The sequence below is a fragment of the Epilithonimonas sp. genome, assembly GCF_036780765.1.
In the GTDB taxonomy this organism is placed as follows: Bacteria; Bacteroidota; Bacteroidia; order Flavobacteriales; family Weeksellaceae; genus Epilithonimonas.
In genome coordinates, this window is the sequence record NZ_DAIQCG010000002.1 from 172,199 (window position 1) to 229,869 (window position 57,671).

The 57,671-nt window shown below is 35.0% G+C and carries 52 protein-coding genes and 1 tRNA gene (2 of these 53 running past the window's edge); 31 read left to right on the forward strand and 22 right to left on the reverse strand.

What is annotated here, in order from left to right:
* The 5 genes from V7P73_RS04255 to V7P73_RS04275 all read right to left on the reverse strand — a co-directional run.
* Positions 1-148 carry the 5' portion of an NADH-quinone oxidoreductase subunit C gene (locus V7P73_RS04255; protein ID WP_312419161.1) on the reverse strand. The gene continues 347 nt to the left of window position 1, outside the view, so 148 of the gene's 495 nt are visible here — the first part of the coding sequence; it begins with the start codon at positions 146-148; the stop codon falls past the left edge of the window.
* 36 nt (positions 149-184) lie between these two features.
* Positions 185-745: an NADH-quinone oxidoreductase subunit B gene (locus tag V7P73_RS04260; protein WP_333851711.1), complete on the reverse strand. Its 561-nt coding sequence runs from the start codon at positions 743-745 to the stop codon at positions 185-187.
* Between the two features lie 88 nt (positions 746-833).
* Positions 834-1,205 (reverse strand): NADH-quinone oxidoreductase subunit A, encoded by a 372-nt coding sequence (locus V7P73_RS04265; RefSeq protein ID WP_333851712.1) that lies wholly within the window; start codon positions 1,203-1,205, stop codon positions 834-836.
* A gap of 123 nt (positions 1,206-1,328) precedes the next feature.
* A complete protein-coding gene (locus tag V7P73_RS04270; RefSeq protein ID WP_333851713.1) occupies positions 1,329-1,511 on the reverse strand; it encodes a hypothetical protein in 183 nt (60 codons plus the stop codon).
* 69 nt (positions 1,512-1,580) lie between these two features.
* Positions 1,581-2,711 carry a GNAT family N-acetyltransferase gene (locus V7P73_RS04275; RefSeq protein ID WP_333851714.1) on the reverse strand — a complete coding sequence of 377 codons (1,131 nt, stop codon included), beginning with the start codon at positions 2,709-2,711 and terminating at the stop codon, positions 1,581-1,583.
* A 111-nt stretch (positions 2,712-2,822) separates the two neighbouring features.
* On the opposite strand from V7P73_RS04275, the gene V7P73_RS04280 reads away from it, so the two are divergent.
* A complete protein-coding gene (locus V7P73_RS04280; protein ID WP_333851715.1) occupies positions 2,823-3,533 on the forward strand; it encodes a zinc metallopeptidase in 711 nt (236 codons plus the stop codon).
* Positions 3,534-3,536: 3 nt separating this feature from the next.
* On the opposite strand, the gene V7P73_RS04285 is transcribed toward V7P73_RS04280, so the two are convergent.
* Entirely contained in the window at positions 3,537-4,133 is a 597-nt protein-coding gene (locus tag V7P73_RS04285) for an IMPACT family protein (RefSeq protein ID WP_333851716.1), read from the reverse strand.
* A 203-nt stretch (positions 4,134-4,336) separates the two neighbouring features.
* On the opposite strand from V7P73_RS04285, the gene V7P73_RS04290 reads away from it, so the two are divergent.
* Complete coding sequence (locus tag V7P73_RS04290) at positions 4,337-5,416, forward strand: 3-oxoacyl-ACP synthase III family protein (RefSeq protein ID WP_333851717.1); 1,080 nt, start codon at positions 4,337-4,339, stop codon at positions 5,414-5,416.
* 97 nt (positions 5,417-5,513) lie between these two features.
* A complete protein-coding gene (locus tag V7P73_RS04295; RefSeq protein WP_333851718.1) occupies positions 5,514-6,719 on the forward strand; it encodes a metallophosphoesterase in 1,206 nt (401 codons plus the stop codon).
* Between the two features lie 196 nt (positions 6,720-6,915).
* Here V7P73_RS04295 and V7P73_RS04300 read toward each other — a convergent pair whose 3' ends face one another.
* Positions 6,916-7,668 carry a polysaccharide deacetylase gene (locus tag V7P73_RS04300; RefSeq protein WP_333851719.1) on the reverse strand — a complete coding sequence of 251 codons (753 nt, stop codon included), beginning with the start codon at positions 7,666-7,668 and terminating at the stop codon, positions 6,916-6,918.
* Positions 7,669-7,754: 86 nt separating this feature from the next.
* Positions 7,755-8,708, reverse strand: a complete 954-nt coding sequence (locus V7P73_RS04305) for an NAD-dependent epimerase/dehydratase family protein (protein WP_333851720.1) — start codon at positions 8,706-8,708, stop codon at positions 7,755-7,757.
* A gap of 95 nt (positions 8,709-8,803) precedes the next feature.
* Here V7P73_RS04305 and V7P73_RS04310 point away from each other — a divergent pair, with 95 nt between their 5' ends.
* The gene (locus V7P73_RS04310) at positions 8,804-9,634 is read left to right on the forward strand and encodes a sulfurtransferase (protein ID WP_333851721.1); all 831 of its coding nucleotides are present in this window, start codon (positions 8,804-8,806) and stop codon (positions 9,632-9,634) included.
* Between the two features lie 48 nt (positions 9,635-9,682).
* Here the strand turns inward: V7P73_RS04310 and V7P73_RS04315 are convergent, their stop codons facing one another.
* Complete coding sequence (locus V7P73_RS04315) at positions 9,683-12,925, reverse strand: hypothetical protein (protein ID WP_442896957.1); 3,243 nt, start codon at positions 12,923-12,925, stop codon at positions 9,683-9,685.
* 152 nt (positions 12,926-13,077) lie between these two features.
* Between V7P73_RS04315 and V7P73_RS04320 the strand changes: the two genes are divergently transcribed.
* Together V7P73_RS04320 and V7P73_RS04325 are read left to right on the forward strand one after the other, a co-directional pair.
* On the forward strand, positions 13,078-13,863 hold the full coding sequence (locus V7P73_RS04320; RefSeq protein ID WP_333851722.1) for a T9SS type A sorting domain-containing protein: 786 nt from the start codon (positions 13,078-13,080) through the stop codon (positions 13,861-13,863).
* A gap of 306 nt (positions 13,864-14,169) precedes the next feature.
* A complete protein-coding gene (locus V7P73_RS04325) occupies positions 14,170-15,021 on the forward strand; it encodes a lamin tail domain-containing protein (RefSeq protein ID WP_333851723.1) in 852 nt (283 codons plus the stop codon).
* Between the two features lie 85 nt (positions 15,022-15,106).
* Here V7P73_RS04325 and V7P73_RS04330 read toward each other — a convergent pair whose 3' ends face one another.
* The 3 genes from V7P73_RS04330 to V7P73_RS04340 all read right to left on the reverse strand — a co-directional run bounded on the left by V7P73_RS04330 (position 15,107) and on the right by V7P73_RS04340 (position 19,963).
* On the reverse strand, positions 15,107-17,905 hold the full coding sequence (locus tag V7P73_RS04330) for an aminopeptidase (RefSeq protein ID WP_333851724.1): 2,799 nt from the start codon (positions 17,903-17,905) through the stop codon (positions 15,107-15,109).
* An 80-nt stretch (positions 17,906-17,985) separates the two neighbouring features.
* On the reverse strand, positions 17,986-19,344 hold the full coding sequence (gene pyrF / locus V7P73_RS04335) for an orotidine-5'-phosphate decarboxylase (protein WP_333851725.1): 1,359 nt from the start codon (positions 19,342-19,344) through the stop codon (positions 17,986-17,988).
* Between the two features lie 64 nt (positions 19,345-19,408).
* A complete protein-coding gene (locus V7P73_RS04340) occupies positions 19,409-19,963 on the reverse strand; it encodes a DNA-3-methyladenine glycosylase I (RefSeq protein ID WP_333851726.1) in 555 nt (184 codons plus the stop codon).
* A gap of 101 nt (positions 19,964-20,064) precedes the next feature.
* On the opposite strand from V7P73_RS04340, the gene V7P73_RS04345 reads away from it, so the two are divergent.
* Positions 20,065-21,600: a serine hydrolase gene (locus tag V7P73_RS04345; protein ID WP_333851727.1), complete on the forward strand. Its 1,536-nt coding sequence runs from the start codon at positions 20,065-20,067 to the stop codon at positions 21,598-21,600.
* Between the two features lie 165 nt (positions 21,601-21,765).
* On the opposite strand, the gene V7P73_RS04350 is transcribed toward V7P73_RS04345, so the two are convergent.
* The 3 genes from V7P73_RS04350 to V7P73_RS04360 all read right to left on the reverse strand — a co-directional run bounded on the left by V7P73_RS04350 (position 21,766) and on the right by V7P73_RS04360 (position 24,685).
* On the reverse strand, positions 21,766-22,290 hold the full coding sequence (locus V7P73_RS04350; protein ID WP_333851728.1) for a GNAT family N-acetyltransferase: 525 nt from the start codon (positions 22,288-22,290) through the stop codon (positions 21,766-21,768).
* A 9-nt stretch (positions 22,291-22,299) separates the two neighbouring features.
* Complete coding sequence (locus V7P73_RS04355; protein ID WP_333851729.1) at positions 22,300-23,571, reverse strand: aminotransferase class I/II-fold pyridoxal phosphate-dependent enzyme; 1,272 nt, start codon at positions 23,569-23,571, stop codon at positions 22,300-22,302.
* 76 nt (positions 23,572-23,647) lie between these two features.
* Positions 23,648-24,685: a PLP-dependent cysteine synthase family protein gene (locus V7P73_RS04360; protein ID WP_333851730.1), complete on the reverse strand. Its 1,038-nt coding sequence runs from the start codon at positions 24,683-24,685 to the stop codon at positions 23,648-23,650.
* Between the two features lie 205 nt (positions 24,686-24,890).
* Between V7P73_RS04360 and V7P73_RS04365 the strand changes: the two genes are divergently transcribed.
* From V7P73_RS04365 to V7P73_RS04380, 4 genes are all read left to right on the forward strand, one after another.
* The gene (locus V7P73_RS04365) at positions 24,891-28,376 is read left to right on the forward strand and encodes a glycosyltransferase family 117 protein (RefSeq protein ID WP_333851731.1); all 3,486 of its coding nucleotides are present in this window, start codon (positions 24,891-24,893) and stop codon (positions 28,374-28,376) included.
* Positions 28,377-28,476: 100 nt separating this feature from the next.
* Entirely contained in the window at positions 28,477-29,007 is a 531-nt protein-coding gene (locus tag V7P73_RS04370) for a DUF1697 domain-containing protein (protein ID WP_333851732.1), read from the forward strand.
* A 119-nt stretch (positions 29,008-29,126) separates the two neighbouring features.
* Entirely contained in the window at positions 29,127-29,936 is an 810-nt protein-coding gene (gene kdsA / locus V7P73_RS04375; RefSeq protein ID WP_312081889.1) for a 3-deoxy-8-phosphooctulonate synthase, read from the forward strand.
* A gap of 444 nt (positions 29,937-30,380) precedes the next feature.
* Positions 30,381-32,600, forward strand: a complete 2,220-nt coding sequence (locus tag V7P73_RS04380; protein WP_333852123.1) for a TonB-dependent receptor plug domain-containing protein — start codon at positions 30,381-30,383, stop codon at positions 32,598-32,600.
* Between the two features lie 135 nt (positions 32,601-32,735).
* Here the strand turns inward: V7P73_RS04380 and V7P73_RS04385 are convergent, their stop codons facing one another.
* The 3 genes from V7P73_RS04385 to V7P73_RS04395 form a co-directional block, all read right to left on the reverse strand.
* Positions 32,736-33,452, reverse strand: a complete 717-nt coding sequence (locus tag V7P73_RS04385) for a C40 family peptidase (RefSeq protein ID WP_333851733.1) — start codon at positions 33,450-33,452, stop codon at positions 32,736-32,738.
* Between the two features lie 30 nt (positions 33,453-33,482).
* Positions 33,483-34,130, reverse strand: coding sequence for an O-methyltransferase (locus V7P73_RS04390; RefSeq protein ID WP_312419101.1), 648 nt, complete (start codon positions 34,128-34,130; stop codon positions 33,483-33,485).
* Between the two features lie 262 nt (positions 34,131-34,392).
* On the reverse strand, positions 34,393-35,229 hold the full coding sequence (locus V7P73_RS04395) for an OmpA/MotB family protein (protein WP_333851734.1): 837 nt from the start codon (positions 35,227-35,229) through the stop codon (positions 34,393-34,395).
* Between the two features lie 158 nt (positions 35,230-35,387).
* On the opposite strand from V7P73_RS04395, the gene tilS reads away from it, so the two are divergent.
* From tilS to V7P73_RS04425, 6 genes are all read left to right on the forward strand, one after another.
* On the forward strand, positions 35,388-36,644 hold the full coding sequence (gene tilS, locus V7P73_RS04400) for a tRNA lysidine(34) synthetase TilS (protein WP_333851735.1): 1,257 nt from the start codon (positions 35,388-35,390) through the stop codon (positions 36,642-36,644).
* Between the two features lie 101 nt (positions 36,645-36,745).
* Entirely contained in the window at positions 36,746-38,818 is a 2,073-nt protein-coding gene (locus tag V7P73_RS04405; RefSeq protein WP_333851736.1) for a protein-disulfide reductase DsbD family protein, read from the forward strand.
* Positions 38,819-38,955: 137 nt separating this feature from the next.
* Positions 38,956-39,474, forward strand: a complete 519-nt coding sequence (locus tag V7P73_RS04410) for an ExbD/TolR family protein (protein ID WP_333851737.1) — start codon at positions 38,956-38,958, stop codon at positions 39,472-39,474.
* 73 nt (positions 39,475-39,547) lie between these two features.
* Positions 39,548-40,045, forward strand: a complete 498-nt coding sequence (locus V7P73_RS04415; protein ID WP_333851738.1) for a hypothetical protein — start codon at positions 39,548-39,550, stop codon at positions 40,043-40,045.
* 3 nt (positions 40,046-40,048) lie between these two features.
* On the forward strand, positions 40,049-40,831 hold the full coding sequence (locus V7P73_RS04420) for an alpha/beta fold hydrolase (protein ID WP_333851739.1): 783 nt from the start codon (positions 40,049-40,051) through the stop codon (positions 40,829-40,831).
* A gap of 2 nt (positions 40,832-40,833) precedes the next feature.
* Complete coding sequence (locus tag V7P73_RS04425; RefSeq protein ID WP_333851740.1) at positions 40,834-41,199, forward strand: DUF1304 domain-containing protein; 366 nt, start codon at positions 40,834-40,836, stop codon at positions 41,197-41,199.
* A gap of 166 nt (positions 41,200-41,365) precedes the next feature.
* Here V7P73_RS04425 and V7P73_RS04430 read toward each other — a convergent pair whose 3' ends face one another.
* A complete protein-coding gene (locus V7P73_RS04430; protein ID WP_333851741.1) occupies positions 41,366-42,370 on the reverse strand; it encodes a DHH family phosphoesterase in 1,005 nt (334 codons plus the stop codon).
* Positions 42,371-42,552: 182 nt separating this feature from the next.
* On the opposite strand from V7P73_RS04430, the gene era reads away from it, so the two are divergent.
* The gene (era, locus tag V7P73_RS04435) at positions 42,553-43,428 is read left to right on the forward strand and encodes a GTPase Era (protein WP_089767717.1); all 876 of its coding nucleotides are present in this window, start codon (positions 42,553-42,555) and stop codon (positions 43,426-43,428) included.
* 59 nt (positions 43,429-43,487) lie between these two features.
* Here era and V7P73_RS04440 read toward each other — a convergent pair whose 3' ends face one another.
* On the reverse strand, positions 43,488-43,676 hold the full coding sequence (locus tag V7P73_RS04440; protein ID WP_312419082.1) for a hypothetical protein: 189 nt from the start codon (positions 43,674-43,676) through the stop codon (positions 43,488-43,490).
* A gap of 255 nt (positions 43,677-43,931) precedes the next feature.
* Between V7P73_RS04440 and amaB the strand changes: the two genes are divergently transcribed.
* The 8 genes from amaB to V7P73_RS04480 all read left to right on the forward strand — a co-directional run bounded on the left by amaB (position 43,932) and on the right by V7P73_RS04480 (position 50,924).
* Positions 43,932-45,473, forward strand: coding sequence for an L-piperidine-6-carboxylate dehydrogenase (gene amaB / locus V7P73_RS04445; protein ID WP_333851742.1), 1,542 nt, complete (start codon positions 43,932-43,934; stop codon positions 45,471-45,473).
* Between the two features lie 84 nt (positions 45,474-45,557).
* Positions 45,558-46,880, forward strand: a complete 1,323-nt coding sequence (gene lat / locus V7P73_RS04450; RefSeq protein ID WP_333851743.1) for an L-lysine 6-transaminase — start codon at positions 45,558-45,560, stop codon at positions 46,878-46,880.
* Positions 46,881-46,946: 66 nt separating this feature from the next.
* On the forward strand, positions 46,947-47,174 hold the full coding sequence (locus V7P73_RS04455) for a DUF2007 domain-containing protein (protein ID WP_074233258.1): 228 nt from the start codon (positions 46,947-46,949) through the stop codon (positions 47,172-47,174).
* 130 nt (positions 47,175-47,304) lie between these two features.
* Positions 47,305-47,378, forward strand: a tRNA-Ala gene (locus tag V7P73_RS04460).
* 288 nt (positions 47,379-47,666) lie between these two features.
* Positions 47,667-48,206: a C40 family peptidase gene (locus V7P73_RS04465; protein ID WP_333851744.1), complete on the forward strand. Its 540-nt coding sequence runs from the start codon at positions 47,667-47,669 to the stop codon at positions 48,204-48,206.
* 51 nt (positions 48,207-48,257) lie between these two features.
* On the forward strand, positions 48,258-49,070 hold the full coding sequence (locus V7P73_RS04470; RefSeq protein WP_333851745.1) for a 2,3,4,5-tetrahydropyridine-2,6-dicarboxylate N-succinyltransferase: 813 nt from the start codon (positions 48,258-48,260) through the stop codon (positions 49,068-49,070).
* A gap of 50 nt (positions 49,071-49,120) precedes the next feature.
* Positions 49,121-49,783 (forward strand): glycosyltransferase family 32 protein, encoded by a 663-nt coding sequence (locus V7P73_RS04475; protein WP_333851746.1) that lies wholly within the window; start codon positions 49,121-49,123, stop codon positions 49,781-49,783.
* 7 nt (positions 49,784-49,790) lie between these two features.
* Positions 49,791-50,924 (forward strand): glycosyltransferase family 4 protein, encoded by a 1,134-nt coding sequence (locus V7P73_RS04480; protein ID WP_333851747.1) that lies wholly within the window; start codon positions 49,791-49,793, stop codon positions 50,922-50,924.
* A gap of 46 nt (positions 50,925-50,970) precedes the next feature.
* Here the strand turns inward: V7P73_RS04480 and V7P73_RS04485 are convergent, their stop codons facing one another.
* Positions 50,971-51,627: a YggS family pyridoxal phosphate-dependent enzyme gene (locus V7P73_RS04485; protein ID WP_333851748.1), complete on the reverse strand. Its 657-nt coding sequence runs from the start codon at positions 51,625-51,627 to the stop codon at positions 50,971-50,973.
* A 191-nt stretch (positions 51,628-51,818) separates the two neighbouring features.
* Between V7P73_RS04485 and lpdA the strand changes: the two genes are divergently transcribed.
* From lpdA to V7P73_RS04510, 5 genes are all read left to right on the forward strand, one after another.
* On the forward strand, positions 51,819-53,222 hold the full coding sequence (gene lpdA, locus V7P73_RS04490; protein WP_333851749.1) for a dihydrolipoyl dehydrogenase: 1,404 nt from the start codon (positions 51,819-51,821) through the stop codon (positions 53,220-53,222).
* A 66-nt stretch (positions 53,223-53,288) separates the two neighbouring features.
* Complete coding sequence (locus V7P73_RS04495) at positions 53,289-53,768, forward strand: hypothetical protein (RefSeq protein ID WP_333851750.1); 480 nt, start codon at positions 53,289-53,291, stop codon at positions 53,766-53,768.
* Between the two features lie 100 nt (positions 53,769-53,868).
* Entirely contained in the window at positions 53,869-54,915 is a 1,047-nt protein-coding gene (aroB, locus tag V7P73_RS04500; protein ID WP_333851751.1) for a 3-dehydroquinate synthase, read from the forward strand.
* 158 nt (positions 54,916-55,073) lie between these two features.
* Positions 55,074-55,760 (forward strand): porin family protein, encoded by a 687-nt coding sequence (locus V7P73_RS04505; RefSeq protein WP_333851752.1) that lies wholly within the window; start codon positions 55,074-55,076, stop codon positions 55,758-55,760.
* Positions 55,761-55,851: 91 nt separating this feature from the next.
* Positions 55,852-56,442, forward strand: a complete 591-nt coding sequence (locus tag V7P73_RS04510; protein WP_333851753.1) for a porin family protein — start codon at positions 55,852-55,854, stop codon at positions 56,440-56,442.
* A gap of 73 nt (positions 56,443-56,515) precedes the next feature.
* Here the strand turns inward: V7P73_RS04510 and V7P73_RS04515 are convergent, their stop codons facing one another.
* On the reverse strand, positions 56,516-57,671 hold the 3' portion of the coding sequence (locus V7P73_RS04515) for a zinc-dependent metalloprotease (protein WP_333851754.1). 1,073 nt of this gene lie beyond the right edge of the window; only the last 1,156 of its 2,229 coding nucleotides appear in the window; its start codon lies beyond the right edge, outside the window; the stop codon is at positions 56,516-56,518.

Here is a 57,671-nt window from a genome sequence, read left to right on the forward strand (position 1 = left end):
CCAAAGAAGAATCTTTAAGGTAATGGATCACTTTCTTGATATCATCTTTTTTTATTTCTACAGTCAGCATTCCATATGGTTCTGAGCTGGAAATCACGGAATCCGCAAATTCTCTAGTAATGGCTTCTAATACAAACTCGTTCGTCATAATTAAATTCAAAATTAAAAATCCTTGAGGCGAATTTTAATTACTAATATTATAAGAGTCTAAAAGTGCCTGGTACTCCGGCGTATCTCTTCTTCTTATACTTTCGCTTTCGGCAAGAGCCTGCACCTGCATCACACCTTCAATAATCTGTTCTGGTCTTGGCGGGCATCCTGGCACGTAAACATCGACAGGTATGATTTTATCAATTCCCTGAAGAACCGAATACGTATCGAAAATCCCACCACTGGAAGCACAAGCTCCGACAGCAACAACCCATTTTGGCTCAGCCATTTGGGTGTAAACTTCTTTCAAAACAGGACCTAATTTCTTAGAAATAGTTCCGCAAACCATCAACATATCTGCTTGTCTTGGTGAGAAAGAGTTTCTTTCCATACCAAATCTTGAAGCGTCATAAGTTGGATTCAATGTCGCCATAAACTCGATACCACAACAAGAAGTTGCAAATGGTAAAGGCCAAAGTGAAAACTTTCTTGCCATCCCAATTACACTGCTCAGCTTAGTAGCAAAAAATCCTTCTCCTTCAAATCCTTCCGGAGCTGGCGCATCTGTTATTATTACTGGTTTTTTATCTGACATTCTTTCTTGATTTTAGATTGTAAATTTTAGATTTTAAATTAATTCAAAACTCTTATCTAAAATTTATAATTCATAATTTAAAATTATTTTACTTATCCCAATCCAATGCGCCACGTTTCCAAACATAAAAAAACGCTACAAAGAAAATAGCTACGAATGTAAGAACTGCTAAAAAGCCTTCCATTCCAAATTCTCTGAAGTTGACAGCATAAGGATAAAAAAATACGATTTCTATATCGAATAGCACAAACAATACAGCTGTTAAGAAATACTTGATGGAAAAAGGTGTTCTTGCGTTTCCTTCTACAGCAACACCACATTCCCAGCTTTGGTTTTTAACAGAATTTCCTTTCTTCTGCTGTGGTCCCAAGAAATGGGCACCCAATAAAGAAACGATAACAAAGCCTAATCCAACTCCTGCTTGAATGAGTATTGGAATATAATTTTCTGGTAAATTCATAAAGTCTAAATTTAACTATGCAAAAATACTAAATAAAGATTTAATATATTAAATTATCGGCCTTCGGAAAAGCAGACAAAGCTCTGTTTTTGTAAATTTAGAACAGTTATAAATAAGGATTTGTTAGTCTTTCTTGTTTATCTTCTTGAGAACGAGATATGCAATATAAGCGATGTAGAGAAACAATACGCTGGCAAACAAGATATTGATGATAGCGTCCAATTTGTCATCTTCCACAGGCTTATAGAAATTGTAAGCGACAAACAAAATGATAAGACCAGCGTATATGTAAAGTTGCTTTTTCAATTGAGTTGGATTTTAAAGGTCAGAAATCGGGGTTGAAATATAATTTAGTTAAACAATTGTTTAACTAAATTAATCATTGATGTTCAAAGAGTAGGTTCTTCTGCTTTTGTGATGTACCGGATGGTAATCTTGCCAAAGTACCTGTACATTTTTGTTTTCTTCTAACTCTGGATTGGTTTCCAAAAATTTAATGCCTTTACTTTTAAGGTTCATTTGTATGGATTTGAAAATCATAGAAGTTACGCCACGTCTTTGATATTCTGGATGAATTCCAATTAAATAAAAATTAGCTCTGTCGTTTTTCTTTCCAGCTTGTAAAAAATGCCACCAAGCAAACGGGAAAAGCTTTCCGTTGGCTTTCTGTAAAGCTTTAGAATAAGAAGGCATTGTAATCGCAAAAGCAACTAAATGGTCATTCTCATCCGCAACGCAAGTGATATAATCTTTATCGATGAAACTGAAATATTTCTCTTTATAAGATTTGATTTGCTCGTCCGAAATTGGTGTGTACGTGGAAAGTGATTTGTAAGTTTCGTCCAATAATTTGAACATCGGCTCAACATAGGGAAGAATCTCTTTTTTGTTATTGAATTTTAAAGTTCTCAGTTTATATTTCTGAGCAATTAAAGAACTGAATTTCTCCACTTTTTCTGGCAAAACATCAGGGAATTGCAATTCAAATTCAACCCATTCTTTTTCCTTAACCAAACCTAATTTCTCAAGATGTTTTGGATAATATTCGAAGTTGTAAATCCCAATCATCGTTGCTAATTTATCAAAACCAAAAATCAACATTCCGGCTTTGTCAAGATTGGTGAATCCCATTGGGCCTTCGATTTTATCGATTTGATTTTCTTTGGCGTATTTAATCGCTTCATCAATCAGAGCTTTGGAAACTTCCTCATCATCAATAAAATCAATCCATCCGAATCTCACTTTTTTGATTCCTAATTCCTGAGCTTCCTTATTATTAATCATCACAGCAATTCTGCCAACGATTTTATCATTTTTATAAGCTAAAAATTGTTTCGCAACAGAATAGAGCAAAGCAGGATTTTCGTCCTTGTTCCAAATATCTTTTTCATCGTTGATGAGTGGCGGAACAAAATTCGGGTTGTTTTTGTATAATTCCATCGGAAATTTTATGAATTTTATCAAATCACTTTCTGTAACCACTTGCTTTATAATGATGTTTTCCATATTCTTGCTTATCAATATGACAAAGATAGTTTTTAAGGTAAAATGTGCAATGCTTTGGCATAATTTTTACTCAAAAATCATAGATTTATTTTAATGTAAATTATATAAAAAATGACTGGTTATTATTTAATTATAGGGATTTCGATGTTGTTGAGTTGGATAGTTTCTTCTAGACTGAAATCGAAATTCGAATATTATTCCAAAGTCCATCTAAGAAATGGAATGTCTGGAAAAGAAGTTGCGGAAAAAATGTTGAGAGACAACGGGATTACCGATGTTCAGGTAGTTTCTGTTCCGGGACATTTGTCTGACCATTATAATCCTGAAAATAAAACAGTAAATCTTTCGGAAGCGGTTTATATGCAAAGGAATGCAGCTGCAGCTGCGGTTGCCGCTCACGAATGCGGTCACGCTGTACAACATGCAGTAGGTTATTCTATGTTACAATTGAGGTCGAAAATGGTTCCAATTGTTAATATCAGTTCCAACTTATTACAATTCGTCTTGTTTGCGGGAATTGCTATAATGGCAGCAACCAGAAGTATTGATAATCCAAACGGAAATACAACAGTTTTAGCAATTGGCGTAATCTTGTTTGCGGTAACAACATTGTTTGCATTTATAACATTGCCAGTAGAGTATGATGCAAGTAATCGTGCTTTGCAATGGTTAAAATCTACAGGTACGGTAACAGCAGAAGAATATGAAGGCGCGGAAGATTCTTTGAAATGGGCAGCGAGAACATACGTTGTTGCAGCGCTCGGCTCTTTGGCACAACTGCTTTATTTTGCTTCTATGTTATTGGGAAATAGAAGGGATTAAAAGTTATGAAAAATTAAATTCCAAAAGCATCTCGGACAATTCGTCTGAGATGTTTTCTTTTTTAGACGTCTTTATATTAGCATTGATAATGCAAATTTCCTGAGCATCGAAGTCAAGAATTTTTGCATCATATTTATTAAGTAAAGTAAAAATCTGATTTTGTTGCGAGAATTTGAATTTCAGTTCAATTTTAGATTCTAATTCTTTAGTGATAATTTTGGCTTGTTCCAGAGTGTATTTCGCTGATTCTTTGTAAGTTTTTACTAATCCGCCGACACCTAATTTCGTTCCTCCATAATATCTTATTACAACTAATAAAATATTTGTGATTTGGTGAGCGAGAAGCTGATTGTAAATCGGTAAGCCAGCACTTCCAGAAGGTTCGCCGTCATCATTAGCACGATAATTTTCTCCATTAATTCCTAATCTGTAAGCATAACAATGATGTGTTGCTTTTGGATGAATCGATTTTAAATGATTTAATGACTCCTTAATATCAGACTCAGAATTTACCGGATAGGCGAATCCAATAAACTTGCTTCCTTTTTCTTTGAGCAAAATATCTTCAATCGGTTGTTGTATGGTTTGGAATTCAAACATCCGTCAAAAATATAAATTCCAAAAAGAATTTCAAATTGTAATATTTAATTATTATATAAAAGTATGTGAATCTATATAGTGTTGATAGGTCTTAAGTGGGAATTGTCAAACGAATTATGGGAATTTCCTAAAGAAATCTTAAAGAAATAAAATTCTATAAATTAATTTTTGCGTAATTTTGCATTCAAATTTTTTTTAAATCAATGCCTAATACAGTAATCATTGGCTCCGGAAGTTATATCCCGGAAAACGTAATAGAAGGTTCTCATTTCAAGGACTCGATTTTCTATGATGATAATAATCAATTGATTGAGAAACCAACTGAGGAAATCATCGAGAAGTTTGTAGATATTACAGAAATCGAAAGAAGACGATATATGAATCCGGAAGATTTTAACTCGGATTTGGCTCACAGAGCTTCTTTGATAGCGATTGAAGACGCTGGGATTGATAAAGAAGAGATAGATTACATCATTTTTGCAACCAATTTTGGAGAAGTAGATACTGATGGTGTTCCGAATTTTATGCCTTCTCTTTCTGCAAGATTGAAAGGTAAATTGGGAATTAAAAGAAGGACTTGTGTCAATTATGATATGATTTTTGGTTGTCCAGGTTGGGTAGAATCTTTGATTCTTGCAGATACGATGATAAAAGCAGGCAAAGCAAAAACTGTTTTGGTTGTTGGTTCAGAAACTTTGAGCAGAGTGACTGACCCTTTTGACAGAAACAAAATGATTTTCTCAGATGGTGCTGGAGCGGTTGTTGTGAGAGCTACAGATGAAGAAAATGTTGGCGTAATTGCAGATAATACGCTTTGCGACAACGGTGAAGAACTTTGTTTCTTGGAAAATGCACCTTCATTAAATCTTGAATCTGACCAAAGCAAATTATACATCAGAATGAGAGGTCGTAAAATCTACGAATATGCTCTGAAAAATGTTCCTGACGCAATAAAAGCAACGATTGAAAAAGCTAATCTTGATATTTCTGATATCAGCAAAGTTTTGATTCATCAAGCTAATGCAAAGATGGATTATGCGATGATTGGTAGACTTTTCAAGTTATACGGACAAAAAGAATATGACCACGCGATTTCTCCAATGACGATTCAGGAATTAGGGAATTCTTCAGTTGCTACGGTTCCGACTTTGTTTGATTTAATCAGAAAAGGAAAAATGGAAGGTCAGCAGTTCACACCAGGTTCTCATATTTTGTTTACATCTGTTGGCGCTGGGATGAACATCAATTGTGTTGTTTACAAGTTTCCTGAAGGGAAAATTTAAGATAAATCATTTTGAATTAAAGTAAAATTCAATTTTAAACGTTTATAATTGCAAAAGGAATGATTTTTTATTCCTTTTGTTTTTTTTATATCATAGTATGCAAAAGAATATTTTATTTCTTCTAGGAGTTTTTTTAGTGCTGGAAACTTATGTTTATCAAGCCTTTAAAACGATTTACACGAGCCAGAATGCAAGATTTATTTATTGGATTCCGACGATTCTGATTTACACATTTCTGATTTATTCTGTCGTGACTTTCAACAGAGCTTCTCACAAATATCTGAATTTTCAAATCGTCTTTTCAGTCATTTTAATCTTTGTTCTGCCGAAGATTTTGGTCGCTATTTTTCTTTTGATTGAAGATATCATCAGGCTTCTGAATTTTGGTTACAATTATGTAGCAACAGATAATCACGTTTATCCGTCAAGGAGGAAGTTTATCAGCTTGGTTGGACTTGGTTCAGGTGCGATTTTAGCAGGAATGGTTTTGGATGGAATTGTCTTCGGGAAATACCGTCACAAAGCACGAATTGTTAGACTTAAATTGAAAAATCTACCAGCAAGCTTCAAAGGTTATAAAATCGTTCAGATTTCTGATGTTCACAGCGGAAGTTTTCAGAATCCTAAGAAGTTGCAACACGCTATTGATTTGATTAATGAACAAAATGCAGATTTAGTGCTCTTTACCGGAGATATGGTTAATAATTATGCGGATGAGTTCATTCCTTTTATCGATTTATTTTCTCAGATTAAGGGCAAAGATGGAAAGTTCGCTGTTCTTGGGAACCACGATTACGGCGAATATGGGGTTTGGAAAAATATCGATGAACAAAAGAATAATATTCCGAAGCTTATAGAAAACGAGCGCAAAGCTGGCTTCGAGATGCTCAGAAATGAAAATAGGGTGATTGAAAAAAATTGTGAGAAGTTGTATATTCTTGGTGTGGAAAACTGGGGAATTCCACCGTTTCCGCAATTTGGAGATTTGGATAAAGCAACGCAAGATGTTCCTGTAGAAGCTTGTAAAATACTAATGTCGCACGACCCGTCACATTTTGATGCTGTAGTGAGAAACCATCCAAAAGACATCCAATTAACACTTTCCGGGCATACGCACGGGATGCAGTTCGGAATTGATTTGAAAAACTTCAAATGGTCACCTGTTAAATTCAAATATCCTAAATGGGCAGATTTGTACCAAACCGGTGATAAATATCTTTATGTTAATCGTGGTTTTGGTGTGATTGGATACCCTGGTAGAGTAGGCGTATTGCCTGAGATTACAGTTTTTGAGTTGAGTTAATTTATTAATTCTCTTTTTAATAATAAAAAAGCCTGTTGATCAATAGAATGATAACAGGCTTTTCTGTATGGTTTCTGTAAGGTCGCTGTACACTTTCTGTACTCTAACTTTGCTTTAATAATATTATCAATTATTCAAAAATATATTTCATTATTTGCTGAATCTGAAAATTGAAATTGAAAGCTTTTTAAGCTCATTAAAACAAATAATCCTTCATTCTCGATACAGCTATTTCATTCTCATCAATGAACTGAAAAAGCTGCTCAAGACGGTCTTCAAATGTGCGACCTGTGTTTATCTTTTTGTAAAATGGTAAGTCAAATGGCGACTCATTTTGATTGAAAAATTGCCATGCATTAACGTAAATCATCACGTACTCATTATTCTTCAAACTCTCCAAAAGCATATTCTCATAATACTTCATTGGTGTGACCTGAAAGACATAATCATTGAACGGAAGTTGAGAGTAGGGCGACTGACTTTCTGGAACTATCGTTAAATCATTTTCGATGTGAATGTGAGTTTTTGAAGTCAGTTTTCGCCATAGAAAATTGAGCTTAGATTCTTCGATATTCGAGACGTAATTGAAGTCCAAATTCTTGATTTCTAAATAAGAAATCTGATGGTGTTTTTGTCTCAAACCGCGAACTGGTTTTTCCAAAAATTGCTCCAAATTCTGCTTGGTTTTTTCTATGTTTTCTGGCGTAGAATTGACGTTGTAAAATGCAATTTCGTGTCTTGAAAATGAAATCTTTTTTAGGAGTTTTTTCAGCTTGTCAACAATAGAAACCTCAACAAAGAATGTGGCCTTGAAATCGTGGGTCTCTAACAAAAGAAGAATGACTTCTGCTTTATCTTCGATAGATGTAATCAATTCAGTTTCCGGAATATTTTTGTTTTTTAATATTATATTTTCAGAAATTGATATGTTAAAAGTCAATAAAACCACTTAAACCAAAATTTATATTTTATTTATAATTAATTCAAAATCAAATGTTAAAATGTATTTAACTTAAATTGATTATTCAGATTTTGCTATTTGCTTAATTTCTTTTTAAGATTATTTATCATATCTATTGACATAGAAGAAATGTCAAATTTGTAATCTAATCCCCAATCTTGTTTTGCAGCAGAATCATCAATACTCGCTGGCCAAGAATCTGCAATGGCCTGACGGAAATCTGGCTCATATTTTATCTCAAAATCCGGCATTGTTTTTTTGATTTCGCTAGCCAATTCTTGAGGTGTAAAACTCATCCCTCCAAGGTTGTAAGAGTAACGTATTTTTACCTGTTCTTTTGGAGCTGTCATTAACTTGATGGTTGCATCAATGGCGTCGTCCATATACAACATTGGCATCGCTGTATTTTCACTAATGAAGCTTGTGTATTTTCCGTTTTCTACAGCCTCATAAAATATCTCAACGGCATAATCTGTAGTACCTCCACCTGCTGGTGCTTTCCAAGAAATCAAACCAGGATAACGGATGCTTCTGATATCAACGCCGTATTTTTCAAAGTAATATTCGCACCATTTTTCGCCGGCCATTTTTGAAATTCCGTAAACGGTTGTTGGATTCAAAACAACGTCTTGTCCCACATTTTCTTTAGGAATTCCTTTCCCAAAAACAGCAATAGAACTTGGCCAGAAAATCTTCTTCAAGGTTCCTTCTTTTGCCAATTCGCAAAGGTGGATCAATGGATCGAGATTCAGTTTCCAGGCAAATAGTGGTTGCTTTTCTGAAGTTCCGGATAAAAGTGATGCTAAATGATAAACTGTTGTGATGTTATGTTCTTTGATAACGTCTGTAACAGCTTGGAAATTAGTCACATCTAATCTCTCGTAATAACCAGCTTCGGTAATGCCTTCTTTCCACTTATCCAGACCAGAAGCAATAACGTTTTCTTTACCATAAATTTCTGATAATCTTACTGTTAGTTCTGTTCCAATTTGTCCCAGCGCACCTGTGATGAGAATTTTTTCTGTCATAGTTTCATTTTTACTTTTCTTGATTGGCAAATCTAATTAAATTTGGGATTGAGAATCAAAAAGAATTCCAATAAATTTTTTAAAAATTTCATAATATGCAAAATCTGTCGCCAATAATAGAAGTTGATGAACTAACACAGATATCTGAAAATCAAAATCTCAGAATTTTTGATGTCAGAACTGGTTCCAGTGCTAAAGAAGACTATCTTAAAAAACATCTTGAAAATTCGGTTTTTGTTGACCTGAATTCTGATTTGGCAGAAATAGATAATCCTAAAAATGGAGGTCGTCATCCGCTTCCGAAGTTTGAAGATTTTGTAAAAACTTTGGGCACACTAGGAATTGATAAAGATTCTCACGTTGTAATTTACGATGATAAAAATGGCGCTAATGCTGCTGCGAGATTTTGGTGGATGTTGCGTGCGGTTGGTCACAACAATGTTCAGGTTCTGAATGGCGGATTGCAAGCTGCAGAAAATCAGAATTACCCATTAAGTTCTGTTGACGAGTATTATCCTGAAACCAAATATATTTCTGATTACCAAGATTGGCAGTTACCACAGTTTTGGATTGATGATGTGAAAAAAGCAACGCAGGATGCAGAATCAGTAATTGTAGATGTTCGAGAATCGCAACGTTATGATGGGATTATGGAGCCAATTGATTTGGTTGCAGGACATATCCCGAATGCTCAGAATTTTCCGTTCATCGATAATCTGGATGAGAAAGGTTTGTTCAAGTCTCCGGAGGTTCTCAGGAATCTGTATTCGGAATTATTTGATAACTATGAGAAAAACAAAATCATTTTCCATTGTGGAAGTGGCGTAACGGCTTGTCATTCTCTTTTGGCTTTGGATTATGCAGGTTTCGATATTCCGAATCTTTATGTTGGGAGCTGGAGCGAGTGGAGTAGAAACGGGATTTAATTGTCAATTGTTAATGATTAATTATCAATGGTAACAATTAATCATTATTTAAAAGCTGGCGCGGATTTGCATACTTCCGATGTGGATGGTTCTATCACCAGAGTTTCGACCTTCATAATTCACATTAAGCTGAATAAAGGAGTTTACCGCCTGCTGGATGTATAATGTCCAGACTTGATTTTTCCCAGCTTTTAATCCTTCTAACATTTGATTTCCAACAATGCTGAAACTATTTCCAGAGAAATCATTATTGATGAAAGAAAAATTGGCTCTTATAGACGTTTTCGCTTTTTCCCATTGCAAAGTTCCTGAGATTTCGTAGGTTTTCAAAAGTTCCTCACCGTCGGTTCTTTTTTTCTGACGGAGCGCGCCGGATAATTCGGTTTGCAAAGTTTCGGTCAATTTGTAAGTTCCTTTTGGCTTGGTTTCCCAGTTTTGAAGAAGATAATTTCGGGAAGCATAAACCTGCGAACTGTTCGTTACATTTTGCAAAGTATTTTCCCAATCTGCGCGGAAAGTCTTAGAGAAAGAATAACCCACATTCAAGAAATGAGATTTCTGCCCGTGCGCTTCGTTACTGTAATTGGCATTAACCAAATTATCATTGTCAGTATATCGATAACTTCCGTTCCACCCGGATTTGTCATTAGAATTGAATAAAGCAGAAGCTAATATATTCTGCGTTCTCAGTAATTGATCTGCTTGTTTTTCGAAAGGATTCCAAACCAAAACTTTGCTTCCTTTCATATAAGAATTTTGGGAAAGTAAAGACAGATTGAAGTTCCATCGCTTCAAAAAAGCATTCTCAGAACTGATAATTACTGATGGGTTGACGAATAAAGCGACTTGTAATTTGTTTTTGTTTGATGCAAGATAATTCACGCTATTGGTATAAACTCTGATGTACTGAGCCAAATCCGCATATTCCGCCACTTCGAACTCGTCCAATTGCTGTACGCCATCGTTATTATAATCCGTCCATTTGTAAACGCCTTGTCCATCGGTTACTTTGATGTATTGAAATTCTCGTTGCGCTTCTTGGCCATTTCCTAATTCGTAGAAAAATTGTAGGCGCATTCCGTTTTTGAACAATTGCTGATTATATAAAATATTTCCAACTACGAAATCCTGATTTTGGTCATTCGCCAAAGTCCGATTTTCATAATAGAATTTTCTGTAGTGAACCAAGGTCGATAGTTGTGTTTTTTCGGTTTTGATGATTTGACTTTCCGCCATCAACCCCAAAATATTGTTCATCTTCTGAAGCATATTATTTTGCACCGAATCATTACTTCTGAGATAAATTTTGGACAATAATTTAGTTCTTGCAGAATCCGCGATTTTTTTCTGAATGAAAACTTCTTTCCAACTGAAACTCGTCACATCCAACAATTGTGTTGCGTTGTATTTTTTCTCGTTGTGTTCCATTGAACCGCCCAACATCCAGCTTCCTTTTTTTCCTGCCAATTCTGTAGAAACAGCACCACGAATGAAAGTTGTGTTAAGATCAGTCGATTTGGTGTCGAGATAAGAAACCGATGCGAGGTTATTGAACTTTCCGATTTTCCAAACAGCATCGATGTCGTTTTTGATGCCTTTGTAAGTATCCGTTTCTTCAAGATAATTCAGTTTATAATTAATCTTTGAAGTTTTGTTAAAGTCATTCAGGAATGAGAAAATAAATCTGTTCTGAGTAATCTGGCTGAACTCATTGGTTAAGTTGAAATCTCTCCAGAAATCAACATTGTTGATTCTGTCCAAAACGTGAAAGTTTTTTTGGATAATTTGATATTCCACCATTGGCGTTCCAGTCCAAGTATTTTTTCGGAACGTTTTGTTGGCGTAGATTCTTGCTGCATAACCAAGATTTTTATCATTGTCTTTGGACGAAAACATATTGATATCATAATTGCTCATTGAGACATCTGTTCCGATGACGCCTTCGTTCAAAGCATATTCGAAGTTAGCAGAATAAACTTGTGATTTCTCCGGTGCCGGCAATTTTCTGACTGCCATATAATCTCCCAATCCAGCTCCGACGTATTGGAAAACGCGACCATTGTTGGTAGATTGTTGTAACTGATAATCCCCTTTTCCGCTACCGAAATAAGTGAATGAAACCTGATATAAAACCTGAGTTTGGTCGGTGGAAAACTCGTAATGAAAAGAATCTGTGTCGAATATCTTTTTGTACAGAATTTTATTGACGTCGTATTCTGTTTCCACACCCGATCGCGAAAACATTGCATCCTGATTGTTCCCTGCATTGACCAAAGTTTGTTGGTCTTCTTCGCTAAGGTTGAGAGAAAGCGGTGCATTTTTGTTATCATTCTCCATAAACCAACTGAAGCCGGCTTTGAACTTCTCACGTTGATGTTTGATGTTTCCTGTGATTAAGAATCTGGTGTAATTTCGATTGGTATAATTATATGATACGTTGATGAAGTTCTGAGAATAAATCGGTCGGAAACTCGTAAAAGTGATTTCTCCTGTATTATAATTAATGATGTAATCCTGATTTTCACCACGTTTCATCAATATTCCATCAATATAAACCTGTTCTGAACCAGAAATAATTGTGATGAATAATTCGCCGTTTTTTCCAGTCAATCTATAAGGTCCTTGATTACCTTCAACACCTTGGAATCGCATCCTGAAAAATTCACTTCGGGCAACACCTCCGGAAACATCTACGGAGGTTTTGTTACCATTCTTTTCCCAATTGGTAAGGAATTGCAATCCCATACTTCGCCTTTGGTAACGCCCGAAATAAGTCGTTTCATCATTTAAATCGAGATGTCCGGCGCGTATGATGCTGTGATTTTTAATATTCAGTTGAAGATAAATCTTATCAAATTCCTGCAAAGTCTGTGTGTATCCATCTGCCTGAACCGGAAGATTATGGTCGGAAATCGATGCTAAAATCGAAACATCAGGACTTAGTTTTCCCGAAATCTGCATATCCATAGAACTCTGCACAGATGAACCTTGGTTATTCCCAAAAGTAATTCCTCTAATAATAGAGCCTTTGGAATTGAGTTCTCCAAGGATTCTTTTCTTGTCATTTTTTACCAGAACTTCTTCATCATAAATCACACGATTCTGTTTTTTGATGAAGTCAAGTGTGTCTTTGGTGAAAAAATCTTGATTGATTTTAGAAATTAGGACACTGTCTTTTTTAAGGGAATCTTGCGGGATATTTGGGTTTTTCCAACTGAAAATCTGTGCATTAACCGAAATTAGTGCAGAAAAAGTATAGATTATTAGAAAAATTTTATTTATCTTCGACACCCTTTTCTTGTGATGTGTAAATGTACTAATAATAGGCTTTACAGCGAATTAACAATTATTTAAAACGTAAAACAGGCCTTTAAAATTATAGTTAACATTAAAATTTTATATTTGCCCCAGAAGAAAACAAAACAATTTTAAACTTTTATATTATGAAAAAATTTTATTCTTTATTAGCAGTTGTCGCTTTGACTGCAACAGTAACTGCACAAAGTGAAAATATGGGTACTGGCGCAACAGGGAATCCTTTAGTGTCTGCTTATGCTGGTTTTCAGAATGCTGGAACTTGGTCTTACTCAGGAACTGCAGATGTTAGAACCTCTAATGCATCTACGGCTAGTGATTATTCTGGAGCTTCTGGAAGTAATAATGTAATGGTAAATGCTACTGGTGAAAATTTCATCATTTCAGGAATCAATACAAGTACTATCACTGCTTCAAATGTAAAGTTATCTTTCGGTCTAAGAAAAGGTTCAAGTGCTGCAAATAACGAGTTAACTGTAGAAGTAAGCTCGGATGGATCAACTTGGACACCTCTTACATATACAAGAGCTACAGGGTCTGGTACTGCTGTATGGGCATTGGTAACTCCATCTGGATCTATACCTTCCACTACAACATTATCAATTAGATTTACAGGAACTAATACTACAGAGTGGAGAATTGATGATGTAAAAGTATATGATGCAACTACAATGGCAGTTGTAGATGCAACAAAAGGAAAAGCTAATTTGGTAAAAAATACAATCGTTTCTAACGAGCTTATTTTCGGAGCTGCTGCAAAAGTATCAGTTTATAACACTGCTGGTCAGGTTGTAAAAACTGCTGAAGTTGCAGAAAACTCTAGATTAGATGTTTCTGCTTTGCCAAAAGGGACTTATGTAGTAACTGGTCTTGTAAACGGACAAGCTGTATCTCAAAAAATTATCAAGAAGTAATTCCCTTACTTTTAAAAAAAAATCAATAAAACCAGTGCTTTTCGCGCTGGTTTTTTTATTATGATTTAAAACAGGATTAACATTTAGTTGTTTTTAGATGTTTACCTTTGTTGCAAGAAAATAATGGAAAGTTAGATGATGTAAAATTGGTAGTTTTTGAACGTTATCATTTTGCATTGCTGACTAAATCTAATGTTGTAGATATAGAAATGTTAAAAAATAAACAAAATTTTGCTGAATACATTTTTTTATTAACTTAGCATCCCTTTAATATTACAAATAAAACAATTTTTAAACTTTAATAAAATGAAAAAAATCTTTACAATTTTAAGTATCGTGTCTGTTGCAACTGTTGCAAATGCACAAATAGTTATTAGCGAAGTATACGGCGGTGGCGGCGGTGGTACTGCTATTTATGCTAATGATTATGTTGAGTTGGTAAATTTAGGGTCTTCTCAAGCTACACTAACTGGTGCGTCTTTACAATATGCATCTGCTACTGGAACATTTAACTCTTATGTAGCTTTACCTTCAATTACATTGAATGCGGGGCAAAAATATTTAATTGAAATGGTTCCTAGTACACCAGCTACTGCTGGCGCTGCCCTTCCTACAGCAGATTTTCAAGTAACATCTAACACAAGTTTCTCAAATGGAAATACTTACCAAGGTGGTTTTGCAATGGCTGCTGCAAATGGTAAAGTAGCATTGGCAAATAACACAAGTCAAGTTACTGGTCCTACTGCATCTAATGTGATTGATTTTGTAGGTTATGGAACAGCTAACTTGTATGAGGGTTCAGGTGCTGCTCCAGCATTAGATGCTACATCATCTGCAACAAGAGGTACTGTTGATACTAATAATAATGCTTCTGACTTTACAAAAACTGCTCCTAACCCACAAAATATGGCAACTTTAGCGGTTTCTGACGTTACTAAAGCTAACTCAACTCTAGTTAAAAATACTGTAGTTTCTGAAACTTTAGCTTTCGCTAAGACTGCCGATATCCAAATCGTAAACGCTGCTGGACAAGTTGTAAAAGCTGCTAAAGTAACAGAAGGTTCTACTTTGAACGTTTCTTCTCTTGCTAAAGGGATGTACATCGTAACTGGTACTGTAAACGGAGAAAAAGTATCTCAAAAAGTTATCAAAAACTAATCATAGTTTTTCTTAAAAATAGAAGGCTTCTAATTTTGGAAGCCTTTTTGTTTTTACTTATTTCGATTCAAAATTTATCTAATTTTTAGAATACCCCCCGTCTCAGGTTATTAATCAACGCACCAAGATTAAGAACCAAAGTATAGCGTATTCTGTAGCCATAATCTTTGAAACCGGGCTCGAAGCCTAAACTAGAGGCAACAGGGAAATAAACTTCTAAGAAATCGGGAATTACTTTCACTTTTATTCCAGAATCCCAAATGAATTGTGTTGCTCTGTCTTTGTTTTTGTAAACACCGGCATCTGCATACACATTAAACCATTTCCAAACGTGAGAATCTACATTAAGACTTGTGATAAACTGATTGACAGATGTATTGAACATCGATTTGAATCCACCTTCTGCCAAGATAAACTGCTGAGAAAGAATCCCAGAAGTTGCACTTTGCCCTAATAAACCATAGGAAAAAGAGTAGTTGGAAACTCGTGAAATTCCGTAATTAAACAAAGCGTTCTTTGTAGCGTTCTTTATAAAATAACCAGCAAACCAACGGAAACTGATTTTTTTATCTTTTGAAAATTCCCAACGGTAAAAAGCTTCTGCCGAAATCTTTTGGAAGTCTTCCATCCATTGCAGGTTCCCCGATATGTATTTTTCGTGAATCAATCGGTTATCAGAATAAGAGTAACCCAAATTCCAAAGATTGTATTTGGAGTAAAGATTATTTTCAATCATCAGTGGAGTTAGTTCTCTATCGTAATAATTGTAGGAGAAATATAAGCTTCTTCCAATGGCACTTCTCGGATTTTTATTAAAATTAATGGAAGTTCCTGCGCCAAATCTCTTATAAGCTAAATTATTGTTATAATGAAAGTAAGAACCGGAAACGGCAAAATTCCAACTTCTGAAAAAGCTATTCGGTGGTAAAATCGAATAACCTACGGCTCCAGAACCGGTTAACTTCCCTGTTCCGGTACTGAAATATGGTGTGACAGAATAATCGAACTTTTGGTCAAAAATACCTTGGTTTTTGAAATTCATCCCAATAAGAATCTTGTCATAAGCATTGAAAGTCAATCTTGGTGTTAAGAAAATTTCGTTGTATTCAGGATTTTGGATATCTTTTATTAATTTGAATCTTATCTTTTTTGTATTGGAAAATAATCCTTTGGTGTAGATGTAATTGTCGCGGTAGTTAGATTCTGGGAAAATGTAATTGTCATTTAAAACAATTTTTTCTACATTCTCTTTTGGAACCAGAAGAGTATCGCTTTTTCCCGAACTCGATTCTTTCCAATAGGTAGTCGTTTCGCCAGAACTCTTCTCTGTTTCTACTTTTAGAGGTATTTCCAGTATGTTATTTTTATGAATTTCAACCAAATAATCATCTTTTTGTTCTTTGACGTTTTTCAAATTGAAGTTGATTCTGTGTTTCTCAGACATCATTTGCTGCAAAAAATTAGACTTTCCGTTGGAAAAGTTTTTTAGGTCATTTAAGAATTTTTGACCATCTGTTTTGGATTGATAATTAGCAGAAAGGTAGTCTTTCAAAAAATTATCAAAAGATTGCGCTCCAGTATATTCTGAGATTTGAGCCAAAAGACTTCCCATTTCAAACTGACTGATAGCTGTTGTATTGAAGTTGCTCAGAAGATAATAAGGCGTCGTGATTTTCTGGTCAAGGTTCTGAGTCGAGATGTAATGATAAGCCAAACCATAACGCTCGGATAATTTCAGTTTCGAAGCGTGAAACAGCTTCAAAGGTTTGATGCCGAAGATCCTTGCATTGTCTGGAAGATTTCCCAAAAGTTTATGCTCTGGATAGAATTGTTTAAGATATTCAATCTCAAGATAAGACTTCAAACCATTCTTCAGCCAATGGTCTTGGGTTTTGTTGGTGATGAAATGATTATCCATTACTTTCTTAGAAATCACGCTGAAATAATCCAAATCCGTCTTCTCATAATCCGTAAACAATTGATATTTGAATTTCCAAAACTTAATATCATCAATCCCAATGAATTCTTCTTTATTCAGGAATTTTTGAGTGATGAACAATTTGTTAGGAAGATTCCCAACTTTCGTTTTTATAAATTTAAGATGATTCGTAATGACAGAACCTAAAATCTGACGTTGATATTCCGTCACCTGATAACCGAGTTGAACATTAATTTGTTGCCAATCAATATTGATGGGAAACTCAGGATAAATTTCTGTTGAAATTTGAAATTCTGGGTCATTGATAGATTGTCCTTCGAACTCAGAATTATTATTTTGACTAAGGTTTGAATAGATTTTCCAATTAGTCGGAATCTCGAAATTGACTTTCCAAAATGAGCCTGCATTAGCTGTTTCTTCTGTATCACGATAGAAAGATTTTTTGTGAGAATCATCCTCATAAGTTTCTGGAACTAGGAAAAAATATTTTAATAAAATAAAATTAGCATCCAAACCATAACCCGTAAAACGAGCATCAGGAAGCTGAATTTGATATTTCAGATTAAGTTTGATGTTTTTTCCAGCTTCCAAAGGTTCTGAAAGAGGAATGAGAATGTTTTCCTGAGTTTTATTAAGAATTTCCGCAGAAATATTTCCGTAAGAATATTGAAGGCTTTCCAGTTTTCCGAGTTGTTCATCTTTTGCGAAAAAAAGATCTTTTTTTCGATCTTCTAATTTTCTTTTTAGTAGATGTGTTTTTCTGTTCTGATATGCTGAAACCCAATTCAGAAGCTTGATTTGTTTAATTGCTTTTTGATGAGAATTATGGTAAATAAGAACCTGTTCAACAGAAATCGTTTTCTGATCGTCATTTAGCCTGGCTCGGATTGAGATAGTATCTCGCTGCGCTTTTGCCGAGAAATAACAAATTAAGGATAGACACAAAAAAAATCGCTTCATCAAAAAATATCAGTAACTAAAACTACTATTTTTTTCTGATGAAGCGTGATGTTTTTTTGTTAAAATTACAAAGAATCCTGATAAGCTTTCCAGCCTTCGTTTTTGTAGCGTAAAGCTTCTTGTTCAGGTTCATCGGCTTTGTAAATTCCGCGTCCAACGATGATGAAATCTGTTCCGTAATTTCTAATCACGTGTTCCGGCGAATTATATTGCTGTCCTTTGTCATCTCCACTTGTTCCCAAATTAACACCTGGCGTGAACAATAAAAGCTGGTCAGAAACTTCATTTTGAGCTACGCAACCAATTATACTCGGATGGTTTTCTATAACTTTCAAAGCTTCTTCACGATAATGAGAATCGGTCAAAGTTCCTTCAGAAGACATTCCTAAAATCGCTACAACACCAACATTCACAAAGCAGTCCAAGCTTTTGCTTCCGCCAATAACGTGGGAAGTAACCAAGTCTGCCCAGTTGGAGATCTTGTAAGTTCCGTAAGAAAACTGCAATTCCTGAGTATTTCCGATGTCGGCAAATTTCCTGTCTTCCATCAAAAGGAAATTATGTTTCGTTGCCAAATCTTTGAGCGGAAGAATGGTTTCATCAGCATCAAAATCATTCAAAATATCGATGTGAGTTTTAAGAGCGACAATGTGTGGACCAACGATATCAGCAAAATCTAATAATTCTTTTGTTGTGATAAAGTCTGCAGATGCAATTAGGTTTGATCTTTTTTCAATGGCTATTTCAAGGATTTTCTTAGCGAAAGAATGTTCAGCAACTTCCAATTTTTGTTCGTAAGACAAACGTTTTTTCTCCTCAAAAACAACTTGATTTCCGTTTACAAAATCTTGAATTCTTGCAACTTCTTCGTCATCAATATAATTAACTTCTCTCAAGATTTCCACAACCTCAGAAATATTGAAAAGCGAGTGAACTGTGTAACCTTTGGCTTCCAGCTTTTCCTTTCCGCCTTGTTGTCTGTCCAAAACGACTACAATGTCCGAAACTTTGATGCCTTCATTTTCAACTTCATCAATCGTTTCAACCAAAGATTTTCCGGAGGTGATGACATCTTCTACCAAAAGGCAGTTTTGTCCTTTCTCGTAAATCCCTTCAATTAGTTTTTTTGTTCCATAAGCTTTGGCTTCTTTTCTTTTGATAATCAACGGAAGATAACTTTCCAGCGACATTGCTGTTGCCATTGGAAGCGCTGCATAAGGAACCCCGCAGATGATATCAAAATTATCCAAAGGAAGCATTTCCAAAAGATAATTGGCTAGTTTTTTTAGGATTTTTGGGTCAGAAGCAAGTGGACGCAAATCCACATAAAACGGACTTTCTATACCGCTTTTCAGTGTGAAACGCCCAAACTTGATTATCCCGAGTTTGTAACACTCGAGGAAGAATTCTTTTTTACTTTCCATTTACTTTCTTTAGATTTCTACAAATTTAAGGCGAATTTTTCAGACTGAGAAAATCGTATTGAATCTATTTAGTTTCTCTCCACTTCGGATTAGTTGCAAAAATATTCTCATTGATTTTACAGTTATCGGAATGCGCACCTTTCAGAAAGCCGATACTCATCAGAAACTCACCTACAATTTCTCCACCAGTAAATTTGAAAGTTTTCTTGAAGAGTTTTACCCATTCTTCTTTCGTTTTTGGATGATGATGTTCCAACCATTTTTCGAACGAACCGAATTCTTTTTTCAATTCCAAAATGGTTTTTGCATTTTCTATGGCTGCATTTACTTTTAGTTTATTTCGGATAATTCCTGGGTCTGATAATAATCTTTCGCGGTCTTTTTCAGTATAACCAGCAATTTTTTCGATACTAAAATTACTGTAAGCTTTTCTGAAAGATTCTTCTTTTTTAAGAATTGTTTCCCAGCTCAATCCAGCTTGATTGATTTCCATAATTAACCTTCCGAAAAGTTCATCATCATTGTGGATTGGGAAACCATAATGATTATCATGGTAATTTTTGTGCAATGCTTTTCGCTCTTTTGGCTGCATCTTTTCTATGGCTTGGCAATAGGACATTGTATTTTGGGGTTAAATTTAAAATGTAAAGATAATTAACCCATAATCATTATCAATTAAAAATTACAAATTCCTATCTTAGCCTAAATTCTAATTTAAAAATGAAAAGAAATATATCTTTATTCTTTGTTCTTTTTTCGTTCACTGTTTCCAAGGCGCAGATTGAAGAAAAAAAACTCGACGAACTGATTCAGAATTCTTTAAAAACATTTGATGTTCCTGGGATGTCTGTTGGTGTTGTGAAAGATGGAAAACTTATTTATGCGAAAGGTTTTGGTGTTCGTTCGCTTAAAAATAACCAGCCGATGGACGATAATACATTGGTGGGAATAGCGTCTAATAGTAAAGGTTTCACTTGTACCGCTTTGGCGATTTTAGCTGATGAAGGCAAAATCAACTGGGACGATAAAGTGACAAAATATATCCCTGAGTTCCAGATGGCAGATGCATATGTTTCTCAGAATGTGACCATCAAAGATTTGGTAACTCACAGAGCTGGTCTTGGTTTAGGACAAGGCGATTTGATGTTTTTTCCGGAAGGTGGGAGTTTGACTGTTAATGATATTGTTCACAATGTGAGATTCCTTAAACCAGAAAATCCTTTCAGAACGACTTTGGATTATAATAATATTATGTTCATCGTGGCTGGGGAAGTGATTCACAGAGTTTCCGGTTTGCAATGGGCAGATTTTATCGAGCAGAGAATTATGAAACCTGTTGGGATGACGGCAAGTTTCGGTTCTTATAGTAGAGCAAAAAATTCACAAAATATTATTGATGCGCACGCTCCGGTTGACGGAAAAGCGATTGCAGTTCCTCACGATTGGAACGAAACAGCGAACGCAGCAGGCGGAATTATGAGTAATATCCAAGATATGACGACTTGGGCGAATTTCCTCCTGAACGGATTTGTGACCAAAGACGGAAAGCGTTTGGTTTCTGAAAAAAATGCTCACGAACTTTGGAGCCTTCAGATTTCTGATAAAGTGGGAATGAGTTCGCCTTATGATACTCATTTTTATGGGTATGGATTAGGCTGGTTTTTGAGCGATGTGAAAGGTCATTTGCAGGTTCAGCATTCTGGAGGTTTGATTGGAACTGTGACGCATTTTACATTGATTCCAGATATGAAATTAGGAATTGTGGTTTTGACTAATCAGCAATCTGGTGCGGCATTTTCTACGATTACAAATTCGGTTAAAGATGCTTATCTGGGTGTTGAAAACCGTGATTGGCTGAAACTTTACGGTGACAGAAATAAGAAAAATGAGGAAACTTTCGCAAAACAAAAGAAAGAAGTTTATGATAAAGCTTCAAAATTCAAATCTGATTTGAAAGATGACCAATTCATCGGTTGGTACAAAGATGAGTGGTTCGGAATTGTTGAGGTTTCTAAACAAGGGAAAGGTTATAGAATTATTTCTAAATCTTCTCCAAGGCTGAAAGGTGATTTGATTCCATACTCAGCGAATTCTTTTGTGGCAAAATGGGATGACAGAAGTTATGATGCCGATGCGTTTTTTACTCTTAATTTTGATGAGAATGGAAAAGCGGTTTCTGCGAAAATGAAACCAATCTCTGATGTGACGGATTTTAGTTTTGATTTTGAGGATTTGGATTTGAAAAAGATTAATTAATGTTTTTAGAATAACATAAAACCGAAATTTCCAAAAAAAAATTACAAGCATCAATGTTGTATTACCAGATTAAAAAATCAATTAAATCATTAATGGTAATTGAATCAGAAAACACGAAGACCTTTAGCATAAAAAAGCCGATTTGAAATTTCAAATCGGCTTTTTTTATTTATTGAGATGAAGCTTCATCATAATGTCAGTTTGCTCATCATTTCCAAATTTGAAAATATGTTTATCAAACTCTAAAAAATTATTTTTCTTGTAGAAACTTATGGCTCTTGCATTTTCTTCCCAAACACCTAACCAAACGTAATCAACATTTTTGGATTCTGCAATTTCAATAGCTTTGTTGTAAAGGTGTTTTGCAATACTTTTTCCGTGAAAATCCTTTATGACGTAAATCCTTTCGATTTCCAAAGCATTTTTATCTTTGATCTCAGTTTGGGAATTGCCCAAATTGACCTTAAGATAACCCACAATATTCGTATCAACCAAAGCAAAATAGAACATCGAATTCTCGTCTGAAAGTTCTGATTTCAATTGCGACACAGAAAACTTTTCTTCCAGATATTGCTTCATATCTTCCTCTGAGTTTCCTTCTGAAAATGTCTCGGCAAAAGTTTGTCTTCCGATGATTTGTAAATCCGCAATATCTTCTAAACCGACTTTTTTGATTTGAATATCACTCATTCCCAATAATTAAATCGGCTTAAACTCTAAGTTTTGCTCTTTTAATAATTTAGCCGCAGCTTCTTTGTAGTAGCCGCTCGTCAATTTATTATGAATAGATTCGAAAGCAGATAGTGTTTCATTGATTTCAGCATCGGTGTGAGAAGCTGTTGGAATCAATCTTAAAAGAATCATTCCTTTTGGAATTACAGGATAAGAAACTACAGATGTGAAAATCAAATAATTTTCTCTCAAATCTTTCGCCAACATCATCGCTTCCATCGGTCCTCCTTGGATGAAGACAGGTGTTACACAAGTATTGGTATCTCCAAGATTATAACCGATTTTCTTAAGTCCGCCTTGTAGTTTTTCAACATTTTCCCAAAGTTTAGCTTTGATTTCTGGTCTTGATCTCAATAATTCCAATCTCTTCAAACCTCCGATTACCATTGGCATTGTCAAAGATTTTGCGAAAATTTGAGACCTTAGGTTGAATTTCAAATAACGGATAATCTCTTTGTTCCCAGCCAAGAAAGCTCCGAAACCAGCCATAGATTTTGCAAATGTTGAGAAGTAAACATCAATCTGGTCTTGACATCCTTGCTCTTCACCGGCACCAGCTCCAGTTGCTCCAAGCGTTCCGAATCCGTGAGCGTCATCAACCAAAATTCTGAAACCATATTTTTCTTTCAAAGCGCAGATTTCTTTCAATTTACCTTGTTGGCCTCTCATTCCGAAAACCCCTTCAGTAATTACCAAGATTCCGCCTCCAGTTTCCTCAGTTACTTTTTTAGCTCTTTCTAAGTTTTTTTCAAGACTTACGATATCGTTGTGTCTGTATGTAAAACGTTTTCCAGCGTGCAATCTAACACCATCTACAATACAAGCGTGAGAATCTACATCGTAAACAATCACATCATTTCTGGAAACTAATGCATCGATACAAGAAACCATTCCCTGGTAACCGAAATTCAGAAGATAAGCGGATTCTTTTTGAACAAACTCTGCCAATTCTCTTTCCAATTGCAAATGCTGTTCAGTTTCTCCAGACATTGCTCTTGCGCCCATTGGATAAAACATTCCGTATTCTGCTGCGGCTTTTGCATCGGCAGCAATAACTTCTGGGTGATTACAAAGTCCTAAATAATCATTAGCACTCCAAAAAATCACTTCTTTCCCCTGGAACTTCATTCTCGGGCCAATTGGTCCTTCTAATCTTGGGAAAATATAATAGCCTTCTGCGTAATCTGCAAATTGTCCTAGTGGGCCTGGATTTTGTTTTATTCTTTCAAAAATGTCCATTTTTTCTAACTGATATTTTTTATTGATTGAAAAAACCTTTTGCATAACAAAAGGTTATAGATTTTGTGATTAAATTTTATTTGATGATTTCTGTTTTGAACACTTCATCATAATTGTGGAAACAATTGTTGATAAAACCTTGTTCTTCCATCCATTTGTCGCTGTAAACTTTCGTAATATAACGTGAACCGTGGTCTGGGAAAATCAAAACAATCAAATCATCTTCTTTGAACTCGTGAGAATTCGCATACTGAATCAAAGCTTGAGTTACTGCTCCAGTTGTATAACCACCCATAATCGCTTCTTTCAAAGCAATCTCGCGTGTTTTGTAAGCAGACATCTCATCATTAACTCTTACAAACTCATCGATTCTATCAAATAAAAGAGCGCCAGGAATCAAGTTTTTTCCAAGACCTTCAATTTGATATGGATGAATTTCTGTTTTGTTGATTTTTCCTGTTTCGTGGTAAGTTTTCAGAATAGAGCCATCTGCATCTACACCAATTACTTTGATGTCAGGATTTTGTTCTTTCAAATATTTTGCAGAACCGGAAAGCGTTCCACCAGTTCCTGTGCAAGCAAAAAGGTGCGTTATTTTTCCTTCTGTCTGTTTCCAGATTTCAGGGCCTGTGGTTTGGTAATGTGCATCAATATTCAATTCGTTGAAATATTGATTGATGTAAACCGAGTTAGGTGTTTCTGCGGCAATTCTCTTCGCTACTTCATAATAAGATCTTGGATCGTCTGCAGGAACAGAAGCAGGGCACACATAAACTGTTGCGCCAAGCGCTTTAAGATAAGCAATTTTTTCAGCCTTCGTTTTGTCGCTAACTGCAAGAATACATTTGTAACCTTTTACGATACAAACCATTGCAATAGAAAAACCGGTGTTTCCTGAAGTAGTTTCTACGATTACAGAATCTGATTTTAGGATTCCTTGTCTTTCCGCATTTTCTATAATATGAAGAGCAATTCTGTCTTTTGTAGAATGCCCAGGATTATAAGATTCCAACTTAGCGTATACTGTCGCAGGAATGTCCTTGGTAACTTGATTTAACTTGACCAACGGTGAGTTACCAATTAAACCAAGAATATTATCGTATACATTCGTCATTTTTATATCATTTTTCTCTCAAAAACTGTCTGCAAAAATAAAAAAAAAATCGCAATGTTTTTGGTTTTGAGACATTAATATGTTAGAGCTGTGATGTATTGTAAATTATTTGGTTAATTTTCACTCATTTATAAAGTTTAATTTTTGTTAAAAACTCAGATAACTGAATCAAAAACGTTAAATTCGCCGATATTTCATTTTCCGTATGAAGAATTGGACTTTTAAACAGTGGAACACCATCTTGGGATGGGTCATTTTTGTAATTGCATTTATCACTTATTTATCAACCATAGAACCCAACTTTAGTTTTTGGGATTGTGGAGAATATATTTCTTCAGCTGTTAAGTTAGAGGTTACTCACGCACCTGGAGCTGCATTGTTTCAGTTAGTTGGAGCAGTTGTAGCATTATTTGCGTTTGGCGATGGTCAACATTATTCCTTAGTGATTAATGCAATGTCTGCTTTGTTTAGTGCATTTACAATTCTGTTTTTATTCTGGACTATTACACATCTTGTAAGAAGATTACTGAATAAAGAATTCGAAAATATAACGATTGCTGAAGAGATTGCGACATTATTTGCAGGAGCAGTTGGTGCTTTATGTTTTACATTTTCAGATACATTTTGGTTCTCTGCGGTTGAAGGCGAAGTTTATGCTATGGCAAGTATGTTTATTGCTTTAATTGTCTGGCTGATTACAAAATGGGAAAATGAATATCTAGAAAAAGACAACGAAAGATGGATTATCCTTTTATTCTTCATCATCGGTTTGTCTGTGGGTGTGCATATGATGTGTATGTTGGCGTTGCCTGCAGTTTGTTTGATTTACTATACAAGAAACTATAAATTCACATGGAAATCATTTTTGATAGCAAATGGGGTAACGTTGGTTATTCTTGCCATTGTATTCAAAATTATTTTCCCTGTGATAATGACTTTATTCGGGAAATCTGAAATATTCTTTGTCAACGGATTAGGTTTGCCTTTCCATTCTGGGACAGTTTTCGCATTTGTTATTTTGGTTGTTCTTTGTTATTTGTTCATCACTTACACAAGAAAAACGGGGAAATCATTATACCAAACCATCGCATTATCTGTAGTTTATATGATGATTGGATTCTCTTGCTGGTTGGTAATCCCAATCCGAGCAATCGCCAATCCACCAATGAACCTTAATGACCCAGACAATGCTTTGGGGATGTTGGATTATTATAATCGTGAACAATACGGGGATTGGCCAACTTTGTACGGTCAAAATTATACCGCTTATCTTGACCCGAATGGAATTCAGAAAAACGAAGACGGAAGTTACAAAACCGAAAAAACAGGTGATACTTACGAGAAAGATGCCACAACAGGACAATATCGTAAAGTAGGAGAAAAGTTTAATTATGTTTTTAGTAAAGAGCACGTTGGTTTCTTGCCAAGGATGTTCAGTGAAGATAAATCGGTAATGCCAAATTATATTTCGATGTACGGCGCACCAGATTTCACGTTCAATTATGGGAATGAGCAAATTTCTGAAAGTCCGGAAGCAAAACAGTTCTTTGATGAACTTCGTCAAAAATATGAGAACGGAACTATCAAAATGGATGATTATCTGAAAGCGAAACAATTCGGAATCATCAATGTTCAGAAACCGACATTAGCTCAGAATTTGGATTACTTCATCACATTCCAGAACTACTATTATTTCGGAAGATACCTGCTTTGGAATTTTGCAGGTCGCCAGAATGATGTAGAAGGTCATATGGAAAATACCAATGGAAACTTCATTACTGGGATTCCTTTCATTGATAATAATATTTGGGGAGACCAGAGCGAAATGCCGGCTAAATTCCAGAATGAAAGTACGGTTAAGTTCTTTATGTTGCCTTTAATTTTAGGATTATTAGGATTCTTCTTTCAATTAAATAGAGATTTCGGAAGATTCTATGCGATATTATCTTTATTCATCTTAACAAGTGTCGGGATTGTATTTTATACGGGGATGAAACCATTCGAACCTCGTGAAAGAGATTATGCGATGGTTGGTTCTTTCTATGCGTTTGCGATTTGGATTGGATTAGGTGTGGCTTCCATTTATTGGTTACTTCAGAAAAAAGTAAAAAGCAAATCAGCTCAGATTATTGTGGGAGTTGTATTGTTGGGAATTCCTTTTATGATGGGCTTCCAGAACTATAATGTTCACGACAGAAGCGGGCGTTACACGGCTTACGATTACGCGTATTCCAGTTTAAAATCACTGCCAAAAGACGGCATAATGTTCGTTTACGGTGATAATGATACGTATCCGGTTTGGGCAATTCAGGAGACTGAGGAATTCCGTCCGGATGTAAAAGTTGTGAATTTCACATTGTTATCTACACCTTGGAACATTGATCAAGTTAAGAGAAGAACATATAACGCAATGCCTGTTCCATCAACTTTGACTCACGAAGATTATCGTGAAGGTTCCAACGATCAGGTTTATATGATGACGAAAGATGATTGGTCTAATATTTTTGCGAATCTAAAAGACCAGGGCGCACCAGATACAGAATTTGCAGCCTTCAGAAAATATCTGACTCAGGATTCTATCACAATGAAAGAAGCAGTTAACTTCCTGAAAATGAAGTCGCCTGAAAAAGATGAAATTGTTAAAATGATTTTCGGAGAAGAGCGTTATGAAAAATTCAACTTCCTTCCGGTTTCCAAATTTGTACTTCCAGTCAATGTCAATAATGCAATCAAATCAGGAACGATAACACCAGCAGAAGCTCAAAAAGCCGAAAAACAAATAGTCATCGACTACAAAGGTTCTAGTATGTTCAAGAATAATATGATGATGTTGGATATCCTGGCAAACTTCGATTGGAAACGTCCAATCAACTTTTCAAGCGGCGGGATTTATGACGGAAGCAATCTATTCTTCCTTTCCAATTATTTGAAATTTGATGGATTCAGCTACAGATTGGTTCCAATCAAAACCGAAGAGTCTCCGGATGGCGAGTTAGGAATGGTGAATGCGGACGAACTTTATAATGTAGTTAAAAATTACAGATGGGGTAATTTCAAAGATTTGAAAACCCATTTTGACGAGACTTGCACGCAGAATATCATCGGTTACAGATCATCGGCAAGTAGAGCGGCTGAGGCTTTGGTGCTGAAAGGCGACAAGAAAAGAGCGATTGAAGTTTTAGACTTAGCAAGCAAAGAAATTCCTGTTTCCAAATATAACGACCCAAGGTCTTTGAGTTCTATTGTTTATGCCTATATCGTAGCAGGACAGGAGCAAAAAGGACTGAAACTGGCAGAAGACCTCAAAAAAGGAATCTTCGAAGAGTATGATTATTACACAAGATTATCGCCAAAATTCCAGGTTTATGCAGCAAGACAGATGAAAACCAAGCCAATGGAATATTCCCTTGTTGTGGGTGCGGTTTCTGATGCTTATAACAAAATCGGGCAGAAAGACAAAGGTTATCAATATCTTGTCAACTCATTGAATGTGATTGATAAAAGATTCAACACATTCATCAAAGATTTGCAGGAGATGGGCAAAGAAAAGGCTTTCAAAAAAGCAGATGATGTACAGAAAGTGACATCGTTCTACTCTTATCTATTTGATATTATGAAAGATTACGATACCACTTATGAAGCTGAAAAGATGGACAACATCACAAAACAGTTGATGAAAGTCACACAATAAATAAATTAAACGTCTCGATATTTCGGGACGTTTTTATTTTATAATTTTAGCAAAATCTTTTTGGGACATCTAAAATTTATCATTTAAAATCTAAAATTCTATGAAGTACTGTGCTTTTCTCCGTGGTGTCAATGTCAAAGGGACCAATATGAAAATGGCAGATGTTTGCAAAGTCTTTTCAGAGGCAGGTGTCCAAAATGTATCTTCGGTTTTAGCAAGCGGGAATATTCTGTTTCAATCTGATAAAGACTCTGTAGAATTAAAGAAGATTTTGGAAAAAGCAATGTCTGAGCATTTCAATTATGAAGCTTTTCTCTTCGTCAAAAATGAAAAAGAAATCAACGAAATTTTACAGAATAACCCTTTTCCACCAATAGAAAATTTCCACAATTATATTTTCCTAGGTTTAGAAAAAGTCGATGAAACCTTGTTGGAAGAGTTTGAAAAATTAAGCAAAGCAGAAGACGAAAAAGCTAAAATCGTCAACAATATATTCTATTGGCAAGTTCCAAAAGGACAAACTTTGGATTCCAATTTCGGGAAAGTTCTCGGTAAGAAAAGTTTAAAAGATAAAATGACTAGTAGAAATGCCAATACGTTTGAGAAAATCATTAATAAATTCGGGAAATAGATGATCTCAACCCTTTCGATAGTTTGAGTTGGAAAAGGTTTTCCTGCATTAATTCCGTATATTTGTATTCGGTTTTCAGACCATCTATCATCTGGAATTTATAATTTAAAATCAAAAAAATGATACAATATTTAGATAACATTCATCACAAAGATTCCAAGAATTTTTTCCTGATTGCAGGACCTTGCGCAATCGAAGATGAAACTATGGCTTTGCAAATAGCAGAAAAAATTGTGAAGCTTTCCGACAAATACAATATTCCTTACATCTTCAAAGGATCTTTCAGAAAGGCGAACAGAAGCCGTGTAGATTCTTTCACGGGCATCGGCGATGAGAAAGCTTTGAAGATTCTTAGAAAAGTAGGAGAGACGTTCAATGTTCCTACTACGACGGATATTCACGAGAATGGTCACGCGGCTTTGGCTGCAGAATATGTGGATGTGTTGCAAATCCCTGCTTTCTTGGTTAGACAAACAGATTTGTTGATTGCAGCGGCAGAAACTGGAAAAGCGGTGACACTTAAGAAAGGACAATTTCTTTCTCCTGAGGCAATGAAATTTGCTGTTCAGAAAGTAAAAGATTCCGGAAATGATAAAACAGCGATTATCGAAAGAGGAAATACTTTTGGTTACAGCGATTTGGTGGTAGATTTCCGTGGAATCCCGACTATGAGAGAATATTCTCCAGTTATTTTGGATGTAACGCACTCTCTTCAACAACCAAATCAAAATTCTGGTGTTACAGGCGGAAGACCAGAGTTGATTGAAACTATTGCAAAAGCGGGAATCGCAGTCGGAGCTGACGGATTATTCATCGAAACCCATCCAGACCCTTCTGTAGCAAAATCCGATGGTGCGAATATGTTGAAATTAGATTTGCTTGATGACTTGCTTGGGAAACTGACAAGAATCAGAGAAGCAATATTATAAAATTGAAAGTCCGATTGATTCGGGCTTTTTTTATGTCTTCAAGTGATGATATTTAAAACTTTGACTTAATATTTCTTAATTCATCAGCAAATATTCTGAAACAAATCGATTTTCTGCATAACAATTACAAATATTCTTTCGTTCTTTAGATTAATTGTTATTTTTGCTCAACCTAGGATATTTCAAAATATAAAATCGATAATAAAAACTACAACATTGAAAAATTATATTCTCTTAATTCTTTTCTTTTTGCCGGTTTTGGCATTTTCTCAAATCAATTTAAAAGTTCTGGACGAAGACGGAAAATCTGTTTCTGAGGCTGAAGTTAATTATAACAATCAAACTTATCAAACGGATAAAAATGGTTTTGTAAAAATCCCGCTTGCTGATTCTGAGCAAACTTTGAGCGTACAAAAATTGAACTTCAAGGGTTTTTCTAAAACGATCAAAACTTCACCAAAAACTCAAAGCGTTAATGTTCTTTTTTTACCTGTCGTTAATGCTACGGAGATTCAGGAAGTTGTGTTTCAGAAAAAAGGAATCCGTAAAACCAATGACCTTACTTCGGTAGAGATTTCTGTGAAAGAAGCGAGAGAAGTAGCGTCTTTAGGAGGTGGCGTGGAAGGGCTTTTGAAAAGTTTGCCTTCGGTCAATTCCAATTCCGAGTTGTCTTCCCAAATTATGGTAAGAGGTGGAAATTATGATGAGAACTTAATTTATATTAATGATGTGGAACTTTATCGTCCGTTTTTGATTCGTAACTCTTTGCAAGAAGGGATGAGTATCATTAATCCGGATATGGTTGGTATGATTAATTTTTCTGCTGGTGGATTTGAACCAAGATATGGCGATAAAATGTCGTCTGCACTTAATATTTATTACAGACAGCCAGAAAAATTTGAACTTTCCGGAGAAGCAAGTTTGATTGGCGGAAGATTGACAACAGGTTTTGCATCAAAAGATAAAAAATTCACAGGATTAGTTTCTGCCAGATATAGAAACACAAACCTTGTTCTTAATACTTTGAATGAAGATACAGATTTCAATCCGAGATATATGGATTTGCAGACTTATCTTAATTATCAGTTCAATGAAAAATGGTCTTTGTCTTTCTTAGGCTATTATGCAAAGAACGATTACCAGATGGTTCCGAAGCAAAAAGAAGTAGATTTTGGAAGTCTTTTACAACCTTTGAAATTGACAGTTTTCTACAACGGACAAGAAGACGACCAGTATAAAAATATGATGGGAACGGTAAGCGTTAACTTCAAACCTAGTAAAAAATGGCAATTCAGTTTAGATAATTTTGCTTATCAGAACAGAGAAAGAGAATATTATTCTTTGGCATCTGGTTATATCTTGGAAGCGTTTGATGAGGAAGGAAATCCTGTTGCTGGTTATGATGCAGGTGGGCAGATTGATCACGCAAGAAATGACTTATTAGTTAGAGTGGTTGGTTCACAATTCAGAACGAGATTTTCTCCGGATGTAAACACAGATATTGAAGTTGGTGTAAAATATGAAAGAGAAACCATCAAAGATTTTACCAATGAATGGCAGTTTGTAGATTCTATCGGTTACAGCAATCCTAGAGATTTCGTAATCCCAGGAAATCTTGATACTTCTGCGCTTAATCTTAAATATTATATTGCAGGACAGAATAATATTACCCCGACAAGGATTTCTGCCTATGCCCAATTCTCCAAAAAATTTATGTGGGGAAGTAATAAAATCTCTGTCAATGGTGGAGCCAGAGTTCAGAATTGGAGTTTTACCAAAGAGACATTGTTCTCTCCAAGAGCGCAATTTGCGATCAAACCAGATTGGGATATGGATATGTTGTTCCGAGTTTCCGGAGGTGTTTACTATCAAGCGCCTTTCTATAAAGAGATTAAGGATTTGACAGGCGCTTTCAACTCAGACATCAGAGCTCAAAAATCTTATCAAATTATCATTGCCAATGACTACGAATTCAAGATTGGAAATAACGATAACAGAAAGCCTTTCAAATTGACTACGGAAGCTTACTACAAGAAAATGGAGAATTTGATTCCATATTATCTTGATAATGTAAGAGTAAGATATGCTGGAAAAAATAATGCGGAAGGTTATGCTTACGGTTTGGATGCAAGACTATACGGGCAATTCGTTCCTGGTGTGGATTCTTGGATTTCTGCAAGTTATGCGAGAGTTTATGAAAATATTGAAGGAATGGGTTATATTCCTAGACCTACGGATCAGCGTTTCCGTTTTTCTATGTTCTACCAAGATTATATGCCGAAGTTCCCAAGTATGAGAGTTAATTTGACTTTGACTTATGCTAGTGGATTGCCTTCTGGAACGCCAGTTTTATTTGACTCAGCAGGTTTGCCAGATTATTTGGCGGCTTACCGTTATCAGAAAACATTGCCTGCTTATAAGCGTGTTGATATTGGTTTGACGAAAGTTTTCCTCGATCAGAAAGACAATAAAGCAAGCGGTAATTTTTGGGGCAAATTCAAGGAACTGACTTTGGGTGTTCAGATTTTCAATGCCTTTAATATCAATAATACGATTGCAAATCAATGGATCAGCGATGTTAATTCTTCACCTCAATTATACTATCCAGTTCCAGTAAGATTGACAGGAAGATTCTTCAATGTGAAGTTGGAATTCAAACTTTAAAATAGAGTTACATCAATAAAAAATGAAAGCTTCCTACTTCAGGAAGCTTTTGTTTTATAGAGGTGCGAAGCACCGAAATATTGGTAGAAAACATTGAATATAATAAAATAGAGGTGCGAAGCACCGACATATTTTTTAAAAATAAGACCTAATGAATCTCAATTTATGCGTATGCTTATTTTGGTCTTTGTTGAAGATTCCGCTTGTGTCAAGGCTGTCGATTCTTACTTTTCCGTGCGCGTGGATGATCTTTTGATCTGCCAAGATAATCCCAACGTGATGGATTCTTCCATCTTTGTTTTCGAAGAAAGCAAGGTCACCAGGTTTAGCTTCCTCAATAAAAGTTAAAGCATCTCCAATTTCCGCTTGCTGATAAGTATCTCTTGGGATTCTAATTCCGTGAATTTTGTAAATAATTTGTGTAAAACCACTGCAATCAATTCCGAAAAAGCTTTTTCCACCCCACAAATAAGGAACATTCAGGAATTCCTTAGCGCAGTTGACGATGCTTTCACTGAGGTCACGTCCACGAGTAGGCGCAGTTGTTTCAAAATTGACTTCAGAACCCATTGATAAAAGCACTTTTCCACTCTCAGTCATTGTAGATTGGAAAGGCTCTTTCACAAGATTTCTTTTTCTTGATGTTACAAATTCATCAGAAACAGGCGAAATTTGTTTTGTGTCCATCCAAGCTTCGTAGTTATCATAATGCGTTATGATTTTAGTCCAATTATCTTTAACCTCGATGATATCCGCAGATTCGCCGTAAAGAAGTTGTGATACGATTTCGCTTTTGTCGGAACTGTCTGCTCTCAGCGGAGCGATGGAAACATTGCAAATGCCTTTATTCATTTCAATCAATTATGAATTTAAAAATACGAATTATTTCTTTCTAATCAAGTGTAATCCGTCTCGCAAAGGTAAGATTAGATTTTCGAAATCGGAATCTTCAGCGATGATTTTATTCACCAGTTTGATTTGTTCCGTTTGTTTATCTTTTGGATTGTTTTCCAGGACTTTTCCATACCAAAGAACATTATCAATGAGAATAATACTTCCAGAACGAAGATTGGGTTTGATGAGTTTCAAATATTCCAGATAACTTTCTTTATCCGCATCAATGAAAATCAAGTCCCAAACTTTATCCAGTTTTTTGATTTCTTCTTTTGCATCTCCTATTATGAATTCGATTTGGTTTTTATAATCACTTTCTGCAAAGTATTTTTTTGGGATATAAGCCAAGTCTTCATTCTTATCAATCGTATAAATTTTCCCATCTTTGGGTAATCCTTCCGCCATACTCAAAGCAGCGTAACCTGTAAAAGTCCCGATTTCTAAAACGTTTTTTGGCTGAACGATATGCGATAGAATACTCAATAAACGACCTTGTAAATAACCGGAAATCATATGCGGTTGAGTCGTTTTCTGATAGGTTTCTTTTCTTAATTTTTTGAGAATGGCTGGTTCTTCAGAAGCGGTTTCTTCCAAGTATCTATCCATTTCTTTGTCTAATTCTTCGAAATAACTCATTGGGAGTTCAAAGTTTTTGGTTTATAGCTCAAAGGTACTAAATGTTTAAATTATGACCGATGTTGTATTGATGTCGAATCTGCAGCCCGACTTGAACGGAGCTCATCCGCTTCTGGCGGATAGCGGGAGTGGAAGGCGGATAAAGCTACCCAAACCTAACAAAGTGGTTCGACGTAGTCAAATAAAAAAACCTCGCCATTTCTGACAAGGTTTAGATTTATAATTCTGGATGAATAATCAATTATCATTCATCTCATATCATTTATTTCTTAACCGGAGCAATGTCCATCAACTTCATAAACTCATCCAGTTTCGGCATAATGATGATTTCCGTTCTACGATTTTCGCTACGTCCGGAAACGGATGCATTAGTCGTTTTAGGATTGTATTCGGATCTACCGCCAGCAGTGATTCTGTTAGGATTCACACCAAATTGATTCTGAAGAACTTTCGCAACGGCAGTCGCTCTAAGTGCAGAAAGATCCCAATTGTCTCTCGGCGCATTGGCGCTGTTCAGAGGCGTGTTATCTGTATTACCTTCAATCAAAACGCTATATGTGTCATAATCGTTGATTACTTTAGCAACCTTCGCTAAAACATCTGCAGCAGCTGGTTGGATGTCATATTTTCCAACTTGGTAAAGCATTTTATCAGATAATGAAATCAATACAACACCTTTTAGTACTTTCACATCTACATCTTGGTCTGCAACGTTGTCAAGTGAACGTTTCAATTTGTTAGATAACGCAAGATTCAAACTGTCATTTTTGCTTTTTCCGGAAATCAATTGCTTGATATAAGCATTAGAAGCGTTGATTTCTCCAACTAATTTATCAATGTTTGCAGAACCTTTTCCAGCGTTAGATAAACAAGCATCCAAACTAGATTTCAGCGCATTGTTTTGTCCAACTAGCAAGTCGTTCTGCCCTTTTAGAGAGGAATTTTCTCCTTTCAAATCTTGGATTTGGCGCATTCTTTCACCAGCATCTTCAATACATTGTTTGTAGTTCAGATTAAGCGCGTCGAATTGTTTTTTGCTGACACACGATGCCAAGGAAAGTCCGACGGCAGTGATAGTCAAAATTTTAAATAATCTCATAGTAAATATTTATTTGTTTTATTGTTTTTATTGAGTGGTTATTGGTTTTAAAACGTTTCAAAAGTAAGAATTAATAACTGTATATTTGTGCTTATAACTTAATGTTTCGTTATAAAATTGTGTTAAGTCTCTTAAAATTTCAAAACCTGTTAGAGCAAATGCTCCACCAACCACAACAAAAAACATACCTTTTGGCTGTAAGTGGAGGAGTGGATTCTATGGTTTTGGCTGATTTGTTTCAGCTTTCTGGATTTAATTTTCACATTGTACACATTAACTATCATCTTCGTAATGAGGATTCTAACCTCGATCAAAAGTTGGTTTTTGACTTTTGCGAAAAACATAAAATTCCTTTTCATTTATACGAAGTTTCTCAGAAAGATAATCAGCCGGAAAATTCGATTCAAAATTGGGCGAGAGAATTGCGTTATCGGTATTTTAGAGAAATTCAGCAGAAAGAAAATCTTGATTATATAGTTACAGCACATCATCTGAATGACCAATTGGAAACTTTTATCATTAATCTATCCAAAGCTTCCGGAATCCGAGGTTTGAGTGGAATTCCGCAAAATGAAAACGGAATTATTCGTCCGCTTCTTGGTTTTTGTAAGGACGAAATTTATGATTTTGCGAAAGAGAATCATATTGATTTTCGGGAAGATCAATCCAATCAAAAAACAGATTATCTAAGGAACAAAATTCGACACAACATTGTTCCGGAATTGGAAAAAATCAATTCAGATTTTCTGACTAATTTTTCGAAAAGTATCAATTATATTAATCAAGCTAAGGTTTTTATCAATCAATCAGTTGACGATAAAATTAAAATTCTCAAGATAAATTCTGATGAAAATCAAATCATTATTAATAAAGAAAAATTCTCACAAGAATCTGAATTGATTCGATATGAGATTTTGAAAAGATTTGGTTTTAATGATGAAAACGAAATGCAAAAAGTTTTCACAGCTCAAACCGGTAGTTTGTTTTTTAATTCTGAATTTCATTTAATCATTAATCGCAATGAATTGATTTTTAAGAAGAAGTTAGAAGTTAGAAATGAGAATTTAGAAAAAGTTTTGCTTGAAATTATTGATAACGAAATCATTATTCCTGAGAATATTAAAAATGAAATTCAGGAATTCGGAAATTGTTTTTGGAAAATTGATAAACAAAAAGTTCAATTGCCTCTGAAATTGAGAAGGAAACAAGAAGGCGATTTGTTTTTTCCTATTGGAATGATTGGTAAAAAGAAAATTTCGAAGTTTTTTAAGGATGAAAAATTGTCTATTTTAGCGAAGCAAAAAATCTGGCTTCTTTGTGATGTTGATGAACGAATCTTAGGTGTGTTGCCTTTTCGTCAAGACGGAAGATTTTCATCAGATAATTCAGAAACAGAATTAGTTTTAAAAGTATAATTATTAAACCATAATATTTGTCATTCCGTAGGAATCTAAACTTTGCTGAGATTCCTACGGAATGACAAAACCCTAAATTATTGTGGTTAAAACTAAATAAAATGAAAGATTTTAAAATAGTGTTTTCAACACTTTTTCTATTTATAATAACCTTATTCAATGCGCAAATAAAAAATCCGGTTAAGTTCAAATTCGATGTTAATCCCGTTGGAAAAGACGAATATGAAGCGGTTTTGACAGGAACCATCGAAGATAAATGGCACATTTATTCTCAGGATTTACCACCAGATTCAGGAATTCCAACTGAATTTAAAATCACTTCAAAACAAAGAATCCAACTGATTGGTAAAGTTCAGGAGATTGGAAAAAAACACGATGAGTTTTCAGAAGCTTTTGGTGCTCAAATTGTTTATTACTCAAACAAAGTTGTTTTCAAGCAGAAATTCAAACCAAAAGATGCGACAAAACCGGCGACAATTACGGCTGAAATAATGTATCAGACTTGTAATGACCGCGTTTGTCTGGCGCCAAACACTTTGGAATTTGAAAAGCAAATCGAAGGGAATAAAGTAGCGACTGCTTCCGAAGAAAAGGTTGAAAAAACAAAAGATACAGTTTATGAAGTTGCACCTATGGGCAAAGTTGGAACTGTTTTAAAACCAACAAATATTGAAACGCCTGCTGTTGCAAAACAAGACGGTTTGAAAATCAATTCTTTGGACTTCAAAAATCCGTTGACCAACTGTGGAACTGTTCAGGAAAAACCGAATGATGACAATTGGTTGGTTCTGGGATTAGGATTTTTGGGAGGATTAATTGCATTGCTCACACCTTGCGTATTCCCAATGATTCCGCTGACGGTTTCTTTCTTTACAAAAGGGAACAAAGACAAGGCAAAAGGCAAAAGAGATGCGTTTATTTACGGGTTTTTCATTCTCCTGATTTTTGTTTTGTTGAGTATTCCGTTTCATATTATTGATGGGATTTCGGGGAACATTTTCAATCAGATCTCAACCAATATTTGGCTGAATTTATTTTTCTTCGCAATATTTTTATTCTTTGCTGTGAGTTTTTTCGGGTATTACGAAATTACTTTGCCAAGCTGGATAGCCAACAAATCTTCCAAAGCTGAAGAAGCGGGCGGACTAATTGGAATTTTCTTTATGGCATTGACTTTAGTCATTGTTTCATTCTCTTGTACAGGTCCAATTTTAGGAAGTTTATTAGGAGGCGTTGTTGCTGGAGCGACTAATGTTCCAACTTTACTGACATTTGCTTTGGCTGGTTTCGGATTGGCTTGGGCATTGGTTTTCGGATTGTTGGCATTGTTTCCACAAGCACTTCAAAGTTTACCAAAATCTGGCGGTTGGATGAACACTGTGAAAGTCGTTCTTGGATTCATCGAATTGGCTTTAGCATTAAAATTCTTATCCAAAGCAGATTTGGTTTCCAAAACATTCTTGCTGAAAAGAGAATTATTTATCGCGCTTTGGATTATCATTGCGATTGGATTAGTTGTTTATTTATTCGGGAAAATCAGATTTCCACACGATGATAAAAAACCAAAAATCTCATTAGCGAGAAGAATTTTGGGTGTTTTCGGGATTGTTTTTGTGGTGTATTTGATTCAAGGATTAATTCCTTCAGAAAAACCAAAATTACAGTTGCTTAGTGGGATTCTGCCTCCATTGAATGTTAGTTACTTCCATAAAGAAGAAGACGGAATTCTAGGTTTGAAACCTTATCACAATTACTTCGAAGCGATAGAAGTGGCGAAGAAAGAAAACAAACCGGTTTTGATAGATTTCACTGGCTACGGTTGCGAAAATTGCCGAAAAATGGAAGAGTTTGTTTGGAGTCAGGATGATGTTTTGCCAATTCTTCAGAATGATGTGATTATTGCTTCGGTTTATGTTGATGACAAGGAAGAATTGCCGGAAAATGAACAAATCAAAATCGATATGGGCGAAGGTCAAATGAAGAAAGTGAAAACGATTGGTGATAAATGGAGTTTGTTTCAGCAAGTTAATTTCAATAATAATTCTCAGCCGCATTATGTTTTGGTAACGCCTGACCAAAAAGTAATTAATTCACCAGTTTCAGGCTATATGCCGAAAGAAGATTTCAAAAAATTCCTAAAATGTGGGATTGATTATTTTAAGAATAACAATTAATATGTCCTAAATACTTATTTTGATAATAATTAAATAAAATTTATTTTTAGGAATAAATTTTGTATTAAAAAATCCATAATGATAACAAATCATTATGGATTTTTATTTTCTATTACTAACTACTAAAACTTAAAGCTATGGCAGAAGTACAGGTTAATGACCGTTCAAAAAGAAGCAAAAAAAATGGTAGAATTGGAATAAAAGTAGATATGACTCCAATGGTGGATTTAGGATTTCTGCTGATTACATTTTTTCTATTCTCAACCAATTTCTCAAAACCTAATGTGATGGATTTGGGATTGCCTGCAAAAGGTCCGCATACTCCAACAGACATTGATTTTAGAAACTCAATTACTTTCATCCTCGGTAAAGAAGGCAAAGTTTATTATTATCAGGACGAACGAAAAAATCTGAATGATAAAAGCTTAAAAGAAGTTTCTTTTGATAAAGCACAAGTTGCAAAAACTATCGAATTGGCAAAAGCAAATGCACCGAAAAAAGAGAATTTCACAGTGCTTATAAAACCTGCAGATAATTCCGAATACAAAACTTTGGTGGATATGTTGGATGAGTTAGCAATCACAAAATCCGAGCGTTACGGAATCTCGGAAATGAACGATAAAGAAAAAGAATTGTATCAGAAAAAAAATCAATAATTAATACAAATATTTTGTAAAGAGTGTCTCAGGACGCTCTTTTTTATTTATTTTCGTGATGAAAATTAAAACGATGAGAAAACTAATTCCTACTATTGTCCTTTTGTCCCTCGTTTCCTGTAAAAAATCGGAAAAAACTACAACTCCGAAAGTTGATAGTGTGAAAATCATCGATTCAATCAATACAGCTAGAACAAAAATCAACGATAGTATTCTCAGTAGCCGAGCTTTCAAAGATTTGTCAGGAACACATACTTTGACACACGACCAAGTGAATGGTTCAGGGAAAATCACTTTTACGAAAATCGGTCCAGACGAATATAAAATCTCTGGCGAAAATAAATCGGGAAGTAATTTTGTGAAAATTGAAGGTACTGCAAGAATGACGTCACCAAAAAACCTTAAATTCGATGGAAGCATTACGCAAAGTATTTCCGATTATGAGAATGGTAAATTGGATGTAAGAAAAGGCAAAAGAAATTTCTCTACAAAAGATGGCGGGAAAACTTTCAAACTCTACGAATCTGTAAATAATGCAGGATTTGGAGACAAAATATGGATTAAACTGTAAATTATGCTTAACTACGAAATAGAAGGAAAAGGAACTGAAAACTTAATTCTACTTCACGGATTTATGGAAAATCTGTCGATTTGGGATGATATGATTCCGTTTCTGTCAGAGAAATTCCGATTGATAAAAATCGATTTGCCAGGCTTTGGGAAATCTGATGTTGTTGCAGAAATTCAAACGTCCGAAATAATGGCGGATGAAGTCAAAAAAGTAACTGATGAACTGGGTTTGACTGAATTCCATTTGCTGGGACATTCGATGGGCGGTTACATTTCTTTGGCTTTTGCTGAAAAATATCCTGAGCTTTTGAAATCATTTACATTGTTTTTCTCAACTTATTTTGCAGATGATGAAGCAAAAAAAGAAACCCGAAGAAAAGGATTGAGAATCATCAAAGAAAATCTCAGAGCTTTCGTGAACGCAGGTGTTCCGAATCTTTTCAATCCCAATGAACACGATATTCTGGAATCCAAAATCAAACTAGCCAAAGAGACAGCTTACACTTCTTCTGTTGAAGGTGTTTTGGCATCTCAAAAAGGAATGATAGAAAGAGCCGATAGAAAATCGATTTTAGAAAACTTCGAAGGAAAAATTCTGGTTTTGTCGGGCAAACACGATTCGGCAGTCAATTCAGAAAAAACTATCAAAAATCTTCCTGACAGAACCAATATCAAATCTTATGTTTTGGACTGTGGACACAACGGACATTGGGAAAAACCAGAGATTTGCTCTGCTATTATCAATACAGAATTGCTGCATCATTTACCCAAAAATCTTGTTTTTTAAAAATGGAAATCATATCAAAAATTCTCATCGCCATCGTCGCCCTGGAGCATCTATACATTCTTTATATGGAGATGTTTGCTTGGGAAACATTGGGCAAAAAAACATTCAAAGGTTCGTTGCCAGACGAGATGTTCAAACCAACTAAAAAGCTCGCTGCCAATCAAGGTCTCTACAACGGTTTTCTCTCTGCAGGACTCATTTGGAGTTTCTTTATATGCGACCAGATTTGGGCAAAAAATGTCTCCATATTCTTTCTCGCTTGCGTTATTGTAGCAGGAGTTTATGGCGCATTATCAGCCTCGAAGAAAATATTTTTTGTTCAGGCTTTACCAGCAATTATCGCAATGATTTTTGTTTTATTAAGATAAATTTTCAGGAGCTAATCCCGCTATCCGCTATATCTTTTTTGTCATTGCGAACGAAGTGAAGCAATCTGTTGAACTTTTTGTCAATCGCAATCACAAAAAAGGATGCCGCTACTATCGGGGCTAGGGCTTTTGTCAAGAAAACAAATTTTGTCTATCAATTAGAAGATTAAAAATCCTCCGTTTCAATTTTTTCTTTAAAATCTTCAATAGTGTCTTCCATAGATTTAAAATATTTCCCACCAGAAGCATTGATATGGCCGCCCCCATTGAAATGTTTTCTTGCAAACTGATTCGTATCTACAGAATCTTTGGAACGGAAAGATATTTTGATAAAATCTTCGTAAAGGTCTTCCATAAAAAAAGCTGCCATTTTGGTTCCTGCCAGGCTTAAACCGTAGTTCACAAATCCTTCTGTATCACCTTTATCAAAGCCATATTCTTTTAGTTCAGTGCGTTTTAACCAAAGAATAGCGACTTTTCCATCTTTAATCAACTCGATTCTGCTAAGAACTAAAGAAAGAAGATGTAATCGTGAGATTGTATTCGTATCCCAAGTATTGGAAGTGATAACGGCAGGATCGGCGCCTTTTTCAATCAAATCTGCTACAATTCTATGAGTCGTCGCACTCGTAGAACGGAACCTGAATCCGCCTGTATCGGTCATTATTCCTGTATAAAGACATTGCGCAATATCAAGATTGACCAGTTTTTCGTCATTATTCGCTTGGATGAAATGATAAACCATTTGGCAAGTCGCAGGAACTGTGGTGTCAGAATAAACATAATCAAATTGTTCCGGCATCTGGTGATGGTCAATCAGAACTTTTTTGGCTCTGGATTTGGTTACCCAATCGCCAAGAAGTCCAATTCTTGAAGGTGAATTAAAATCAAGACAAAAAATAACATCAGCACTATAAATCGCTTCACCAGCCACCTTTCTTTTGTAATCTGCAATCAGAATTTTTTTGGCTTCCGGCATCCATTTCAGGAATTTTGGAAAGTCGTTTGGCGTAATTACAGTGGCATCCAAACCTTTTGTTTTCAAGTAATGTTTTAGACCGAGAGAAGAACCAATGGCGTCTCCGTCGGGATTATAATGCGTTACAATAACGATATTATTTTCCGGAACGAGAAGATGATTGATTTCTGAAATTTCTTTGTCTGTAAACATAAACGATTATTTGAAATAATGAATTTTCAAAGGTAGAACTTTAAAATAAAAAAATAGGCTCAAAGTTGAACCGATTTTTTATTAATCAACAATTTCAAATCTTCCCTTGAAATTTCCGTAACTTTGCAATCCATTAAAAGGTTTTCAATCTTTTAATTTTTAATCATTTTAATTTAAAATCAATGCACAAAGCAGGATTCGTAAATATCGTAGGGAAACCGAATGCCGGAAAATCGACACTTCTCAATCAATTAATGGGAGAGAAACTGGCAATTGTTACCCAAAAAGCGCAAACGACACGTCACCGTATTTTCGGGATTTATAATGAAGAAGATTTGCAGATAGTTTTTTCTGATACGCCAGGTGTTTTGGATCCAAAATATGGTTTGCAGGAAAAAATGATGGATTTTGTGAAAGATTCTTTACAGGATGCAGATGTTTTCTTGTTCATTGTAGATGTGACGGACAAATCAGAACCATCCGAATTTTTAATTGATAAACTGAATAAAATTCCTGTTCCGGTTTTATTACTATTAAATAAAATTGACCAAACTAACCAAGAAGATCTAGAAAAAATAGCAACAGAATGGCACGAGAGGATCCCGAAAGCTGAGATTCTTCCGATTTCTGCGCTTAACAATTTCAATACAGAAATTATACTTCCGAAACTGAAATCTATGTTGCCAGAAAGTCCTGCATATTATGACAAAGATATGTACACAGACAAACCTGAGCGTTTTTTTGTGAATGAGGCTATTCGTGAGAAAATTCTTCTTAATTACGAAAAAGAAATTCCATATTCTGTAGAAGTGGTGACGGAAATTTTCAAAGAAAAAGAGGGCGCAATTGTGATAGATTCTATTATCTATGTAGAAAGAGATACGCAGAAAGGAATTATCATCGGCCACAAAGGCGAAGCTATTAAGAAAGTTGGAACAGAGGCAAGAATAGATTTGGAGAAATTCTTTGGAAAGAAAATTCATCTTAATCTGTTTGTGAAAGTCAAAAAAGACTGGCGAAAAAATGACAGAGATCTGAAAAACTTTGGCTACCGTTAAAAAATTAAATCCTTTATTATAAAGGATTTTTTTATTTTAAATAAGTAGTAAAACTTAGTTTAATCAAACCACTGGGTCACATAATCTTTGATGATGACCCAAAAATTTTTCCCAAGAAAATAGATTAGGGTAGAAGTGATGATGCCTTTTACTGTAAAAAAAATAATACCACCAATTCCAAATTTTTTCAGCAGACTTTTCCACTTCGGCAATTTCTTTTCTTCAGTAGTTTGTAATTGGTCTTCCATTTTTATTTTTTTCAAAAATATGAAAATTTTTGCAATTTAGATTGATTCAAAATTATAAAATCCTTAATTTATAGATTTTTAAGTCGCCGTTGTTAAAGTGACTTGATTCGTAACCTTCTCATTTACAAATTAATTATTTTGTTTTATTCTTTAATTTCCTATTAAGTTTTAATCTATTACTAACGTTTGTTAGTTTTGAATTTTGTCGTTCGAAATATATTTTTATCTTTAGAAACTTCTAAAAAAACAAAATTTATGTCCTCTATTTCGATATTAGATAACCTAAAAAGATTAGGCATATCAACACAAAATAATGGTACTTCTACCGGATTAGAATTTTTCTCGTCTGGACAAAATATAGAAAGCTTTTCTCCCGTTGACGGAAATAAGATTGCTTCTGTGAAAACTTCAGATGCTAATGACTATGAAAAAGTGGTTGCGAAAGCACAGGAAGCTTATAAAGAGTTCAGACAAGTTCCTTCGCCGAAACGTGGCGATTTGGTTCGTCAATTTGGAAATAAACTAAGAGAATACAAAGATGATTTAGGTAAATTGGTTTCTTACGAAATGGGGAAGTCTTTGCAGGAAGGTCTTGGCGAAGTTCAGGAAATGATTGACATCTGCGATTTTGCAGTCGGATTATCCCGTCAGCTTCACGGTTACACAATGCATTCAGAAAGACCAGGACACAGGATGTACGAACAATATCATCCGCTAGGAATTGTTGGTGTGATATCCGCTTTCAATTTTCCAGTAGCAGTTTGGAGCTGGAATGCAGCTTTAGCTTGGATTTGTGGAAATGTTGTCATCTGGAAACCATCAGAAAAAACACCACTTTGCGCGATTGCTTGTCAAAATATTTTCGCTGAAGTTGCAAGAGAAAATGGATTGCCAGAAGGAATTTCTAGTCTTGTAATTGCGGATCACGAAATTGGAGACAAATTAGTCAATGATAAAAGAATTGCTTTGGTTTCTTTCACTGGTTCTACAAGAGTTGGAAGAATTGTCGGGAAAAATGTAGCAGAACGTTTCGGAAAATCGATTCTGGAATTGGGTGGTAATAATGCCATCATCATTACAGAAAATGCAGACCTTAATATGTCAATCATCGGTGCCGTTTTCGGCGCAGTTGGGACGGCTGGACAAAGATGTACTTCCACAAGACGTTTGATTATCCACGAATCTGTTTATGAGGATGTGAAAAATCGTCTGGTAAAAGCTTATGGACAACTTAAAATCGGAAATCCCTTGGATGAAACCAATCACGTTGGACCACTTATCGATAAATCTGCAGTTAAACAATATCAGGATTCTATCGAGAAATGTAAATCTGAAGGTGGGAAATTCATCGTAGAAGGTGGCGTTTTGGAAGGTGAAAATTACAATTCTGGTTGCTACGTAAAACCTTGTATCGCTGAGGTTGAAAATAGTTACGAGATTGTTCAGCACGAGACTTTTGCACCAATTCTTTATTTGATTAAATACAAAACTTTAGAAGAAGCAATAGCAATCCAAAATGATGTTCCGCAAGGTTTGAGCTCTGCAATTATGACTCAGAATCTTCGTGAAGCAGAATTGTTCCTTTCCAACGGAGGTTCAGATTGTGGCATTGCGAACGTCAATATTGGAACTTCAGGTGCTGAAATCGGAGGTGCTTTTGGTGGCGAAAAAGAAACCGGCGGTGGAAGAGAATCTGGTTCCGATGTCTGGAAATATTATATGAGAAGACAAACCAACACGATTAATTACACAACCAGTTTGCCTTTGGCACAAGGAATTAAATTCGATTTAGATTAATTAAGTTAGAAGCTGGAAGGCAGATGTCGGAAGTTTTTACTCCGCATTTATCATTTATCAATCATCATTTATCACTTATAACAAATGAGCACACTTGTACACGAGAATAAAGTAAAAGAAACATTAGGAAAACACATCCTAGCCGATGGTTTCGATTTTGTAATGGATTTTGAAAAGTCCCACGGTTCATACATTGTGGACCGCTTGACAGGCAAAGAATATCTTGATATGTTCTCTATGTTCGCATCGGCTTCCGTAGGTTACAATCATCCTTACATTTTGGAAAAAGCTAATTGGCTGGGAAGATTAGCAACGTATAAACCGACTTTGAGCGATGTTTATTTACAGGAATATGCAGATTTTATGGAGGTTTTTTCCAGAGTGGCGATTCCAAAAGAATTACCTTATTGCTTTTTCGTAGAAGGTGGTGCTCTGGCTGTTGAAAATGCTTTAAAAACTGCTTTCGACTGGAAAACCAGAAAGAATTGGCAGAAAAATATTGATAAAGAAGCGGGAATGGTCATCCATTTCAAGCAATCTTTCCACGGAAGAAGTGGTTATACATTGTCTTTAACCAATACATCTGACCCTAGAAAACACCAATATTTCCCCAAATTCGATTGGCCAAGAATTACCAATCCAAAACTGAATTTCCCAATTACAGAAGATAATTTGGAAGAAACAATTAAGCACGAGCAATTGGCTTTATTGCATATTCAGGAAGCGATTTTGACGAATCCTGATGAAGTGGCTTGTGTGATTATTGAGCCAATCCAAGCAGAAGGAGGCGATAATCATTTCAGAAATGAATTCTTTACTGAATTAAGAAAAATCTGTGATGAAAACGAAATTCTTCTTATCCTTGACGAAGTTCAGACAGGAATTGGAATGACGGGGAAAATGTGGGCTTTCCAACATCTTGATATTATTCCGGACGTTATCACTTTTGGTAAGAAAACTCAGGTTTGTGGAATTCTTGCCAATAAGGAAAAATTGGATGAAGTAGAACATCACGTTTTCGTAGAAAGTTCTAGGATCAATTCAACTTTTGGAGGAAATTTTATTGATATGCTTCGTTTTCAACTGGTTTTAGAAATTATTGAAAATGAAAATCTGGTTGAAAATTCTAGAGTTGTAGGTGAATTTCTATTAGAGGGATTGAAAAAATTAGCGCAGAAATTTCCAGACCATATTTCTGCTGCAAGAGGAAAAGGTTTGATGTGCGCATTTGACCTGAAAGATGGCGATTCCAGAGAGTGGTTGAGAAGCAAGCTTTATGACGAAGGAATTATCATTTTAACGTGCGGAGACCAGTCGCTTAGATTCCGTCCACATCTGAATGTAAAAAAAGAAGAAATCCAAATTATTTTAGATAAAATTAATTCAATATTTGAGAATTTAATATAAGGAATTTCAGATTATGATATTTTTTTCGTAAATTGCTTTGCTTAATAAAAATCAAAAATCTGAATTATGGATGCAACAACAAGAGTGGCTGTTTACGAAAGTAATAGCCCACAGGAGATTCAGCTTATAAAATTTAGGCTGGAAGATGCAGGAATAAAATGTGATGTAGAGAACTCTTATCTTAGTTTTTTATCTACGCCCACTGCAACCAACACTTTTATTAAAGTCGATATCAAAGACGAAAAAAAAGCATTTGATATCATCGATGAGTATTTAAAATCAAATCAAAATTGATTTCATATTTTTAAATTTTACGTTTTACAGGAATCGGGTTTAGATTTATTTGAGCCCGATTTTTTATTTTAAATTTTTATTAAGTTTTTGATATTTCTTCCCACAAAATTCTTATCATTGTAAGATTAATGGGGGATTAGCTCATCTGGCTAGAGCGCAACACTGGCAGTGTTGAGGTGACGGGTTCGATCCCCGTATTCTCCACTGGAAATAACCTTCTGAATTTCAAAAGGTTATTTTTTTTGTTTGGCAAAAAATTTGCTCATAAAAAATCAAATAAGCAAGTTCATAGAACCTGATTATTGATTAAAGGGGGCACTAGTTGCCCTCTTTTCGGACCACATTACAATCAATATATTTACCTGAGAGAAGTTTTTAAAACTTCTCTTTTTTTTATTCAATTGTTTGTTTGGAAAATTAAACTAACCTATTTTTGTACAGTAAGCAAAAATTGATTCATATCGAAGCATAATTACTTTAAAACAATGTCTAATGAAAAACTCTGTACTGGTAATTATATTTTCAATTATTCTGGTTTCCTGTGGTGCTTCTAAGCCTACAAAAAAATATTCTTATAAAAAACCAACAACCACTTCAAAATCTGCAAGTCTTAAAAAATTAAATTCCAATTATACTGGAAGTGTTTCTGAAACAAGAAAATCAATTATCAACGATGCTGAAAACTATCTTGGAACACCTTACAAATATGCAGGAAATACAAAAGCTGGTTTTGATTGTTCAGGTTTAGTTTGTAAAGTTTTTGATGAGAATGATATGAAAATGCCAAGACGTTCTGAGGATCAAGGGAAATTTGGAAATTCAGTCAATATTTCCGATGCAAAACCGGGTGATCTTTTGTTTTTTGCAACAGCTGGCGGATCTTCAGTCACCCACGTTGGAATTGTTCACGATATTCTTAATAATGGGGAAGTAACTTTTATTCATGCCTCAACTTCAAAGGGAGTTATTATTTCTTCCCTTAATGAAGCTTATTGGAACAAAGCTTTCCTTTTTGCGAGAAGTGTGCTTTAGATTTATTATTTTTGTCCAAATTCAATTTAATTTAAAAGTAAAATATAAATAATGTCTTTACAGGAAAAAATCGAAAAAGCTTGGGATAACCGAGACCTTTTGAAAGAAGAAGAATATCAGAATGCAGTAAGAGAAGTTGTTGCAAAATTGGATGCTGGAGAATTACGTACCGCTGAACCAACTGAGAATGGTTGGCAAATCAACGAGTGGGTAAAAAAAGGTGTGGTGATGTATTTCCCAATCCAAACAATGGAAACCATAGAAGTTGGTCCATTCGAATTTCACGATAAAATTCCGTTGAAGAAAAATTATGCTGAAAAAGGTGTAAGAGTAGTTCCTCATGCGATTGCAAGACACGGAAGTTTTGTAGCAAGTGGCGTGATTATGATGCCTTCGTATGTTAATATTGGAGCTTATGTAGATTCAGGAACAATGGTTGATACTTGGGCAACTGTAGGAAGCTGCGCACAAATCGGTAAAAATGTTCACTTGAGTGGAGGTGTAGGAATTGGAGGTGTTTTGGAACCACTGCAAGCGGCCCCAGTAATTATTGAAGACGATGCGTTTATCGGTTCACGTTGTATCGTGGTAGAAGGTGTTCGTGTTGGTAAAGAAGCAGTCCTTGGCGCAAATGTTTGTCTCACAATGTCAACTAAAATTATTGATGTTACAGGAGATTCTCCAGTTGAAATGAAAGGTTATGTGCCAGAACGTTCGGTTGTAATCCCTGGAAGTTATACGAAGAAATTTCCTGCAGGAGAATTCCAGGTTCCGTGTGCATTAATCATCGGAAAAAGAAAAGAATCTACCGATAAAAAAACTTCTCTTAATGATGCGTTGAGAGAAAATAATGTAGCGGTATAATAAAAATATAAAACTAATAACCAAGGTGTTGCCTTCTAATCTTTTGAGACATGGCTATTCCAAAACAAATCTTTCAGACTTTCAAAACCAAAAAATTGCCATTTATAACAAAATGGCATATTTGGAATATGAAAAGACGTAATCCAGATTACACTTATCATTTATATGATGATGCGGAAATTAATCAATTTTTGGAGCAGGAATATCCTCCCAATTATTTGAAAGCTTATAATCGCCTAACTATTGGTGCTGCAAAAGCTGATTTTTTCCGTTATGCAATTCTTTACAAAAAGGGCGGTGTATATCTGGATGTTGATAGCGGAATGACTAAGCCGTTGAAATATCTTATAAAGCCAGAAGATTCAGCAATTTTAAGTAGGGAGAGACATCCTCAGTTTTTTGTTCAATGGGCTTTGATTTCTGAAGAAGGGCATCCATTTCTAAAGAAAACTTTGGAAATGATTGTCGACAATATAGAAACCCATCGTTTCCCACACGACGTTCATCAAACTACTGGGCCAGCAGCTTTTACTATCGCTGTGAACCAATGTTTGGAAGAAAATCCTAATATTCCACATAGAATTTTTGAAGGGATTGAGTTTCGAGGTTTTTTAAAATTCAAATATAAATTGGGCAAATTTTTCCTTTACGAGAAAAAATCAGAACACTGGAAGAAAAAACAACAAACAATAGATATCATAAAACCTGAATAATTATTTTATGAAGATTGCTTACGATGCCAAACGTTTTTTTCATAATGCTTCAGGATTAGGGAATTATTCTCGGGATTTGATTAGGATTTTGGCGAGATTTTATCCTGAAAATCAATATATTCTTCTCAATAAAAACAAATCCGAAAGAGGAAAACAAATTCTTGATTCTTCGAATGTTTCTTTTATTGAAACTTCCATAGGAAAAATGTCACGCCAACTTAAAATGGGAAAAGATGCACAGAATCTTGATGCAGATATTTTCCACGGATTATCTGGCGAATTGCCATTAAAATGGAATTCAAAACCAATTAAAAAAGTGGTTACAATTCACGATTTAATTTTCGTGAGATTTCCGCAATATTATACTTGGTTTGATAGAAAAATTCATTTTTGGAAGTTCAGAAAAGCGGCTAATTCTGCGGATAAAATTATTGCTATTTCCGAACAAACCAAGCGAGATATAATCCAATTTCTTAAAGTTGATGAAAATAAAATTGATGTTGTTTATCAGGGTTGCTACGCAAGTTTCAAAGAAAAACCAACGGAAGAATTCTTAAATCAAGTTAAAGATAAATTCAATCTTCCTAAAAGATTTCTTTTGAATGTTGGAACAATCGAAGACAGGAAAAATCTTCTGAGTGTTGTAAAAGCATTGGAAGGAAGCGATATTCCATTAGTTGTCATTGGGAAAAAGAATAAAAAATATTTTCAAAAAATTAATCAATTAATCAAAAAATATAAAATTGAAGTTTCTTTTCTCGAGAATGTTTCGATGGAGGAACTTGCTGGTATTTATAGACTTGCCGATATTTTCATTTATCCGAGTTTTTTCGAAGGTTTTGGTATTCCTATCATCGAAGCTTTGTTTTCAGAAACCGTGGTCATTACAAGCAACAAAAGCTGTCTGCCGGAAGCTGGCGGACCAGATTCTGTTTATGTGAACCCTGAAAATGTGGATGACATCAAAGCAAAAATTAATTTCCTTTGGGACAACGAATCTGAGCGAAATCGCCGTGCCGAAAAGGGTTTGCAGTTCGTTCAGAAATTCAATGATGAGATAATTGCTGAGGAAGTGATGAAAATTTATAAGGATTTATTAAACCACAAAGACTCAAAGTCTTTCACAAACAGCACAAATTAAAAAAAATCTTTGTGTACCTTGTGCGGAAACTTAGTGTACCTTGTGTTTAAGAATAATGCCTTTCTCCAAAAATTGCCGAACCAACTCTTACAGAATTAGAACCAGATTCTATTGCAATTGGAAAATCGCCGCTCATTCCCATTGACAGAATTTCTAAAGATTTTAGTTGAGATAATTCATCAAAAAGATTTTTCAGAACAGAAAATTCTTCACGGATTTGAGTTTCATCATCCACAAAACTCGCCATTCCCATCAAGCCTTTGATTTCGATGTTCGGAAAATTACCATTAAGATATTGATTGAAAATAGCTTTGGCTTCATCAACTGTTAAACCAAATTTAGTGTCTTCTTTAGCTATTTTTACCTGAAGCAAAACATTGATTTTCCGATTGTTTTTTAAAGCTTCTTTATCCACTTCTTTCAACAGTTTTTCGCTGTCGATGCTTTCTATCATTGCAATAAAACCAGCAATGTATTTTACTTTGTTGGTTTGAAGATGTCCTATCAAATGCCATTCGATATCATTTGGAAGAACAGGCTGTTTTTCCAGTAATTCCTGAACTTTATTTTCTCCAAAAGCACGTTGTCCCAGATCATAAACTTCTTTTATTTTTTCAGCTGGATTAGTTTTGGAAACCGTTACCAATTTTACATTTTCTGGAAGTTGAGAAAGGATATTTTGATAATTTTTTTCGATTGACATATTAAGGAATTTTGAAATATCTGTTGCAAAAATAGGCATTAACCACAAAGGCACAAAGTATTTCACAAAGTCCACAAATTAAACTGAAAACCTTGTATGCCTTGTGAGAAAACTTCGTTTTCATTGTGTTTAAATTCGTCTAAAATTCGTAAATTTGAGGAAATTTTTATTCGAATAATAATCACAAAGATATGAGTCAATTTGATGTAACCGTTATCGGTTCTGGTCCTGGCGGATATGTTGCAGCAATCAGAGCTGCGCAATTAGGTTTCAAAACTGCAATTATTGAAAAATATTCTACGTTGGGCGGAACTTGTCTTAACGTGGGTTGTATCCCTTCCAAAGCTTTGCTGGACAGTTCTGAGCATTTCGAAAAAGCAAAACACGAGTTTGCAGATTACGGAATTATCATCGATGAGCCGAAAGTAGATTTGGCAAAAATGATTGAACGTAAAAACGGTGTTGTAGAGCAGACAACAAAAGGAATTAACTTTTTGATGGACAAAAACAAAATCACTGTTTTTGAAGGTCTTGGAAGCTTCGAATCTGCAACTCAAATCAAAGTGACGAAAAATGACGGTTCTTCAGAAATCATCGATTCAAAATATACAATTATCGCAACAGGTTCTAAGCCATCTAGTTTACCTTTCATCACTTTAGATAAAGAAAGAATCATAACTTCTACAGAAGCTTTGAACTTGAAAGAAATTCCAAAACATTTGGTAGTTATCGGTGGTGGTGTTATCGGTCTTGAGCTTGGTTCTGTCTATTTGAGATTAGGTTCTCAGGTAACTGTGGTTGAGTTTATGGACAAAATCATCCCAGGAATGGACGGTGCGCTTTCCAAAGAGTTACAAAAAGTTCTGAGAAAACAAGGGATGAAATTCGAACTTTCTACGGCGGTTTCTGCTGTGGAGAGAAACGGAGATTCTGTAAAAGTAACCGCTAAAAACAAAAAAGGCGAAGAAGTAAACTTCGAGGGCGATTATGTTTTGGTTTCTGTTGGTAGAAGACCATACACAGACGGACTTGGTTTGGAAAAAGCTGGTGTAGAACTGGACGAAAGAGGAAGAGTGAAAACCAACGACCATTTGCAAACTAATGTTTCTAACATTTACGCCATTGGTGACGTTATCAAAGGTGCAATGTTGGCTCACAAAGCGGAAGAAGAAGGAACTTTGGTAGCTGAAATTTTAGCTGGACAAAAGCCTCACATCAATTATAATTTAATCCCTGGAGTAGTTTACACTTGGCCAGAAGTTGCTGGTGTTGGTAAAACAGAAGAGCAACTGAAAGAAGAAGGTGTGGCTTACAAAGTAGGAAGTTTCCCAATGAGAGCTTTAGGAAGAAGCCGTGCAAGTGGAGACACAGACGGATTTGTAAAAATCATCGCTGACGAAAAAACAGACGAAGTTCTAGGTTTCCATATGATTGGGGCGAGAGCTGCGGATTTGGTTGCAGAAGGCGTTATGGCAATGGAGTTCCGTGCAAGTGCAGAAGACATCGCAAGAAGTTCTCACGCGCACCCTACTTATGCAGAAGCTGTAAAAGAAGCTGCTTTGGATGCGACTGGAAAGCGTGCAATTCATATGTAAGATTTTACATCAATATACTTATAAAGAGAAGCAGTTTTGCTTCTCTTTTTTGTTTAATTTAATCCAATGAAAAAGTTTATCATTTTGTGGGTTTTCTGCATTTCAATTTTTGGTTTTGGCCAAGACATTAGCTTGATTAGAAAACAAGTGGAAGACATTAACAAATCCAAAAACCTAATTGTAAAGAAAATTCCCAATGATTATTTTACCGATGTGAAACGTGAAGTGACGGATAATGGACAAGAAATAGAAGCTTATTATAACAATAATGAATTGAAGAAAATAGTACATTCTGTCGGATTGTCCAATTCGGAAATCTCTACTCAGTTATATTATGATAAAAAGAAATTGATTTTTGTGCTTCGTAAAAAATATCAGACTATTGATGAGAAAGGAAATCTTCGCGAGCCAAGATTAATTTCAGAATCAAGGTTTTATTTTAACAATGGAAAAATCATTCAACCTAAAAATCCTAATTCTGTAGAGATTGCAGAGTTGCTAAAACAATCTTTAAATTTTCAGGAAGATTTAAAAAATTATAAATAGGAGGATTTTTAGAGTGAAGATAATGAGTCCAAATAGAAAATTAACTTCAAATAAGTGACATCCTAAATAATTTGTTTTTATTTTTGTTAAAATTTGAGTTATGATAAAGGAACTTGACCAAGATTTCACAAGTCTTAATGAATATATCGATCAAATCAAACCAAGTAAAATTTTTATTTTGGTAGACGAGAATACGCACAATCATTGTTTGCCGATCTTACTTCCCAATCTGGAAACCGATGCACCTTTTGAAGTTATAGAGATAGAAGCAGGCGAAGAAAATAAAAATATAGAGACCGCAACACAACTTTGGGAAATTTTCTCGGAAATGGAAGCGGACAGAAAATCTTTATTGATTAATCTTGGTGGAGGTGTGATTACGGATATAGGTGGTTTTGTAGCTTCGACTTATAAGAGAGGTTTCAAATTCATCAATATTCCTACAACTTTGCTATCGATGTGTGATGCGTCAATTGGTGGGAAAACGGGAATTGATCATCAATATTTGAAAAATATTATCGGAACATTTGCATTACCAGAAGGTATTTTCTTTTATCCAAAATTCTTAGAAACTTTAAAATTTGAAGAACTAAGAAGTGGTTTTGCAGAAATGCTGAAACACGGATTAATTGCTGATGCAGAACATTGGAATGAGTTAAGTTCTCTTGATAAAATAACGCCTGAGTCTGTTTCTCCATTCATCAGCCGCAGTATGGAAATCAAAAATAATGTGGTTTCTCAGGATTTCAAAGAGGAAAATGTTAGAAAAACGCTCAACTTTGGTCACACGATTGGACACGCTGTAGAAAGTCTTTTTCTTAAAAAAGGAAACTTAATTCCTCACGGAGAGGCTGTAGCACTTGGAATGATTTGCGAAACACATTTGGCTTTTCTTTGTGGATTGATTGATGTTGAGGTTTCATCTGCCATTATTAGTAAAATAAAAAGACTCTTTCCTTACATCGATATTTCAGAATTTAAGAATGCTGCTATTATGGATTTGATGTTCAATGACAAAAAAAATCAGGACGGAAATATCAATTTTTCACTGATAAATGGAGTAGGATCTTGTCTTTTTGATCAAAAATTGAGCGCCGAACAGATTATTTTGACCCTAAATTTCTATAAAGAATTCGACAAAAATTAATTTTATTATTTGTTAAATAGTATTTTAATATGTTGAAAATGAATGTTTTATTTTGGGTGTTTAGACTCGATAAACGTTTGTAATAATTGATTTTTTGAATTTTGGCAAAGATTTTGGAATTACCCATCTCGTAAAAACAAAATTTAAAATTTGAAATTATGAAAAAGTTATTTTTAGGATTAGGTTTAGTAGCGGGAACATTTGCATTTGCACAAACTAGTCCGTCATTCGGTTTAAAAGCGGGTCTTAACATTTCATCAATCTCTGATGATGGTTATGAAGATTCAAAATCAAAAGCTGGTTTCTATGGTGGTGTTTTTATGAATGCGCCTTTATCAGAACAATTCAGTATCCAACCAGAGGTTTTATATAGCCAGATGGGAGCAAAAACAACAGAATCTGTGAATGGTAATGTATTTGGGGGAACTTATACCAGCAAAACTTCAAACAGTGTCAATTTAGATTATATTACAGTGCCAGTAATGTTTCAATTTCATGCAACACCTAACTTTTATTTAGAAGCAGGTCCTGAATTTGGATTCTTAGTTGGTGCTAAGGCAAAAGGTGATACTACAACTACCACTACTATTGGAGATACTACTACTACAAGTTCGGAATCTGGTACTCTGGATATCAAAGATCAAACAAGTAAATTCAATATGGGAGCTGGTCTTGGTTTAGGTTTCAACTTCACTCCTAATTTTGGTATCAATGCAAGATATGTTGCTGGTTTTACCGATATTAGTAAACAATCTAATGGTGAAGATGGAACTACATCCACTAGTAATGATAACAACAAAAACAGAAATAACACTTTCCAAGTTGGTTTATCATACAAATTCTAAATCACAAATTATGAAATAAAAAAAGACCGATTAATTCGGTCTTTTTTTATTTCATAATTTATATTTTTGTTCTTCATAAACGATTATATATATGAAGAAAATATTTGGGTTGTTGGGATTAACGATGATGTCATTGGTTTACTCTCAATCATTTGGTGTTAAAGGTGGAGCAAACATCTCAACCATCAGTCAAGAAAAGGGATGGGGCGATAAAAATTCTAAGGTTGGTTTTTATGCAGGATTGTATATGAATGCGCCGGTTAATGCTTTACTTAGTATTCAACCAGAATTAATTTACAACAATATGGGTGTAAAATATACGAATGGTAATACATCACACACGCTGAATCTTAATTATTTATCAATGCCAATTATGTTTCAGTTTGAATTGATTCCAAAATTTTATGTAGAAGGTGGACCTCAGTTCGGGGTTTTGATTGGTAATAAAAATAAATACGTAAGCGATAGTAAAACTATAATAGAAAAGGATAAAGATGCTTATAACCAATTAGATCTCAGTGGAGGGATTGGGTTGGGTTTCAAATTCAATAATATGGCAATTGGAGCTAGATACATTATTGGTTTTACTGATATTAAAAAAAATGGTTCTACCAGCTGGAATAATAGTGACAAACAACTTAGAAATAGCGGTTTCCAAATTGGATTGCAATATGGATTTTAATATTTGATTATTCCCTATAAAACAAAAAACCAACATCTAATGAAGTTGGTTTTTTGTTTTTATATATCGTTAATTATTTAACAATAAGATTTTTACTTGTTATTTCTCCATTGTTAGAGATAACTACTCTGTAAGTTCCAGTTTTCAAATTAGAAATATTAACCTGAGTTTTTTCATTTTCCAAAGATCCATTAGAAATTTGTTTTCCAGAAAGATCTACAATTTGATAACTAGCGCCTTTGTTAACCTTGCTCAAAGAGATATTAATTTCACCTTTTGCAGGGTTTGGATAGATTGCAAAACCTTTGCTGAATGCAGATTCGTTTACTGCCAAATCTTTGTTGATGTTAAATCTTGTAGCATTCACTGCAAAAAAGATATTACCAATAGCTTTAACCATAATTCTTGCATTACCATTGTTCTCATTTGGAAGTACTACGTTCGCACTTCCATTGTTAGGAACGCTTTCTGCCAATACAGTTGGGAAAGTCAGACCATTATCAGATGACAAAAGAATCTGTACGTTTTCTGTATTAATTGGGGTAGCAGTAGTTCCTTCAAAATCCCAAGTGACAGGAAGAGTAGAACCTCCGTTATAATTAGCGGCTGCTGTTTGAGAAGTTACTTTGAAAGGTGCTACATTGGTCACAGTAACAATCATATTAGCTCGAGCGGCTTGATTTCCTGTTGCTTTGTTATCATTCACAAAAAGAGCGAAATTAAGATTTCTTGCAACTGTAGGAATAACCTCCCAAGTTGGTGCCAATGTACCTGCAGAGATAGCAGTCATTGCTGGGAACGGACGAGAGCTAGAAACTGTAGGAGAATATGATCTAAAAACTGCTCCAGATGTTTGTGTAGAAATAGGTGCTTCAGATGTTGTCAGACCTCTGACATCTGTTTGTTCCCAAAGGTAAGTTAACGCATCCCCATCAGGATCTGTTGCGTTACCAGTAAGAATGAAAGCTGTCCCACTTGGTATAGAATAATTTGTCAATGGTTGTATCACTGGAACCTGATTATTGTTAGCTGTCTTCACACCACAGCCCGCACCTGATCCGGTCGTAATATTGCTATACATTTGGTTAACACTCACTACGTGGAAGTATGCATCACTTTTACTTTGTACATTTGGAGCACAAATACCAGCATAAGCCATAATGGTACTTCCACTTCCTGGCTCTACAGATGTTGTTGCAGTCCTGTTACCTGCGCATGAATTGTCAAAT

Bases quoted from the DNA above. Each gene is read 5' to 3' on its own strand.
- V7P73_RS04260 (WP_333851711.1), bottom strand. From the start codon at position 745: ATGTCAGATAAAAAACCAGTAATAATAACAGATGCGCCAGCTCCGGAA.
- V7P73_RS04265 (WP_333851712.1), bottom strand. From the start codon at position 1,205: ATGAATTTACCAGAAAATTATATTCCAATACTCATTCAAGCAGGAGTT.
- V7P73_RS04275 (WP_333851714.1), bottom strand. From the start codon at position 2,711: ATGGAAAACATCATTATAAAGCAAGTGGTTACAGAAAGTGATTTGATA.
- V7P73_RS04280 (WP_333851715.1), top strand. From the start codon at position 2,823: ATGACTGGTTATTATTTAATTATAGGGATTTCGATGTTGTTGAGTTGG.
- V7P73_RS04285 (WP_333851716.1), bottom strand. From the start codon at position 4,133: ATGTTTGAATTCCAAACCATACAACAACCGATTGAAGATATTTTGCTC.
- V7P73_RS04290 (WP_333851717.1), top strand. From the start codon at position 4,337: ATGCCTAATACAGTAATCATTGGCTCCGGAAGTTATATCCCGGAAAAC.
- V7P73_RS04295 (WP_333851718.1), top strand. From the start codon at position 5,514: ATGCAAAAGAATATTTTATTTCTTCTAGGAGTTTTTTTAGTGCTGGAA.
- V7P73_RS04305 (WP_333851720.1), bottom strand. From the start codon at position 8,708: ATGACAGAAAAAATTCTCATCACAGGTGCGCTGGGACAAATTGGAACA.
- V7P73_RS04310 (WP_333851721.1), top strand. From the start codon at position 8,804: ATGCAAAATCTGTCGCCAATAATAGAAGTTGATGAACTAACACAGATA.
- V7P73_RS04320 (WP_333851722.1), top strand. From the start codon at position 13,078: ATGAAAAAATTTTATTCTTTATTAGCAGTTGTCGCTTTGACTGCAACA.
- V7P73_RS04325 (WP_333851723.1), top strand. From the start codon at position 14,170: ATGAAAAAAATCTTTACAATTTTAAGTATCGTGTCTGTTGCAACTGTT.
- pyrF (WP_333851725.1), bottom strand. From the start codon at position 19,344: ATGGAAAGTAAAAAAGAATTCTTCCTCGAGTGTTACAAACTCGGGATA.
- V7P73_RS04340 (WP_333851726.1), bottom strand. From the start codon at position 19,963: ATGTCCTATTGCCAAGCCATAGAAAAGATGCAGCCAAAAGAGCGAAAA.
- V7P73_RS04345 (WP_333851727.1), top strand. From the start codon at position 20,065: ATGAAAAGAAATATATCTTTATTCTTTGTTCTTTTTTCGTTCACTGTT.
- V7P73_RS04350 (WP_333851728.1), bottom strand. From the start codon at position 22,290: ATGAGTGATATTCAAATCAAAAAAGTCGGTTTAGAAGATATTGCGGAT.
- V7P73_RS04355 (WP_333851729.1), bottom strand. From the start codon at position 23,571: ATGGACATTTTTGAAAGAATAAAACAAAATCCAGGCCCACTAGGACAA.
- V7P73_RS04360 (WP_333851730.1), bottom strand. From the start codon at position 24,685: ATGACGAATGTATACGATAATATTCTTGGTTTAATTGGTAACTCACCG.
- V7P73_RS04365 (WP_333851731.1), top strand. From the start codon at position 24,891: ATGAAGAATTGGACTTTTAAACAGTGGAACACCATCTTGGGATGGGTC.
- V7P73_RS04370 (WP_333851732.1), top strand. From the start codon at position 28,477: ATGAAGTACTGTGCTTTTCTCCGTGGTGTCAATGTCAAAGGGACCAAT.
- kdsA (WP_312081889.1), top strand. From the start codon at position 29,127: ATGATACAATATTTAGATAACATTCATCACAAAGATTCCAAGAATTTT.
- V7P73_RS04385 (WP_333851733.1), bottom strand. From the start codon at position 33,452: ATGAATAAAGGCATTTGCAATGTTTCCATCGCTCCGCTGAGAGCAGAC.
- V7P73_RS04390 (WP_312419101.1), bottom strand. From the start codon at position 34,130: ATGAGTTATTTCGAAGAATTAGACAAAGAAATGGATAGATACTTGGAA.
- V7P73_RS04395 (WP_333851734.1), bottom strand. From the start codon at position 35,229: ATGAGATTATTTAAAATTTTGACTATCACTGCCGTCGGACTTTCCTTG.
- tilS (WP_333851735.1), top strand. From the start codon at position 35,388: ATGCTCCACCAACCACAACAAAAAACATACCTTTTGGCTGTAAGTGGA.
- V7P73_RS04405 (WP_333851736.1), top strand. From the start codon at position 36,746: ATGAAAGATTTTAAAATAGTGTTTTCAACACTTTTTCTATTTATAATA.
- V7P73_RS04410 (WP_333851737.1), top strand. From the start codon at position 38,956: ATGGCAGAAGTACAGGTTAATGACCGTTCAAAAAGAAGCAAAAAAAAT.
- V7P73_RS04415 (WP_333851738.1), top strand. From the start codon at position 39,548: ATGAGAAAACTAATTCCTACTATTGTCCTTTTGTCCCTCGTTTCCTGT.
- V7P73_RS04420 (WP_333851739.1), top strand. From the start codon at position 40,049: ATGCTTAACTACGAAATAGAAGGAAAAGGAACTGAAAACTTAATTCTA.
- V7P73_RS04425 (WP_333851740.1), top strand. From the start codon at position 40,834: ATGGAAATCATATCAAAAATTCTCATCGCCATCGTCGCCCTGGAGCAT.
- V7P73_RS04430 (WP_333851741.1), bottom strand. From the start codon at position 42,370: ATGTTTACAGACAAAGAAATTTCAGAAATCAATCATCTTCTCGTTCCG.
- era (WP_089767717.1), top strand. From the start codon at position 42,553: ATGCACAAAGCAGGATTCGTAAATATCGTAGGGAAACCGAATGCCGGA.
- V7P73_RS04440 (WP_312419082.1), bottom strand. From the start codon at position 43,676: ATGGAAGACCAATTACAAACTACTGAAGAAAAGAAATTGCCGAAGTGG.
- amaB (WP_333851742.1), top strand. From the start codon at position 43,932: ATGTCCTCTATTTCGATATTAGATAACCTAAAAAGATTAGGCATATCA.
- lat (WP_333851743.1), top strand. From the start codon at position 45,558: ATGAGCACACTTGTACACGAGAATAAAGTAAAAGAAACATTAGGAAAA.
- V7P73_RS04455 (WP_074233258.1), top strand. From the start codon at position 46,947: ATGGATGCAACAACAAGAGTGGCTGTTTACGAAAGTAATAGCCCACAG.
- V7P73_RS04465 (WP_333851744.1), top strand. From the start codon at position 47,667: ATGAAAAACTCTGTACTGGTAATTATATTTTCAATTATTCTGGTTTCC.
- V7P73_RS04470 (WP_333851745.1), top strand. From the start codon at position 48,258: ATGTCTTTACAGGAAAAAATCGAAAAAGCTTGGGATAACCGAGACCTT.
- V7P73_RS04475 (WP_333851746.1), top strand. From the start codon at position 49,121: ATGGCTATTCCAAAACAAATCTTTCAGACTTTCAAAACCAAAAAATTG.
- V7P73_RS04480 (WP_333851747.1), top strand. From the start codon at position 49,791: ATGAAGATTGCTTACGATGCCAAACGTTTTTTTCATAATGCTTCAGGA.
- V7P73_RS04485 (WP_333851748.1), bottom strand. From the start codon at position 51,627: ATGTCAATCGAAAAAAATTATCAAAATATCCTTTCTCAACTTCCAGAA.
- lpdA (WP_333851749.1), top strand. From the start codon at position 51,819: ATGAGTCAATTTGATGTAACCGTTATCGGTTCTGGTCCTGGCGGATAT.
- V7P73_RS04495 (WP_333851750.1), top strand. From the start codon at position 53,289: ATGAAAAAGTTTATCATTTTGTGGGTTTTCTGCATTTCAATTTTTGGT.
- aroB (WP_333851751.1), top strand. From the start codon at position 53,869: ATGATAAAGGAACTTGACCAAGATTTCACAAGTCTTAATGAATATATC.
- V7P73_RS04505 (WP_333851752.1), top strand. From the start codon at position 55,074: ATGAAAAAGTTATTTTTAGGATTAGGTTTAGTAGCGGGAACATTTGCA.
- V7P73_RS04510 (WP_333851753.1), top strand. From the start codon at position 55,852: ATGAAGAAAATATTTGGGTTGTTGGGATTAACGATGATGTCATTGGTT.